Origin of the sequence: Neolewinella aurantiaca (assembly GCF_008014675.1) — a bacterium.
Classification (GTDB): Bacteria; Bacteroidota; Bacteroidia; order Chitinophagales; family Saprospiraceae; genus Neolewinella; species Neolewinella aurantiaca.
The window spans coordinates 1-57,671 of the sequence record NZ_VOXD01000034.1 but is presented as its reverse complement, the minus strand read 5'-3'; the positions used below and the strand labels follow the sequence as shown (position 1 = coordinate 57,671).

Below are 57,671 nucleotides of genomic sequence, written 5' to 3'. Positions count from 1 at the left end.
AAATAACGATCGTTGCCTGCCTGCCGGTCGTGTCCTGTCATTCCGGGAAACGGATCTGCTTAAAGTCTGTCCCGGAAGTAGTTGTAAGTCGCTTCCTGGCTGCGCACTTTTTTACGTCCTTTGGTGTAGTACGAATTACTCTGCTGATCAGATAACAGCCGCGCCTTGGTATTGTCCGCTAGCTGGATTTCCATGAAATGGATAATTTCCGCCTTCAGGTCCTCATCGTAGACGGGGAACGTGGTTTCTATCCGATGGTGAAGATTTCGGGTCATAAAGTCTGCAGAACTGAGGTATAGCTTTTCTTCGCCGGCGTGGTGAAAGTGGAATACCCGTGCGTGTTCAAGATAGCGATCCACGATGCTGATGCCGTGGATGTTTTCGCTAACTCCCTCCCGGCCCGGAACGAGGCAGCAAATTCCGCGAATGATCAGGTTGATCTTTACGCCTGCCTGCGAAGCTTTATACAGTAGTTCTATCATCTCCGGGTCCTGAAGACTGTTCATCTTCAGGGTCATCGATGCCTTCCGACCAGCCTTTGCCTCCTCAATTTCTTTCTCGATCAGACTTTCCAATCCGTCCAGGAGGTTGAATTGACCAACCATCAGGTGTTCAAAATCACGCCCGGGGTGCTCTACGTGTTCGAGGAATTTGAATACGCGGGCAACCTCTGCGGTTAGTCTTTCGTCGGCGGTGAACAGCCCGAAATCTGAGTAGATTTTAGCGGTGTCCTCGTGGAAGTTTCCGGTTGCCATATAGTTGTACAACTTGGGCTCTCCATCTTCCAACCTGCGGACGGTTGCAAGTTTACTGTGCACCTTCACTCCGGGAAAACTGTAGTTGACGTGAACGCCGGCTTTTTCCAGCCTTTCACCCCACTTGAGGTTGGCCTCTTCGTCGAAGCGTGCCTTCACCTCGATGAATACATGAACTTTCTTACCCGCCTTGACGGCCGCCATGAGGGCTTTCATTATACGACTCTTACGGGCAACCCGGTACTGAACGATCTTGATGTGGGTCACCTGAGGATCTTCGGCTGCTATTTCAAAGAAACGGACGACAGATTCGTAACTCTGGTAAGGAACGTGCAGCAGATGGTCGCGCTCCCGGATAGCAGCCCAGAAATCTTCTGCTTCTTCTAGTGGTTTGTACGGTAGCGGTGGTTGGGGCGGATTCTTGAGGTGATTCATCCCAAAATCAGGAAAGCCGAAAAACTCAGAGTTGTTGTGGTAACGACCTTCGGCAAGTATATCCAGGCTTTCCAGCTCAAAGGTATCTTTGAGGTAATCCAGCAGGTCTTTCGACATCGTTCTGTCGTAAACGAAACGACTGGCTGGGCCAACGTGCCGCCGCTGAAGACTGGTCTTGATCTTGTCCAGCAAATCTCCACTAAATTCGTCATCGATGTAGAGCTCTGCGTCACGCGTGAGCTTTACCGAATACGTATCCTCGATCTCATACCCCGGGAACATCCACGAAATCGAATGCCGAACGATGTCGTCCAGCATGATCACGTTATGGTTCAGGTCCGTCTTGGGTAACTCAATGAATCGGGGCAGATGATCGCTGGGTATCTTCACTACCGCATAGGCCGTCTTCCGGCTTTCCTTTTCCTTCATCAGGATAGTAAGGTAGAGCTGTGCATTGTTCAGGAAGGGACGAACCATGTCCTTCACGAGTAGCACCGGCTGCACGAAGGGCAGCATCTTATCGTGGAAATAATTCTCAACCCACTCTTTCTCTACGGTGGAGAGGTCCAGTCGTCGCTTAAGGACTATGCCGTGCCGGGTTAATTCCGGCGTTATTTTCTTCTCGAAAATACGACTGAACTCTTCCTGCTGCCGGTTTACGATTCGTTGAATAGAGCGGACCGTTTGCTTGGGAGTAATGTCGAGTTCCTTCTTGGTTTTCTTACCGACCCGCAACAGATTGCGGTGGTTTGCCATCCGGACCCGAAAGAACTCATCAAGGTTAGAGCTGTAAATCGCAAGAAACTTGATTCGCTCGAAGAGCGGCAACGATGGATCGTTTGCCTCCTGAAGAACCCGGTGATTAAATGATAGCCAGCTTATGTCGCGAAGGATAACCGGATTCTGCATAGTGATGTAACGAAGTAATGGTGAAATATCTGCCCTTCGGGCAGGCAATGAAAGACTGTTGAGAGCAGGGGAATCACCCACCGCAGGTTATACCGGAACCGAATCACTTCGTTTCCGGTATAGCCGCCGTAAGGTAAAAACAGAAACTGGTCTGACCTAAAAATTACGCGTCGGAAGGCTCCGTGGCGAGCCGGCTGATAGCCACAACTACTTCGGCTGCTTTTTCCATCTCTTCCAGGCTGGCCCATTCGTATTTCGAATGAAAAGAATGCTCCCCCGCAAAAATGTTGGGACACGGTAGCCCCATGAAACTCAACCGGGAACCGTCCGTGCCTCCCCGGATGCTGTCTGGCTTGGGTTCGATGCCGCAGGCTTTGATTGCTCTTGTGGCCAGGTCCATGACCTCCGGATGATCGTCAAGGACTTCTTTCATGTTCCGGTACTGCTCGGTAATGGTAAGTTCGATCTTACTGTTGGGATAGTCGGGGGCGACGCTGGCAATGATGTTGCGCAGCACTTCAGCCTGTTCTTCGAGTTTCGAAGTCTCGAAGTCCCGGAGGATGAAATCAATTCGGGCAGCTTCGGCCTTCGCGTCCATCTCCACTGGGTGGAGAAAGCCTTCTTTACCCTCGGTGGTTTCGGGTGTGAGACTTGTTCGGGGCAGTGCAGCAACTATGTCTGCAGCGATTTTTATGCCGTTTTCCATATGGCCTTTGGCCATTCCGGGATGGGCGCTGACTCCGGTAATATCTATCCGGGCAGCATCCGCACTGAAGGTCTCATCCTGCAAACTGCCAAATTCTTCACCGTCGATGGTGTACCCGAAATCGGCTCCCAGTTTCTCCATATCTACCGCATTTACTCCACGTCCTATTTCCTCGTCGGGGGTAAAGAGGATACGGAGTTTACCGTGCGGGATGGAAGGATCGTTCACCAGCGTTTCAACTGCGGTCATGATCGCCGCAACGCCTGATTTATTGTCGGCTCCCAAAAGCGTAGTACCCGATGCTGTAATTATGGTGTGCCCGATGCAGGATTCTAATCCACGATGCTCTTTCATCCTTATTATAATCTTCTCGTCGTCGGGCAGAATCAGGTCCTGTCCCTGGTAGTTTTCGTGGACCAACGGCTTAACCCCGGTTCCACTTGCGTCAGGACTGGTGTCCATATGGCTGCAAAAACAAATTGTAGGTACGGTTTCGTGGCCCGGCGTAGCGGGCAGCGTAGCGTACACATAGCCGTGCTCATCGAGTTCAGCGTCCTCCAATCCCATTTCCCTCAGTTCCTGAGCAAGCACCCGTCCGAGGTCTTTTTGTTTCATCGTGCTGGGCTGAGTCGGAGAGTGTGGATCTGATTCGGTATCGATCTGTACGTAGCGTAAAAAACGCGTTAGCAGGCTGTTCATCTTTACGGAAGTTTTGTTCCGCCAAAGATACTACGGCAGCAGAGCTATTCAACTCATCCCCGTAATATGTGGGCGCGGTCGCAGGTGCAATGAAAAGGTTGGAAAAAGCAGGGGAGCGGAGCGCTATTCTTCTTCGAGGCCAGGCATATCCATCAGGTAGAAAAGGTTGCCTCCGAAATTAGGCGCCTCTCCGGCTTCAATAGATTTTTTCCAGCGCGGTATATGCATCAGCCGGAGCGGCAACACCCAAAAACTTTTACAGAGGTCCAGGAACTTCAATACCGTTTCTTTTTCGCCAAGTTCGAGCATTCTTTTACCCAGACTGAGGTTCGGGCCAAAACTCTTCAGCACCGGAGAACTCGGTGCTTTTCCCGATTTAAGCAACTCCAGTCTTGCAGTCTCGATGTCTCCCGCATCAAGGGCCAGGTGGCCGCGGTAGGTATGGTCCATGTATACGGCGTCGCCGTATTGTTCAGGATGCGTGACTATGGTAAAGTCTAACCATTCGTTGAGCCGTTGGCGCAATTCGTCGTGGTCGCCGTTGCGGTAGGCATCCGCACAGGCTTTTGCTATCCTTACGTAGAATTCTTGTTCCTCCATAAGCGGTGTAGGCGGATGATAAATGCTTCGTTAAACTAAAGATACAGCACGGAATACTATTTAGAGCAGGCTTTAGTTCAGTCAGGCCGTGAATTTCGGGACTTCAACCTCAATCTGCCCGTAAGCACGTATCCTGGTCATGCCTTACGGAGCGACCGTGTTTTTTCTTTCGGAAGCAGCCCTTGTGCGTTATCAGCATTGTGGTACTCACTTGTTGCCGAAACCAAGCCGGGAAGCCGCAAACCCTTCCTAACTTGCGCACTACAATCAATACAATGGCTCAGGAAATAGAACGTAAGTTCCTTACGGTATCGGAGGAATGGAAGAAAAAAGTTGTTCGTGCAACAACGATGAAGCAAGGCTACCTTAGTTCCGACCCGGCCGGGAACACCGTTCGTGTTCGGATCGCTGGCGAGGCCGCATACCTCACCATCAAGGGCCGGTCGGAAGGATTTACCCGCCCGGAATTTGAGTACAGTATTCCGGTAGAGGATGCCTACGATATGATCGAGCTCTGTAAAAAGCCACTGGTAGAGAAAACGCGTTATCTCGTTTCTGAATTCGGTAAAACCTGGGAGGTCGACGTGTTCGACGGTGCCAACGAAGGACTGGTTGTAGCTGAGATCGAACTGGAGAGCGAAGGGGAAGAGTTTACTCTTCCCGGCTGGGCTGGCAAGGAGGTTTCCAGCGATCCCCGCTATTACAACTCTTCCCTGATCGGTAATCCGTTCTCCCGCTGGAGGTAACCTGGTGGCCCGTCAGGCAGTTGTTGTCGCACCGTCTGCTGCGTAGTCTACTTGACAAGACACTAGCGCTGTCCGGCCAGCCAGCGCTGGTACGCCGCTTTGCCCTTCGAGAAGCCCGCAGCCGTGGCGTAAAAATGATGGGAACCGTCACCTTTCTCTACGTTGAGTACATAGTAGAGGTAATCGGTCTGAGCCGGGTTCAAGGCGGCCTCGAAGGCCGATTTGCTCGCTGAGCTGATTGGCCCCGGAGGTAAACCGTAAATCTTCCGGGTGTTGTAGGGGTGGTCTACCTCAACATCGCTTTTATGGATTATTCCATCCCAGCGGTTCAGCAATTTAGCGATGTAGACATTGGTGGCGTCGATCCCCAGCGGAATTCCCTGCTCCAGCCGATTCTCGATTACCGAAGCGACCAGCGCCCGTTCGGCGTCGATCTTGGATTCGTTCTCGATGAGGCTGGCCATCGTAACGATTTCGAACCTGCTCTTATTGATCTTTCTGGCTTGCTCGTCCCATTCCGGTAGCCAGACGGATTTGAACTGCTTCACCATTTTCTCGATAACCGATTTTGGATGAGCGTCCAGTTCTACCTCGTAGGTGGTAGGGTAAAGAAAACCTTCCAGGTTCTTGGCCTCGGGGGCAAAGTCTGCGATGAGGCTCACATCATTCATCATTGCCAGCACTTCTTCCTCCGTCAGCGGGGGCTCAACGGGGAATTGGGCCTGCAGGCGCTTTGCGATCTCAAAGCGGGTCCATCCCTCGGGGATGGTGAGCGTTTTGGTACGCTTCTTTCCGTCTTTCAGCCTGGCTATTACTTCCAAGGGGCTGATCGGGGAAGCGAAGAGGTAGTCTCCGGCCTGTAGTTTGTTTCCATTGTCGAAGAACCTGAGGTAGAGCTTTGCTGCCAGCGGCGCCTGAATCACATCGTGTTCCTCAAGGATTTGCAGGATCCGGTTAGACCCGACGCCCTGCTCGATGGTGATGTAATCGGTGGAGGTGTGTTCCACCGGAGTACGCATCGCGGCGTAGAGCCAGTAAGCAAAGGCTCCGCAGGCCAGTGCTGTAACGAGGAGCAGGGTGAACAGCCAACGGGTAAACTTCATTTCGGCGCTGTGTTTAGAGGTTGAATAAGTAATGGTAAATCAGGGAGAGATGGTTTCGAAAAGCCGGCATTGCACCTGCGTTCGCGCCCTCAGGTAAAGGTACTGGCAGGAAACAATGGTCTGTAGCGATAGCTGCCAACAACCAGCCAGTTACACCATCCCATTGATTTTGAATTCGAGATCATTGAAGGTGAGTACGTCTCCTACATTTTTACCGTGCAATTGTTTGCCGATCGGGGAGTCGAGCGAGGTGCAGAAAAAAGCCCGGCCTTCGAGCCGTACTTTCCCTAAACCCACCGCCAGAAAATAGTTGCCCCGGTTGGTAGCGACGAGGGTGCCAGCGGCCACCCGTTCCGAGGTGTGAAGCGGATTGATCCGATCGAGCACCTGCCGGACCTTGAGGACTTCTTCGAGCTGGCGGTTCAGTTTGGCTTCTTCCATTTGCATCATCGCACGGCCCGTCTCGAATTTATCGCCGGCGCTGGATTTCGTCTCTCCGTTCCGGGCATCTTCGATCTTCTTGAGGGAGTCGGTAATTCCCGCAATCCGCTGAGCGGTTTGTTCCTGACAGTAAGCCAGCAATTGTTGTTTGAGCTCTTTGGCTTCTTCCATGATTCGCTTTTTCAGGCGGCGAAGGTAAGGCTTCAGGATGTGCTGTCGTGTACAGACGGCCCGGCGACAGGCCTGAGAACGAGCCAGCATCAGATAACGTACCAAATGGCATGCTGTGCACTGCCTGTCCTGATTTTTGTAAAAAAGAGTGCTAATTTCAGATTCAGAGGCAACGCTTTGCTATTTCACTACGTTCCTTGGAGCGAATATTCGCTGAGAATTTGATCTCAGTGGGCTTACATCGTGACCTCAGGTACACACCCCCGTCTGAATCAGACCTTCAAAAAATTAACATGATTGCTATCCAAGCTCCCGTCACCCGTTCCGCCAGTCTAATGCACAGCCTTAGTGAAGAGCTGCGGGTTCCGGGGCACCGTCTTCAGCCCTACCTCCGCCTTCAGGATGATCTTTTTCTGGAACCACTCGATGTGGATCTGCTCATCGCGACTCTGGAAAGTAAGCTGGAATACTACCTCACCGAAGAAGAAGCTTCACAGGTGGAGACCGTAGGCGACCTGCAGACTTTCTTTCTGCGCTAAATCTGTGTTCTCTGAAGGTCAGGATTCTACGTCCTGACCTTCAGGGACAGCCCGCTCCATTTGAAAATCGAACTGAAAGCCGCGGAATTTACTACGTAAATCCAACGTGGAATCAGTCATGCCCTGTATGCTGAAGGTAAGGGGCAGTTTCACCCCTTCCGTTACAATCTCATCTCCTGTTTTCAGGTAGGTACCAGGACTGTCGTTGCCCATAAGGTTGGTCGCCAAGCTGTCGTTGGGCCAAAACTCGAAGTAGAGTCCCTGAACTACTCCGGTTACAATGTTGTTTTTGCGGGCCTCTACCAATTCCCAGCGACCCTGGATGGTCGCTTTTTTAGATACGGCCCCCGATTCGTCTTCGCAGGAGACAAACAATAGAGAAAGAAAGCAAAGAGATAAGAAAATGCGCATGTTCTTGATTTGGCTTTGGGGCTTTAAGATCGTGTCCGAAATCAGCATTTCAGCCTTTCTAAGACCGTGGTAAGTTACAGCCTAACTACTGAAACTTAAATTGAAAGCGAGTAGTCGATCTGTTTATGGAGTTCTTTGAATGATTGGCACTGGGTGCTTATTGTTTTGCGGCAACGATAATTTAGTTGAACGGACCGGCGGGTCATTCTGTCGCCGCTGCTCTCCGCAAACGATCATTGATTGCCCGGCCAAGACCAGCTTCGGGGAGCAACTGTACCGCAACGTATTCATATTTGCGTTCTGCCATGAGACGCAATACGCTGAACAATTGTTGGGCAGCCTGTGCTAAATTTCCTTCGGGGCTTAGGTCAAATACTGCCGGAGACAGTGGTTGGCGGGCACAAAAGGCGGTGGCCGTTCCGCCAAAAGTTATCCAGGCGGAGTTGGCTGGCAATTGCAAATTTTCGTCGAATTCATCGAATAGTTCAATCCGGTTGCCCGGCGAGTAATGACGACTGAGCATCCCCGGGGCTTCGGGCTGGCTGCTGCCATGCGTTCGCACGGTTACGGGATGGCCCAGTAAGGCCTCGATGTCTTCGATGGGGAGCCCGCCTTTGCGGAGCACGGTCGTCTTGCCGCCGGAAAACCCAACAATGGTACTTTCCAACCCTACCCGACACGGACCTCCATCGAGGATAAAGTCTATCTTTTCGCCCAGCTGATCGGCTACGTGCTGAGCCGTAGTAGGGCTTACGAAGCCAAAAGGGTTCGCGCTGGGAGCCGCAACGGGAAAATCCACCAGGTCCAGCACTTTCCTGGCCAGTGGATGATCAGGAACGCGGAGAGCGACCGTATCTAACCCAGCAGAGACCAGATCAGGGATGATTTCCTTTTTGGGAAGTACGAGAGTCAGCGGGCCTGGCCAGAAGGCATCAGCGAGCTTCTGGGCATCTGCGGGGACGTCACGTGCATACCTGAGGATGCGCTCCGGACTGCTTTGATGGATGATCAGGGGGTCGAAAGAAGGGCGGTTCTTTGCGGCGAAGATGCCCGCAACGGCAGTTTCGTTGAGGGCATTTGCCCCCAAACCGTATACCGTTTCGGTGGGGATTGCCACCAGTTTGCCTTCTGAAAGGAAGCCGGCGGCTTCCTGCACATCATTCCCAATAACTGCTTTCATTTCGCTCACGCTGTTTGTTTGCTGGCTTGGTTTCCCTGAGGTAAACCGGCAAAGTTCCAAATCGTTCCGTTGAGCAGTAAGACAAGCCGATCCTGTGTTCTGTCGGAGATCGGCAGCCGGGGCGGATGGTTAAAAGTCTCCGCCATCATCTCCGCCACCACCGTTACGGTTCGCGTTGCGGTTACGCTCCGGAGTAAGTTGCTGCAGACTGTACTGGAAACCGACGTAAACGATACGGCTCTCGCGTTGAAATTCGCTGCTTGTCGTCAGGCTGGCCAGCTCGGTGTCGAAGCGATACTTCCGGGTATTGAAGAGGTCCGTTACCCTAAGGGTGATGGCTCCTTTTTTGTCGAGAATCTCTTTCCGGAAACCGAGATCGAAACTTTGGATGGTCTTAATTTGTCCCTGGGGGCGTACGCCGGGGCTGCGGTAGAAGTAGGTGAACTGCGCCTGGATATCTCCAGGCAGCTGGTAGCCTCCCTGCAGGCGGCCACTGAAAAGGTAGCCGTTGGCGTCGACGGTCTCATCGTCCGCCCGGCCAATAATTTCCGATTTGTATCCGTTGGCGCTGGCGGTGAACTCAAGCTTCTGACCGATGCGCAGGGTGTTGATCACCTCGATGCCGTAGTTGCGACCCTGGTCGAGATTACCACGGGTACTGAGCGTTACGCCTCCCGGTTGGGAGATGCTGATGCGGCTGATGATATCGTTGAGCTGGCGGAAGTAAACCCCGGCGGTAAGGGTGCCTAGACCATGGCGTTGCTGTACGTTGAGCTCGAAACTGTTGATCAGTTCTGGCAACAGAAACGGGTTGCCACTGCGCAGGTTGAAGGGGTCTCCTCTGTCTACAAACGGGTTGAGGGCTCCCGACCGGGCGCGGTTGATTCTGCGACTGTAGCTTGCCTGCAGCGTCGTGTTTTCGTCGAAGGCATAGCCGGCAAAAATACTGGGGTAGATTTTAAAGTAATCGTTTTCGAAGGTCTCGACGTCGGGTTCACGCAGCAGGCTGGTGGTGTATGCCTGTTCTACCCGCAGGCCGGTGCTGAAAGTGATCGCGTCTATCTGGCCGCCAAATGAGGCATAAACGGCGTGAATGTCCTCCTCGTAGGTGAATAGGTTGCTTTGTTCTTCACTTACGATGAACTCATTTCCGTCGAAGGTGGCAAATTCTGAATCGGTGGTGAGTTCCTGCAAGGTAGAGCGCCAGCCAGCGGAAAATTTGAAATCTCCCATTTGCTGTTCGTAATCGAGTTGCCCAACGACCTGTGTACGGTCCTCGAGGGAAGGGCTTTGCTGGAGCAGCGTTTCTAAGAGGTTGCCGTTGCCATCGACGATGGTTTCGTCGTAGTTCTCCTGTTCAAATTCATCATTTTCGGAGTAGCGGACGTTAACGGATAATTTGCGACCTTCCTTTTTGAAGGTTGTGGTATAGTCGGCACTTATCTCGTAATCGGTTTCGTCGGATGGTTCCGTTTCCAGCCTGGTACTCACCCGGTCGAGTTCTCCGGAGCTGTTGAAGAAATTGGTCACCCTGTCGTTGCTGCTTTCGCCGTCCTCAAGTTGGTAATTGCCCTGCAACCCGAGCGTTGCCCGCTTACCGAGGTTGTACTCCGTACCAAGTTTGAAGGTGGTCGATTTGCGGATACGATCGCCATCGAAAGTAAAGCGGCGGCTGAAGGTGCTGTCTTCGATGATGCCACTCTGGTCGCGGAAACCGCGAAAGAAGCGTTCGTCTGACCGGCCACTTACTCCGGCAAAGGTGTTGAATTTTCCCTTTCTCCAGTTCATGTCCAGGCTGCCGTCGAATTTATTACCAGTACCTGCGTTGAGGTTGATCGAGGCATTAAAGCCGTCTTCGCGCTTGTTTTTCAGGACGATGTTGATGAGTCCTGCCGTTCCGTCGGGGTCGTAAGCGGCGCCGGGGTTGGTAATCACTTCGATGCGTTCAATGTTGGTGGAAGAGAGGGACTTGAGGTAAGTTGCAGGGTCGGAACCGACAAGGCCGGAGGGGCGGCCGTTGATGAGAAAGCGCACGTTACCCGAGCCACGTAAGGATACGTTGCCTTCGAGATCGACGCTGATACTGGGTAACTGACGTAGCAGATCTTCCGCAGAACCACCGGCCGCGGCCACTGATTTTTCGACGTTGAAAACTTTGCGGTCAAGCCCCAGCTCCATAACGGCGCGTTGTGCGGTAACGACTACTTCGTCGAGGTCCTGCCCGGCGGTGCCGAGTGAGACGTCTCCGATGGAAAATACGCGTTCAATTTCGCTGATCTCAACTTCCCGGTTCTCGGTATCGTATCCAATGAAGCTCATCTCGACACGGTAATCACCAGGAGCGATATTCTCAAAGAGGAACTTACCGTCTATATCAGTGGTGGTACCCGTAATCATACTATCAGAAACAGTATATATGATCACATTGGCAAAGCCGATGGGCTCTTCGGTTTCTGCATCGATCAGTGTCCCTCCAACTTTACCATTGGTGTCGCTGGATTGATTTTGCTGAGCGTATGCAAAAAGGGGAAATAACAGTAATAGAAGAAAGAGCAGGCGCGGGCGCAGGTGCATTGATGGGTTGAAAAACAAAGTCATTCGGCTGGGGATGTTGAAGCTGGTGATCGGCTTATATAATGATGTGTTATTTGTTCCAATACAACACTTGTCGTAATTGTTCAGGCAGTATCTTCTGTTAACAGCTTATTGTGTTTTTTCTGGATGAGTGGGTAGTGCGGGATCGCGGCTATACGCGAAGGGCTGCGGGTTGACCTGCGGTCTGCTCCTTACCCCTCGTTACGGGAGACGGCCCTCCGGGCCTGGAAGGGGGGAGCCTTAACCATCTTGGCCCCCGCGGCGGCGCATGCAGTGGCACCGGACGGCAGTGTTCGAGGGGCTGCGGATTGACCTGCGGTCTGCTCCTTACCCCTCGTTACGGGAGCCGGCCCTCCGGGCCTGGAAGGGGGAGCGTTAATCATCTCGGCACTTGCGTCGGCTCATGCAGTGGCACCGGACGGCAGTATCCGAGGGGCTGCGGGTTGACCTGCGGTCTGCTCCTTACCCCTCGTTACGGGAGCCGGCCCTCCGGGCCTGGAAGGGGAGCGTTAACCATCTTGGCACCTGCGGCCGCGCATGAATTGGCACCGGACGGCAGTATCCGAGGGGTTGCGGATTGACCTGCGGTCTGCTCCTTACCCCTCGTTACGGGAGCCGGCCCTCCGGGCCTGGAAGGGGAGCGTTAACTATTTTGGCACCTGCGGCGGCGCATGAATTGGCACCGGACGGCAGTGTCCGAGGGGCTGCGGGTTGACCTGCGGTCTGCTCCTTACCCCTCGTTACGGGAGCCGGCCCTCCGGGCCTGGAAGGGGAGCGTTAACCATCTCGGCACCTGCGGCGGCGCATGAATTGGCACCGGACGGCAGTGTCCGAGGGGCTGCGGGTTGACCTGCGGTCTGCTCTTCACCCCTCGTTACGGGAGCCGGCCCTCCGGGCCTGGAAGGGGAAGAGGAAAGAGACTTGTGGTTTGAGCACTATTTTTTACCTTCACCCAATGCGCCTGACATCCACAACATCGCTCTTTTTCTTATTACTGATGGTTGCCTGCCAGAAACCGGACGACAGCCCGGCACCTCCGTATACGATGACCCGTGGACGAATCAGTATTACCGTGGAACCTGCCCTCGGCGGCCGGATCAGCAGTCTGATTTATAACGGTAAGGAAATACTGAAAACAACCCGGGACAATGACAACCTGCAATGGGGCAGCACCGTATGGACCAGCCCGCAATCCGACTGGAACTGGCCGCCTCCGGCGGCCTTTGACTCAGAACCTTACACACTGACGGAACTTAGCGAACACCGCATTATGATGGAGGGGCCGCGTGATTCCACTACCTCGTTGCGGATGCGAAAGAGGATCGTTCTTGGCCCTGATTCCGACATCGGCCTGACCTACTGGGTAACCAACGAAGGAGTGTCCGGGAGGAACGTCGCACTTTGGGAAAACACCCGCTTGCCCTACGAAGGAACCTTCGAATTTGTAGCCGATACCGTCTGGACCCAACGCGACAGCGTTGAGTTCGACTTCCGCGACTCCGTCCGCATCGTCACCCTCGATGAACGCCATACTGCAGAAGGAAAGCTCTTCGCCAATATGCCGACGGGAGAAGCCGTATACCAAAATAATGGCCTGAAACTGACCAAATACACGGTCGTTAAAGATTTGTATCGAACGCCCCCCGGCGAAGCTCCGCTGGAGATTTACCTGGCTCCAGAACACAAGTTCTTTGAATTTGAACTGGTTGGAGATTACCGAAACATCGGACCGGGAGAAAGTAACAATGTGCGCCTGAAGTGGAAGCTGGAAGAATCGGCTTCCGGGGATTAAAACCACTACCTTCGCCACTATGCGCAGTCTAAGTATACTGGTTTTACTCTTTTACCTGCTGCCCCTGATGGGGCAAAATGAACCACTGCGCTCGTTGGCCGTGGAAATATGCACCTGCCTTAACGACGCAAACACCGAACTGACCGAAGAGCTGGGGACCCAGTGCCTGATTGCAGTGGCTGAAGACCACGAAAAGATGCTGCGCCAGGCTTATAACCTGGATGCCCGGAACCCCGAGCACCGTGATGTACTCTCAGATTTTCTCATCGAGCCCCTTCTGGAGGTGTGTCCGCTGTTGCGTACCGTCCGGCCAAAAGACGAACCCCAGGAATACCGCTGGGCCGACAGCCGCAAAGACCGGAATACTGTTGCCCGCTTCCGGTCACCGAAAAACCCGCCGGCGGATACTTTTTTACGCTCCACCACCGAGCCACCTGCAAGGTGGCGGGCGGCAGGAACCCTGAGCACCCAACCCGGAAGCAAAGGCCTGCGCCTGGTTACGGACGAAGGAAAAGAGCTTAACTTTGAACTGCCGGCAGCGGTAGCACGAAAGCGTGATTTCGATCCGGGCCAAAAAATCAGCTTGTCTTACCGACGCGAATGGCGGGTAAATGAAGACCGCGTTGTGCTGGTGGTGCTGACAATTGATTGACCCGGAGGCAAAACCTGGAGAGTAACAAAACAGATCACTGAGAGCCGCTGAGAAAATTCTTTTGAAAAACCTACTTTCAGTAAAAACTGAAAGTTGTTACGGGCGTTGTACCCCTATACTATTACCTACTTAATATGAGCAGTCCTTCCATTTCAACGATTTTGCGCGATACCAAGTTGTCTCCTGGCCTCCGGGTGATTGCCGAAAAGGTCTACGCCGGCGACCGGATCACTCCGGAAGAAGGGCAGTTGCTCTACGACGAAGCGCCACTCGGTTACCTCGGCTCGCTGGCTAACCATATCCGGGAGCGCAAGCACGGCGACAAGACTTACTTCAACCGTAATTTTCACGTAGAGCCTACCAACGTATGCCTGTATACCTGCACTTTTTGTAGTTACAGCCGCCGGATAAAGAAACGGGAAGACGGTTGGGAATATAGCCTCGATGACATCATGGACATCGTGAAAAGTTACGACGACAAACCGGTAACGGAAGTTCACATCGTTGGTGGCGTACTGCCCCAGTACGACGTTCCCTTCTACGCCGAGTTGTTCAGCCGTATCCGGAAGCACCGGCCCGATCTGCACGTAAAGGCCCTCACGCCCGTAGAGTACCACTATATCTTCAAGAAAGCCAAGATCAGCTACGAAGAGGGTATGGCCCGGATGAAAGAAGCCGGACTGCAGTCGATGCCCGGCGGCGGAGCGGAGATTTTCCACCCCGAAATCCGCGATCAGATCGCAGGCGGTAAATGCTCCGGAGAGGAATGGCTGCGCATCCACGAAATCTGGCACGAGCTCGGTATGCGCTCCAACGCGACGATGCTCTACGGCCACATCGAAGAATACCGGCACCGGGTGGATCACCTCGAGAAACTACGCGAGCTACAGGACAAGACCGGAGGCTTCCAGACCTTTATCCCGCTGAAGTTTCGCAATAAAAACAACGAACTGAGCCACCTCGACGAATCGACCGTAGTGGAGGACCTGCGCAACTATGCCATCAGCCGCATCTATCTCGATAATTTCGACCACGTCAAAGCGTACTGGCCGATGATCGGCCGCACGACCGCCCAGCTCTCACTCGCCTTCGGCGTAGACGATATCGACGGAACTATTGACGACACTACGCGCATTTACTCGATGGCGGGCGGAGAACAAAACCCTGCTCTCAGCACCGAGGCGTTGGTGAAGATGATCCGCGCCGTTGGTCGTCATCCCATCGAACGGGGTACGCTCTACGAGGTGATCAAGGACTACAAAGACGTAGAGTTTGCCGACGACAAACAGTACCGCGGGTACACCTCGTTGCCGGTTGTCTAGAAAACTAGGAACTAGGAGCTAGAAACTAATTCCTAGCTCCTAACTCTTGGTTCCTAAAATTAGCAAATGAAAACAGTATATATTCTCCGCCACGGCCAGACCGATTTCAACCTGAAGGGCATCGTTCAGGGCAGCGGTGTCGATTCGAGCCTGAACGATACGGGACGAACCCAGGGCAAGCATTACTACGAGAAGTACCGTGAATTGCCATTCGGGGTCGTTCTGACCAGCGGACTGAAGCGTACCTGGGAGACCGTTGCCGGCTTCATCGACGCGGGCATTCCGTGGGAGCGCCACCTGGAGATCAACGAAATGAGTTGGGGCACTCACGAAGGCAAAAAAGGAACTGAAGCTTCCATTGCCGAGTACCAGAGTATAAAAGATGGCTGGGGCCTCGGCCACATCGACGGTCGGATCGGTGGGGGAGAGAGCGCCCGTGAAATGGGAGTGCGGTTGCAAAAATTCATCGACCACCTGCCGGAGCGCGAAGAAGACCTGATCCTGATCTGCTCGCACGGCCGCGCAATGTGCGGCCTGGTAACCCTGATGATGGGCCGGCCGATAGACCGGATGAACGAACTGACCCACAGCAACACCGGCCTGTGGCGCGCTACCCTGCAGGACGACGGCAACTGGCACTTCGACCTGCAAAACGACCGAACCCATCTGCCAGCAGAACTCAATACCGGAAAATGGTAGCCACTTTCGAAACATTGCGGGACAAGAACCTGAGCGGCAACAACCCCAAACCACGCCACCGCGTGGTGGCCGTTTCATACCTCAACACGAAGCCCTTACTGTACGGTTTGCTTCGCTCGCGAATCCAATCGGAACTGGACATGGACCTCGCCATTCCTTCGGAATGTGCACGTCGTTTGGTGGCGGGAGAGGCCGACATTGCGCTGGTGCCGGTAGCGGTGATTCCCGAACTCCCCGAGGCGCACATCATCAGTGACTACTGCATCGGGGCCGACGGAAAAGTGGCCACGGTGTGTATTTACGGAGATGTACCGATAGAGGAGATGACGAGTATCTACCTCGATCACCACAGCCGTTCCTCGGTGATGCTGACACGGCTTTTGCTGGAGGAGTACTGGAAGCTGGAACCGGAGTTCATCGCAGCCGAAGACGGTTACATCGACCATATTGGCGGAACTACCGGAGGACTTGTAATCGGTGATCGTACCATTGGTCTGGAGAAACGCTTCAAGTACGTTTATGACCTCGGCGAGGTCTGGAAAAAGCACACGGGGCTGCCCTTTGTCTTCGCAGCCTGGGTATCGGTAAAACCGCTCGACCCCGAATTTATTGCTGCTTTCAATAAAGCGCTAAAAGAAGGTATGGAACACTTGCCAGAGTTACAGTTGTTGTTGTCCTCGCCTCATCCCGACTTCAACCTTGTGGAATACTATACGCACCACATCGATTATGACCTGGATGCTCCGAAGCGGAAAGCGTTGGATCGTTTTCTGGCGTACGTAGGCGCAGCCGCCGGGTAAAAAGTTCCTGGAATCCTGTGAAAAGTTATCTTCGCTGCCCGGTACATACAGGGCATCAATGAGGGAAGCCCCCATTTCTGTCATGTTGGCGAAGAACAGGTTGAAAATCGTAGTCAAAAGACCAGCGATTTCACGCTACCTTTTCAAGGATTTCAAACTTAAACACATGCGTACTTTTTCTTTCAATCACATAGCAATCTCTGTGACGGATGTCGACAAGTCAACAGAGTTTTACCAAAGGGTTCTTGAGTTGCCCGAGATCAAGAACACTGCTTCCAACTCAAAAACCCGGTGGCTGTCGTTGGGTGAAGGGAAGCAGCTTCACGTTATTCCCCGCCCGGAATTTAAAGTCCGGGTCAACAAGGCTGTCCATTTTGCATTGTCGACCCCTGACCTGAAATCATTCATAGAGCACCTGAAAGCAATAGACCTGGATTACACCGATTGGCTCGGTACGCCGAATAAAGACTACGTCCGCAGCGATGGAATTCTGCAGGTGTACTTTCAGGACCCCGATGGGTATTGGATCGAAGTGAACGATGATGTTTGAATAAGTGATCGCTGACAATCCGGGGGGCGGGCAAGCAGAAGAAATCGGGTTAGTTATGGTTTAAATCAGGCTTAACTCGCCGATCACCTGGTTGAGGAATGCATTGTAGTTCCTGAGCTCTTCCGGGACATCAGCGTTCTTTTCCATGTCGTGGAAATGGTGGGTAGCCAGCAATTCCAGACCGGCGAAGGCGTTCATTTTGTGGAATCCGAACATAACGCCATCGTCTACGCTCCTTTGATCAAAAAACTCGTTTTCGAGAGTGAAGGCTGTACGCGGGGCATTCCAGCTGGTGGTAAGGATGTATTTTTTGCCGTGCATCAAACCTCCGGTGCCGTAGTTGATCGCGGGGTTGCTGCGGCTTCGTCCGTCACTTGTATAAATGCCATTCTGGTGGCCTGCGGTGAATACAACGTCGATGTAGTTCTTGAAGCCGAAGGGTAGTTGAAACCACCAGATAGGAGTATGGTAGATGATAAGATCTGCCCACTTGAATTTTTCGACTTCTTCTTCCGGGTCATACTCGTCACCAACCTGGGTAGACTTAACCTCGAATCTATCCAGAGATTCGAAATTAGTGATGGTATTCCGGAAAAGTGTTTCGTTGAACTTTCCGCCGGAATGGGCGAAAGGATGGCTTCCGTTGATTACAAAAATCTTCTTCATGCTGGTTGCTATTTTGTTGTTCTGCAAAAGTAGAATCGCACCATGTATTGTAAAAACAATACAAATCATACCTTTGTATTACAATATTTATAGCAATGGTAAATCTGGAATGGTACCGTACGTTCAAGGAAATCTACGAAAGGGGAACCCTGACCAAAGCGTCGGTGGCCTTGTATGCTTCCCAGCCCGGGGTTAGCGTACACCTGAAAGCATTGGAGACTTACGTGGGCAAAACCTTATTCGAACGGACATCAAGAAAGATGGTACCGACGGAGGACGGTAAAGTCTTGTATGAATTCATCGTCGAGGCGATCAACAAACTTGAAGTCGCCGAACAACATTTCAAGAAAACAACCCAGGAGAAAAGTCCCTCAGTTCACATCGGGATGTGCTCTGAAACCTTCCAGCTCATCATTGAGCCGGAAGTACACAAACTGGATTTTGACCTAGTCGCCAGGTTTGGAGCACACCCGGATTTGATCAGCGATCTGGACAACGGGATCCTCGACCTGGTAATCACTCCGGAGCCACAGCGTAAGCAGAAAACGCTGGTTGAATACACTCCATTCTCCAGAGAAAGAATCGTGTTGATCGCCGGGGCAAAGACCGACACAAAAGAAACAGAACGCTGCCTGAAAAACAGCGATTTTAAGGGACTAAAGGAAGAGCTGCTGAAAAACACCTGGTACAGTTCCTCGAATGAGATGGAGCACTTCCGGCGGTTTTGGTTTGAGAATTTCAACGAACGCGCTGCTTTTAAGCCGAATTATATCTTGCCGAGCATCACGTCTATAATCAGATGTCTTAGCCAGGGGAACGGACTGGCGCTGGTACCCGATTTTCTATGCCAGGAGCAGATTGCGGCCAAAGAGATAAAATTAGTCTGGGAGGGTAGAGTCAGTACCGAGAACATCTTGTACTTCGGTTCAAGGACGGACCTGAAGTACAAAAGAGAACTGGCGGTGATTCAGGACATCTTCCGGAGCAAAATGAGAGGGGCAGAAGATTGAGACTAGAGAGGGGGGCCATAGTCGCTCATCCTTTGGCCCGATGGCCCGAATCGAACTTCGTTTTGTGTATGCGTAAGAAGCCTACAATTATCCTGAACGCAGCTGGTTGTCGGGCGGGGAACAGAATTTACCGTCCAATGCACCTGCGGCCGCGCCCGATGAACAGGAGAAACCCGTACATTTCCGGCCTTCAATAACCTGACCTATGCGCTACCTCGTCTTTCTGATTTTATCCTCGATGTTTTTTCCACCTATTGGTCAGGAAACCCGTTGGCAGATCAACGAGTCGGAATCCGGCATCGTTTGGGACGTAGCGAACGATACCCGCCTGCCGCACGGAGACAACATCGAAATGTCGGGCCGGGGCGTTTCTGCCATCATCCACTATGCGGTGGATACGAACCGGATGGTGAAGGTGAAACGTGAGTTGATCTTCCCCCAAATGAGACCCTACATCAAGGATGCCGATCCAGCCTGGTGGGCAACCTACCGGAACTACCTGCGGCAGGATTATGAGGACGAAGAGGTGTTGCCACGGATGTACGTCGGAAGTAAAGAGGTTTCTTTAGGACCGGTGGAGAAGATTGTTATAGACGGTACTCTGAGTATTTTCCATGAACCAGATTCTGACGGTCTTCAGATTAGCCGGACCTATTATCCAGCTCAGAATATGCACGCAGCATTTGAACGAATTGAGTTCTCTAACGTGGGCGAAAAGGTAATACGATTAAAGTTGGATGGTAGGTATCTCGCTGAATCAAGAAGAGGTGAAGAGGGCCGTTGGACAATTAATTCGCAGTATGTCGGAAAAATTGAAAAATCCTTGGTGCCAGGTGAAAGAGATACTGTTTTTTTAGTACAGGAAGTCGTTGACGCTAAGGACCGAACAATATTGATAAATTCTACTGGCGCAAGACTAAGCCATAAGCTTCGAAAACAACAGATTAGCGACCTACAAGAAAACCTGATCCTCGAAACGCCGAACCCCACCTACAACACCATGTTCTCCCTCGCCAAAATCCGGGGAGCGGAGAGCATCTTCGACTCAAAACTTGGTCTGGTGCACAGCCCCGGCGGAGGGCGTTACTACATCGGCTTTTGGGCCAACGACCAAGCGGAGTACATCAATCCCTTCTTTCCCTACCTGGGCTATCAGCTGGGCAACGACGCGGCGCTGAACATGTGGCGGATCTACCGAAAAGCGATCCCCGAAGATGGCTCCAACATCCGTTACTCCTTTGAGATGGAAGGGGATAGCCCCGCCAATCCGCTCGACCGGGGCGATGCAGCGATGATCGCCTACGGCCTGAGTCATTACCTGCTTGCCCTTGGCGACCAAGCCATCGCCGAAGAGCTGTGGCCACTACTCAACTGGTGCCTGGACTACAACCACCGGATGCTAACCGAAGATGGTGTGGTCGCCAGCCAGTCGGACGAAATGGAGGGCCGCATTGAAACGGGAGACGCCAACCTCTCCACCTCCAGCCTGTACTACGGCGCGTTGGAAACGAGCATCAGTCTGGCCAGGGAATTGGGTAAAGACAAAAAGATGATCAAAACCTGGTCGCGCCAGCGGGAGGCGCTCAGCGAAGCCATCGAGAACTTCTTCGGCCGTGAAGTGGAAGGCCTGGAAACCTACCGTTATTACGATGGTCACGAAGCGCTTCGTCACTGGATTGCCCTGCCATTGGTGGTTGGCCTGCGGGGGCGTGAGGAAGGAACGCTCACCGGCTTATTCGATCGCCTTTGGACGGAGAACGGCGTAGCGGTAGAGAAAAATCACCCGAACCCGGCCGTCAGTAAGATCTTCTGGGACCGCGGGACGCTCTACGCCCTGCGCGGCGCTTTCATTGCCGGAGGAGTCCAACGTGCCCACGAGCGGCTCCTGCAGTACAGCCAGGAACGCCTGCTTGGCGAACGGGTTCCCTACGCCGTAGAAGCTTACCCAGAGGGGAATATGGCCCACCTGAGTGCGGAAAGCGGCCTCTACTGCCGGGTATTCACCGAGGGGCTGTTCGGGATTCTCCCAACCGGATTCCGCTCTTTTCGGTTGCAACCCCGGATGCCTGAAGGTTGGGACAAGATGGCGCTGCGCAATATCCACGCCTTAGGGCAGGACGATGGCTTTGATATTGAAGTGAGCAGGAAAGGACAGAACATGACTGTAGTCATAAAAGACAGCAACGGGGAGGTACTCAGTACCGGAGATATGTACACCGACGATACGATGACGGTCCGGTTGCCGGAGTGATTCAGAATGCAGTCGGTAGTGTGCTAGTAGGTAGTGCTGCCGCGCGTTATATAGTTGCCTCGGCCGCCCCGGGTGATCTTTAGCGGCCGCTTTCATCATCTGGCCAAAATTTCACCTTTGATGACCGAGGCAACTATAGGTGCAGTGGAGCTCCACAAAACCTCCCATTGCACCTGTGGCCGCGCCTTGTGAGGACTATCTGATTTATACGGGCGCGGTCGCAGGTGCAGAGAAGGTTGTAAAACAGGGAGTCGATCCGCAAATCATTTCAATCAGAAAACCCGAAAGTCCGTTTGGACTTCCGGGTTTTCTGGTGGAGAGACACAGCTAAAAACGCGTCGCGTTTTAAACGTGAAACTTTAATTGGGTCAGGAGGCTGCTTCCTGCAATTGCTTATGCCTGGACCAGCTCTTTCGCATCACTTAATGGTTCAGGCAAAATGCCGGAGGGCTTAGTTCTTAAGCACAACTTTATCGGCATAAATCTTACCATCAACAATCAGCTCAATACTGTACAAGCCGGTGGGCAGGTTCCGGGTCTGAAGCACTGCGCGGTTTTGGTTGTAGCTCCCTTTGAACACTTGCCTTCCGTTCATATCGATCAAACGGACCAGGTAAGATGAGCCGGTGAAGTTACCGTTTTCAACCACCAATTCGGTACTGGCGGGGTTGGGGAACATGGATATGTTATTGTCCGCAAAGTTATTTGCGGTTCCATCAGTATTGACCGAAAATACCTTTGTATCGAAGATAAGGGTGTCGTTTTGAGAATGGTCTGTCAGCAGGAAACCGATGCGGTAGTTTCCTTCAAAAAGATCATCGTACTCAAGCATCAGGTCATCGTTTCCGTTTTCGATCGTAATGTATGCGTCGTCGTCAATGACGAAAAACTCCTCATCCGTTACTTCGTTGAAACTTTCGTAGGTGAGCTGGACGACATCCCCCGGAACGAGGTTGATCCGCTCCTTACCGGGTACGAGTATGCCATCCTCGTCATATGCCTGGGGGATGATTCCTTCCATCGTTATATTGAAATCTTCATCGTACCGGTAGGAGATCATAATTTCCTGACCGAGACTATCGTCATTGATGTAGTTCAGCAATGCGGGGATTTGTATCTGGGCGAAGTATTCGACGTTACCATCTTCGTCTTCCACTTCGTACTCGTATATATCAGAGATATAAGCAGGGAAGCCGTTTATGCCCAACCACATTCCGTCAAATTCGTAGGCAAATATTTCTTCATCTTCGGCAACGAAGGCGGAAGTATCCGGGAAGGTGCTACCGAGGATAATAAACTCATCGGGCATGCCGGGGAATTCTTCCACCAGTACAACCCTTACCTCTTCGAGGTCATTGGCGTGATTTACACGGATAGCGCTTGTGTTTTCGTTGACACTGCGGCCACTGGTTCCGGATGTACCTCTCCAGAAATTACCGAAGTCGTCATCCAGTTGGCCGGTTGGTGGTGTATTATCTGACCCGACAGCCGTGTAGTAATCCGTGGAGATGTAACTCTCGATCGGGTCAGAAAACTGGAGAGGTGCGTAGGTTTCCCGCATGAAGAAGCCAGTTTCGAAAGTGTCTACCATCTTGTTGTGCGGGATGAACATGGTCATACCGGTGGAGTTTGGTCGGCCGGTGGAGTGACGCTCATAAAGCACTACCTGGTCCAGTTCTGCCAAAACAGCGTTGGCCTCAGCGGCGAGGGAAGGGTCTTTCGCTTTCAGTTTTTTCATGAGGTCGCCAATGTCTACCACGTCTTCTGACTGTAGAGGCTCCGTCAGCGATTGAGCGTATTCCTGAGCGACGCCACGCGCTTTTTGAAGGGACCGGTGTTTTCCTTCTTGTTTTATTTTGGCAAAAAGCAGTTCCAGTTTGTTCCGGAGACCGTCAAGTGCGGTAAGATCTGTTACACTCAGCGTGGTGGTCGGGCCGGAATTTTCAGCTATTCCCTGGGCTATGAACCCGTCTACTACTTCGTAGCCAATGTCAAAGCCATTCCAGTCGAATTCGGTTTGCTGCAGCGCGCGGATGATGGGGGCATAATCCCAACCGTGGCCCGGCTCCGTCTCTTCGGATGCAACGAAAAAATAACCGAAGTCTTTAAGCGGGAGTTGGGCTTCCAGGTTAGCCATGAGGCAAGCATCGAAGCCGATCAACTCAAACATATTCCCGTCTTGAATAAAGTTGGTAGAGCCTATCGCAGTGGCGATCTGTGGAATTGTAAACTGTTCCTTGCTTACATCGTCCCATCCATATCCCCGAATTGACATGCCGTGGTTCCACATGGTCAGGAAATAGTTGGTGGCGGGGTAGTTGGAGACGGACCAGTCGATGAAGGCCGTCAGGTTTTCGGGGCTTGACATCACCTGTTGGTTGGGGGCGACAAATCCAAGTTCTGAGCGAACACCGTCCTTAATCAGGTAGCTCTTTGGTGTTCGCCACCCATCTTTATCGGCGGCACCTGTAAGCACAACGATGTTGACATTACTGGTGTTGGAGATGCTCATCATTTCCGCCATGTCGGTACTGCCGGCGGCAAATCCACTCTCCAGATCGGAACCGACGAGATAGACAATTAATGTCCAGTTTTTGGTGTCCTGCGAGAAGGCGTCCGCAGGGCTTAGCATACCACACAGTAGTAGCACGAGGTAGAAAAAGTGTTTCATGAATCAGAATTTAATGGGGAGTTAATTACCTGCGTTGAGCGATACTGATCTTAAAGCTTGTTCGGGTTTAACACTTCGGCTTGCTTGCGCTAAATTTGATGCTGCACTTCTTCGCTCAAAACTTCCATAGCTATGGCTATGCAAGTTTCTCGCTCATCGTTTTACATCAAATTTGTCAGCAATCAGCCAGAAGGCAAAACCCGAACAAGCTCTCAATTCAGCATTTATGTTGTTGATTGTTCCAGTCAGGTCATCAACGTGCAGGTGTTTGTATGTCAGGTTGCAAAGATGTGCGGACCAGCAGTCAGATGTATATCTACTACGGGGGACAATAAGGGGTACACCAGTAAGATTTGTGTATACAAGGGGTGACAATAAGGGGGACTACTGAGCTGAAGCCGTATAATCACGTAACATTTAGGCTGTTTCAGTTCCCTTTGCTCCTTCCCCAACCGCTTGCTGAGCAAGCGGTGAATGGCGTTAAATCTGCTGGGATGCAAGGGGGGTAAATCTTCTTTACGCAAAATTGTAAAGTCTTAGCGGGGAAACCGTGTCTCCACAAAACCTCCCATTGCACCTGCGGCCGCGCCAAAAAATCACTACGCAGCAGATTTCCTATCTTGCCCGATGAATTAATAACCCAGCCAAATGACCAGACACTACCTATCCTCCATATTCATGCTTTGCCTGCTGTTCAGTACCAACGCCCTTTGTGCCCAGGGGGCCGAGGAAGAGCCCAAGGATACCGTTACCGCAGTTGTGATTGAAGAGGAGCCAGAAAAGAAAAAGAAAAAATCTCCTTTCAAGGAATACGCCGAGGTGATCACCGAAGATGCGGAATCGACGATGGGCCTCTTCAATACCCATCGAGTAGAAGACAAATACTACTTCGAGATTCCTTTCGATAAATTTGGCAAAGACATGTTGCTCGTGAGCCGAATTGCAAAAATTCCCGCAAACCTGGGTGGAGGCTACTTCAATGCAGGTACCAAAACCAACGAACAGTTGGTGCACTGGACGCGAAACCACAACAACATTCACCTGAAGTCTATTTCGTACAATAGCGTTGCGGACGAGGAGTTGCCGATCAATATATCGGTGCAGAACAACAACTACGCACCGCTCATCATGAGTTTCAAGATCGAAGCTTTTAACGAAGACTCTACTGCTGCGGTTATTTCGGTGAACGACCTTTTCCTTACTGACGTTCCCGCTATCAGCGGTCTGTCATCACGCGTGAGAACCTCCTACAAAGTACGAAGCCTCGATAAGAAACGCTCCTTCATCGACCGGATGGCAGCCTACCCCGAAAACGTCGAGGTACGCCACGATATGACCTTCTCTTCCAGTCAGCCACCTTCTAACCGGAAATCAGGAACTATCTCGATGCAGATGGCACAGTCGCTCTACCTCTTGCCGGAAGAACCGATGCAGCCCCGCTTGTTCGACGAAAGGATAGGGTGGTTTACCGTCAGCCAGGTAGACTATGGTTCGGAGGCCCTGAAGGCCGACCGCAAAACATACCTGAGCCGCTGGCGCCTGGAGCCAAAAGATCCCGTTGCGTACGCCAAGGGGAAACTGGTTGAGCCGGTAAAGCCGATTGTTTACTATATCGATCCGGCAACACCGGAGAAATTCGTTCCTTACTTTATTCAGGGTATTCAGGATTGGCAGGTTGCTTTTGAAGCAGCAGGCTTCAAAAATGCCATCATCGCCAAGCGTGCGCCCACCAAGGAGGAAGATCCGGATTGGAGTGCAGAAGATGCCCGTTACTCGACGGTTCGATATGTAGCCAGCGAAACACGCAACGCAATGGGCCCAAGTGTATCCGACCCGCGCTCCGGGGAGATCATCGAGTCAGACATCATCTGGTACCACAATCACCTGCGGAGCTACCGCAACCGTTACCTGCTGGAAACCGGAGCTGCCAACCCCTCGGCCCGCACACTGAACACCTCGCCCGAAGAAATCGGGGAAATGATGCGTATGGTGATTGCGCACGAAATCGGACACGCCCTCGGCCTGCCCCACAACATGAAAGCGAGCTATGCTTACCCGGTAGACTCGCTGCGCTCCGCCACCTTCACCAACAAATGGGGACTGGCTACCACCATCATGGATTACACCCGCTATAACTATGTCGCTCAGCCGGGAGACAAAGGTGTCCGTTGGGTACGGATGCTCGGGCCGTATGATGTCTACGCCATCAACTGGGGCTACCGTGTGATTCCTGAAGCCAATTCAGCTGAAGCCGAACTCCCGACCCTGCGAAAGTGGATCGCCGATAAAAAAGGGGATCCGAAATTCCTCTTCGGTGGACGTAATAGTTACGACCCAAGTTCTCAGACAGAATCTGTGGGCGATGACCCGGTGAAGGCGAGTACTTACGGTCTGATGAACCTGAAACGCGTAGCGCCTAATCTAGCAGAATGGACAGCAACTTCCGGCGAAGGATACGCTGATCTGGAGGAACTATACGGTGAACTGTTAGGAGTGTGGTCACGCTTCTCTGGCCATGTTACCTCTAACGTGGGAGGTGTCTACGAGCATTTGAGAACAACCGACGAAAAAGGCTTTACCTATACTCCGCTCGACCGCGGCGAGCAGGAGGCATCGGTAGCGTTCCTCAACGATCATGTTTTCAGTACTCCCGATTGGCTGCTTCAGGAGAATATCGTCCGCAACATCGGTCCGGACGGTGTGATGCCGCGAATACGAAGCCTTCAGGAGCGACAGCTGAATGGTCTGCTGCGCAGCGACCGCCTCGCCAGACTCGTCGAACAGGAAGCCCTGAACGGCGAAAAAGCCTACCCGCTGACGGATATGCTGGAAGACCTCCGGGAAGGTTTGTGGTCTGAACTCGAAAGCGGAGCTGAAATAGATGGCTTCCGACGCAACTTACAGCGCAGTCACGTCGCTAAGTTGGGGATGCTTCTGAAAGAAGATGCTGAAAAACGGACAGATGTAGGAGCTGCTGCCCGCGCAGAGCTGCGCATGATCGCCGAGGCGGTCAGCGACCCGGCAGGAAAGTATAAAGCGGGCATCATCCGCTACCACCTGCAGGATATTGCAGCTTTGATTGACGAAATGCTTGATAACGATTAAATGAAAAAACGATCCCCGGTTTTCAACTTCCTGGTAATCATCCTGGAGTTGGCGGTACTTGCAGGTTGTGCTTATTTACTCATCCAGAATATTCTCATTTTTAAAACTGAGACTATTACTGAGTCAAATCAGCGGACGCTTGCCCTTTTCTTTGTCCTTTTGGTGGGTATCAACCTGGCAACGAGACTGGTAAAGTGGTGGTACCGCCAACGGGGGTACTCCCGTCGAAGGGGCGTGAAAAACTTCGTTTTCGGAGTAGAAAACATTCGCAAATTATTACTCGTCGCACTGGGGATCTTTACCTTTTTCTCGTTGCTTGGAGTTGAGTTCTCGAGCCTGTTTACCTCCCTGAGTATCGTCGCAGCCGCCATTGCTATCATCTCTAAAGAATTTGTCAACGATCTGATCGTAGGCATGTACTACAGCTTTTCGGACACCTTTGAAGCTGGCGATTACGTCAAATTTCACGGGTATAAGGGTAGGGTGGTAGACATTGGTCTGCTGAAAGTAAAGATCATGAACGACAACGATGATCTCGTAATCCTCCCTAACGGCAAGGTTTACTCCGAGGAAATCATAAATTACACCCGTCGTGACGTACGACTGATGAGTATCGATTTTGAAATGGACATCAAGTTGGTCCGTCAGATCGATGCCCTTGAAAAAGAGCTCATCAATGCCGTTTCGGAATATGCCGAGCACATAGAACCAAGGTCTTATAATCTTAAGATAAGAGAAGTCAAAAAAGACCTGCTTGAACTGAAGTTTCAGTACCGGCTTATTCAGGAAGCCTCGGAAGTACGACAAAAGATCAAACGAAGTACCGTCAGGGCTGTTTTCTCTTATGTTACCACTCACCAGCAGCAGCCGGAAGCTTAGAATATAAGCCCGGCCAGGTTCGAAAATGTAAGTGGCAGGGTGTGCTAATAACCTCGTTATCTTCGTCATTTTGTAACTTTCCTCAATTAAGCCAAACCACGGCCATGCCCAATCCCTACGACGATCTTTTTGACAACCCGCTACCGGATAAGAAGCCGGAATCGTCCGGTGAAACTCCTGCTGATCCGACACCGGAGCCCATGTTCTCTTTCGATGGTGACTTCGATCCGGATGGCCCCGACGCTCTTGATGAGATTTTAGCGCTCAACCTGGATTTCAACAATAGAGCAGAAGAGTTTTCCCGAAACCTGAGTAAGCTTCGGGTCGTGGATCATGAAGTGAAAGGGAAGGTAACCAGGTTGTTTCTCGTGTCTAATGACCCGCACCGGCGCGGCTCACTGGCCGGGGAAAAGCAGTACCACCAGTTGCAAACCGAGAAGTTCTTCGCCATCATAGAGCCAATGCGTGAGCTTGCGGAGCTGCACATGACCATCGTGAAACAATTCAACCGGGACATCGACGAACACTACTTCTCGGTGGAGAAAACCAAAGGCCGGATTGAGTCCGAAAAGACATTGGCGATGGACAACATCAACTTGCAGCGAAAGATCCTGGCGGAGGCAGCCGATGCACTCAAGATTTTGCGGGGTGGTTTGATCGATACCGAACGCAGGCTTAAAGAGTATGTGAACGCGGGCGGGAAGAATAACATTAGCAGTTCCGAATTTGAATTGCTTGTCCGTAAGCGCGAGCAACTTACTACCGGGCTGGACCACCAATTCGACTATCGTATCTTCGATACCAACCTTCTGGACAAAACCGCTTTGTCTCTGGGCATCTACATGAAAGAAACGAGTGCTCAATACCTGGCCAGGCTGGGAAAAGCCTTTCAGTAACGATCAGCGTTAAGGTTGTGCTAAATACGACAGGGTAGCTTTCAAATTTCTCCCGGAACCCTGATCTTAGAGAGCACCTAATTACACCCAGCTGATGAGATTCTTAATTACCCTGTTCCTTTTTTACCTGGCTCTGTCAGGATGTTCCTCACCTTACGTTGTACGAATGGAACCCGACACAGAGGTGTCTGCCCATCGTTATGGAGTAAAGCTTGTTGTCCGTTCTAATGAAGACGCTAAGGTGACGGTGAGCTTTTACGATTCTTCCCCGAAGTACGTCGTGTTCCATCTCGAAGTGGAAAACACCAGTTCTACGGCATTCGACTTCGATCCGGCAAGCTGTTTACTGGCCGGCGACGCCGGCCCCGTTCAGCAAGCCATTGACCCCGAAGTGCAATTGCTGAGTATGGACATCAAATCCGTCAAAAGTACCCGTGCGGCCAAGGGGTTCGCGATAGCAGGGGTTGCTGCCTCAATTGCAGGAGCTGCCTTAGCTGCTAATACCGGTGCTGCCGACAGTTACCTGTATAGCGACCTGGCCATAAACACTACTTCAGACCTCTCCTTTGTGCTCAGGGATGAGGATAATGAAGATCTTGTAGCGAGGGGAGAAGTCGCTCCGCTGGATGGAGAAGAACCTCCGCCTTCCAATCGTTATTTCTGGCTCGATTATGCTTTCCGGATAACAACGATAGATCCCGGGAAAACCGCCTTCGGAAAGGTTGCGTTTCCGCGCAACGATGAAGCTGAATACTTTAACTTCATCGTTACGGTACAGGACGAAGAGTTTAGTTTTCCCTTCAATCAGAAGCGTTTCCGGCCCTGATACTTTGCGCTGCTCAGCATGGAGCAATCAAGGCTGAAAATGGCTACCTTAGCCGTATGACGTACCGATGTGTTTTCCCCGCCTTGCTCCTTGGTCTTTTTGTTTGCACCTGCGCGCCGTCGCCCTCCGAAAACAGAGGTGTTGAGGTCGGAAAACAGGACGTGCCCCCGAATATCCTCTTCATCCTAACCGACGATCAGGGGGTTGGGGATCTCTCCCTGCACGGCAACGACTCTATCCGGACGCCGAATATGGATGCACTGCTGACTTCTGGTGCTCAGTTCAGCCGTTTTTATGTCAGCCCGGTCTGTGCGCCAACGCGCGCCAGTTTCCTGAGCGGCTTGTATTCGCCCCGCACGGGCGCTGTCTTCGTAACCCGTCGGCGCGAAACCATGGACGATGGCATCATGACGATCCCTGAATACCTGAAGCATGCAGGCTACAGAACCGGCCTGTTCGGGAAGTGGCATAATGGAAGCACGAAGCCCTACGACCCCAACGGGCAGGGCTTTGATCAGTTTCTTGGCTTTACCCTCGGTCACTTCAATGATTACTTTAATGGCGAGCTGGAAAACGAAGACAATGAAGTAGTTCCCTTTAATGGAGACCTGACAACAATCCTCACCGATACCGCCGCTCACTTCATGCTGGCAGACCAGGATCAGCCTTTCTTTTGTATGCTTACTTACCAGGCTCCGCATACGCCAGTGCAGGTAGCCGACAAGTACTGGAACCCGGTAAAAAGCCGCGGCCTGACCGACTACAATACTGGTGTCTACGCTATGATCGAATCCGTCGACGACCACATCGGAAAGCTACTCGATCAGCTTGAAGCAGCCGGAAAACTCGACAATACCATCGTAATTTTCAGCACCGACAACGGACCCAACGGTGACCGGTACCGTATGGGACTAAAAGGAACAAAAGGCTCGGTCAACGAAGGCGGGGTACGGGTGCCTTTCGGTATCCGTTTCCCTAACGGCCATCCTGCCAACGGCCGGCAGTTTCACACACCGGCAGCTCATATCGACCTGGTGCCGACCTTACTGGATATTGTCGGTTTACCCCAACCGCCCGGAGGATTAGACGGAAAGAGCCTGATGCCCCTGCTCGAACCTGATTCTTCGCGGGTGTTTGACCAGAATCGCCCGATTTATGCATTCAAGCAGGGCTACGATTTTACCGGCTATCCGGGAAGCGTCAGAAACAGCCACCGCTTGGTGGTGATGAACAGTCCTGATGATTTTGAAGCCTACGAAATTCATAAAGACGAGGGGCAGCGCACCAATATCATGGCGTCTGACGCAGACTTCCTGAAGGGCGTTCAGGGCCACGCCCGGGAGATGGCCGCCGAATACAACCGGTTTGCCGCCACGATCGCCCGGCCGGATTTGATTGCTCCTCCGATCAATCTCGACGCCGCTCAGTTTCGTCCGGTGCACCTACAGGCGCACGAGGGAGAACCACTGGGAGAAACGCACTTTATGGACGAATACGGCTGGTCTAATGATTTCTTCGTGGATTTAGACTGGAACGGCGCTTATTGGCCTGTTGAAATTACCCAAGACCGGACATACCGCGTAACCATTCACTACCACGCCGAAAAAAATATACGGCTCGGTATTCAGATGGACAGCCTGCAGCAAGACCTGAAATTTATAGAATTACCCAAAGCTATCACTCCGCAACTCTCGGTTGCTGACCGGGTAAAACGCAAAGAGGTCTATCCCCGACAGTGGGCAACGGCAATCGTCGAAGATTTTACCGTGCGGGCGGGCGCAAGCGAATTGCACATTTTCGGAGGCTACGATAATGATACCGAAACGGGGCTTTGGATCAAAGAAGTAACGCTACAGTAGTTACGGCTTCAGCCATCAGCTTAAATTAAAAACCCTTCTTTCCGATCGACGGGAAAGAAGGGTTTTCTATGCTGGATGTGCAGCACCTGGCGGTAACAGAGATTACCGCCGTGAGTCATAAGTACCTGCAACCGACTGCTGGATAAACTTACCCCAGGTAAGGTTGCTCTTGCCTGGTTCCTGTGCCTGTGCCCGCTCGATGGCGTACTTGGCGGCGTGCTCGATCACCCAGTTGAAGTTTTCTTCTCCCACACTGAACTTATCGGCATCGGGGGCAGGATTACAGAAGTCGATGGCGTAAGGTATGCCGTCACGAACGGCAAACTCGACCGTGTTGAAGTCGTAGCCCAGCCATTCGTTGATTTTGATGACGTAGTCGTGCATTTGTTGCATCAATTCGTCGGAGACCTCGTGATGGCAGTTGTAGCGGTCCAGGAATTCGTTGCGGGGTTCGTAGTGCATAATCTTCACGTATTTGCGGCCGATGCAGTAGCAGCGGAAGTAGCTTGTGAAGGTGATGTTTTCCTGCAGCATCATGACGAGTTGACCGGTTTCTGCGTGCGCTTTCCAGAGATCCTCAGGGCCGTTGCATTTGTAAACAGATTTCCAGCCGCCACCGTCGTGTGGTTTGGTCCATGCCGGCCAGCCTATGTAATTGAACATGCTTTCCCAGTCCAGCGGATGGGCGAGGTTGGTGAACGATTCGTCCGATGTGTCGTCGGGTTTTTCGAAGCTGGGGAGAAGAACGGTTTTAGGCACCGGAACATCAAGACCTCCCACACTAAGCACGTTGTTGAAGAATTTCTCGTCGGCGCTCCACCAGAAAGGGTTATTGATTACAGCTGTACCGGTAGCGGCGGCGTTCTTCAGCATCGCGCGGTAAAAAGGTACGTCCTGACTGATTCGGTCAATGATAACGGCGTAACCTGGGTTGAGGCCCTGACCGCACTTATCGATCATTACTGGTTCTGCGGTGATACCGTCAACGTTCATGTCGTTGATGCGCTGAATTACCGCAGGAGGGAAGGACCGTTCACGGCCGTATAGGATGCCAATTTTCTTCATGGAGTGTGCTTGGTTTGCAGGTAAAAACCCGGATTAGTCGATTTGTTCGCCTGATGATACGACGCCCGCAGAGTTTGAGCAAATAAAGCCCGTTGTTTCGTGATAAATGGCCCTGAGGGCCATGCGGGGAAATCTTCTCCGGATCCACCAAACAAATGTACCTTTTGCAACCTTACCCCTGAATAAAGCGTTGGTGCCTTTTTCATTGTTCCTGCGTCGGAAAAAAACACCAAACGACTAACGGACTAAATTCTCCTTAATTGCTCACATTTTTCCTGGCCACCCTTGGCTCATTGTTTTCTGTGGTAAACCCACTGGGTGCGGTGCCCATATACCTCACGCTGACCTCCAACAGCAGTAAGAGTCATCGTGAAGTAACGGCTCGTAAAACAGCGATGTGGTTCATGCTCATTCTGGTGGTCTTCTTTTTTGCGGGCACCTATATTCTCAACTTCTTCGGCATCAGCCTCAATGCCCTACGCATTGCGGGTGGCCTCATCATCGTCAACAGCGGTTACGGCCTGCTGAACAGCAAGTTCGAGGAACGACGCATCAGCGAAGGCGTCGAGGTAGAAGCGATGGAGGCGGAAGACGTCAGTTTTACCCCGATGGCAATGCCCATGCTTTCAGGGCCGGGCAGTATTTCTCTCCTGATCAGTTTATTTGCACAACAGAGCGAATGGGTAAGCCGGGGCCTCATCATTGGCGTTATTGCCACAATGGCCCTGCTCATCTGGGTAGTGCTGCACTTCGCTCCGGCGCTGTTCAACCTCCTGGGGCGCGGTGGTTTGGCTGCCCTCAGTCGTATTATGGGCTTCCTGGTAATGGCCATCGGCATCGAGATGCTGATTGCAGGAGTCGTTTCGCTGGTCTCCAGTATGCTCTAAGCAAACCATCTGGCGCGCACGCAGGTGCAATATTTCGTTTAAAGGCCGGCTGTACAGCGGTAGAGGAGTTTCACTCCGACTGAACTTCTGCGAACTGATTACGCGACTGGAGGGGCAGCGTGGGTCGCTTTCAAACTTTCCAGCAGAGGATCCGTCGGAGCTTGCCGCCCCGCCCGATACCAATAACCTTGGTTTGGGTGATTCCGTGCCGACCAAACTCGATCTCAGCAATTTTCAGGTAGCCTTTCTTGGATACCAGGGTCGTAAACCAGTCTACCTGCTCCCCGAAACCGGTCGATTCCTGAATCATTTGCCGGAGGAAAGCAGGCTCTCCGCCTTCGGTCCACAGTTCGTTGGCCTGGCCGCCAAAGTTCAGGGTGGGGGAGGCTGCAGCTTCTACGCCCAGTTTTTTCCATTTCAGCCCGGCCGCTGCGCGGGCCGCTTCTGCGGAATCAAAAAAGGGCGGGTTGCACATCGTGAAGGTGAAGTGCTCTCCCCGCAGAATGACGTTACGGAAGATGGCCCGCCGGTCGGTTTGCTTTCTGACGATGATGCCGTTTTTCAGGCCGGGGTTAAACTGAGCGATGGCTGTGGCGACCTTCAGCGAAGTGGCATCCACGTCGGTTCCTACCATCCGCCAGCCATATTCTTTATGGCCCAGGATGGGATAAATGAGCGATGCGCCCGTTCCGACATCGAGGCCGAAGACCGGTGGTTGTTTACCTTTCTTTGCACCCTGCGTCCGCGCCGTATCGTCTCCCAAAAGATCACCGATGGCATGAATGTAGTCGAGCCTTCCGGGAACACCCGGGCAAAGGTTTCCTTCCGGAATATCCCAGTATTTCAGGCCGTAATCCCTGATCAACAACGCTTTATTGAGCAGGCGAACCGCCTGCGGATGCGTGAAATCGAGGCTGCTTCGACCGTCCGGCGTTGTAATGGAGTAGCTGGCCAAATCGGGTACAATTGCGGCTAATCCGACAAAATCATGGGGTTCTGCGTAGCGGTTTTTGGGATGCATACCACAAAGGTAGGGGTTGCCCTCTCTGTCTGCGGTATTTGGCATCGATTAACAAATACGACATTTGTAGTTTTATGTGAAATACTTACCTTTGTCTTATTGAGCTCAACTAATACTGGCTCTCATACCTTGACTTAAAAAATCTAATGAACATGAAATTTTCATCTCTTTTGGCCTTATTGGCCATCAGCATGACGCTCTTTACCTGCCAGTCGGGTGGTGTAGCTACTTCCGGCACCCTCATCAAAGGCGAGCTGACGAATGCAGCTAACCTCAACGTCTACCTCGATCGTGTTGGCATCAACACCGCGAACGAAGTACTTGCCAACACCCCTGTCGATGGCAACGGTAATTTTGCGTTTGGCTTTGTTGACGGTCTCAAACCGGGGATTTACCAGATCCGTGTTGGAGCACAGAAAGCAGTCATCGCGCTCGATGAAGATGATCACCAGATTGAGATCAAAGGCGACGTTGCTGAGTTCGGAAAATACAACTTCGACATCTCCGGCTCTGAGGATGCAGAGGAGATGGTTGCCGTAATGAAAAACCTCAACCAGGGAACAGTAAAGATTGAAGACATCGAAGAGATCGTTAAGACCGTCGACAATCCTGAAACTGGTGCATTCATTGCCTTTAACACCCTTTCCCGCGCCGGGGCTGCCGGAATGCCGGTTCACGCAGAAGCACTGAAGCGTCTGCCCGCAAGCTCGCCGCTTCAGGCCAACTACGCTTCTTTCGTGCGCGCCATGCAGGGCCAGATCGCTCAGCAGCAGGCCAGCGAAACCATTCGGGTTGGTATGCCGGCTCCGGACATTTCTCTGCCAAGCCCTACTGGTGAAAAATACACCCTCTCTGACCTGAAAGGTCAGGTGGTACTGCTCGATTTCTGGGCAAGCTGGTGCGGACCTTGCCGCCGCGAGAACCCTAACGTAGTGAAGGTGTACGACAAGTACAAGAAAGATGGATTTACCATCTACAGCGTAAGCCTCGACGGGCTCGACTCGCGCCGCACCGCTAACATGACCCCGGAGCAGATTGCTCAAGGTCAGGAGGGACAGAAGAAGCGCTGGACCGATGCTATCGCCAGAGACCAACTTAGCTGGCCTTACCACGTAAGTGAACTTACTAAGTGGGAAAGTACCGCAGGTCGCCTCTACGGTGTGCGTGGTATCCCGAAGACCTTCCTGATTGACCGCGAAGGTAAGATCGCAGCTGTTGGCCTGCGCGGCGCAGCTTCCATAGAGAAAGCTCTTCAGGAAGTGATCTAAATATCCTGCTGAAAAATTTCAGCGAAACTTCCCTGCAGGAAGACTCCCGAATACACCCGGCGGACAGAAAGAGCAATATCGCTCACTCTGTTCACCGGGTGTTTTTTTATTATCAGAAGTCAGTCTCCCGGAGCGGCGATGATGAGTTGCTCACCCGTTGCGCGCATCCCGTGGACCGTAGCGCAGGCATGGACGGGCAGGATGCCGAGCAGGTCGCCCGGAGAGAGTTCCTGCAGTACTTCTGTCGTGAGCTGCAGGGTCCCGTGCTCCTGGCTCAGTTTCAGGACAACGCAGTCAGCAAGAGAAGCACTCCATGAGCCATCCTCTTTCAGTTTTACGACCCTGCCGTGGGTGCCATCCGGAAGTCGGTCTTTACCCAGCTGAACCCACCCGGCATGAACGATTGCCTGATTTTTATGTGGTAAAACCTGCACCACAGGCGCGGCGAGGCATACCGCGATATCGTCCGTAGAGCAGGCGCCAAGCCCGGCTTGTACTAAATCGTAATACACGAAGTTACCGGGTCCAATACTGGTGATATGGTTGAAGCTCTCCTGTGTGCTGCACGCGGGAGTATCGCCAATGGCAAATTCGAACGTTTGTGCCAGTCTGGTCCGCACGGGTCCTGAGGGATGAGTTCCGGCGAGTCGTGAGAGTCCACTTTTCAGGTTTGCAATCTTGCGCATCAGCCCTTCGTGAATCTGGTCGATTTCCTGCTTGTCGCCCGCCTCGTAGGTATGTCCGCTGTGCACATAAAAGCCACGACAGTGGTGATTGCCGGCAGCTTCAATGATTGCAGCAATTAAGTTGAGGTTTTCAATCTTTACGCCCGAGCGGCCGTAGCCGGCGTCGAGCTCGATGAAGTAACCGATCTGCTTAGCAATCTCTTTGCTGAGTTTACCTGCGGTCTCGGGATCAACGAGAAAAACACTCAGGTAAACTTGCTGAGCAAGCTCCCCGATACCGGGGAGTTCGCGCGGGTTCAATGGCATAGCAATAGTGATGTCTTCCCAGCCACACTGCGCAAATTCGCGTGCCATCCGCAGGCTGGTGACCGTAATGGAATTGACCCCAAAGGACCGTACCCATTCGCCCACTTCACCCGATTGATGGGTTTTGAAATGCGGGCGGAGCGTGAGGTTATGACGGAGCGCACGATCGGCCATCCGTTGTACGTTACGGTTTACTTTACTCTGGTCGACGAGAAGAGTGGGAGAGGTTATATTTTCGAGCATGCCGCAAATTATAAAAGCCAGGTTGCAACGGCAACCTGGCTTTTATAATTCAATCCCTCTGGGAAAGGCTACTGCCTGAACGGGTCAGACAGTTTAGGGTCTGTCAGCACAGTATGATCGGTAGCCATGTTGAGGAAAGCGATGAGGGCGTCTTTTTCGTTCTCCGTGAAGTTCATCCGGCGGGGACGGTTGTTCTCCTTCAGGAAAGGGTGGAGATTGATGTGGTCCTGGATACCTTCACTGTAGTGGTCGATGACCTCGCGGAGAGTCTCGAAACGACCATCGTGCATGTACGGCCCGGTAAGGGCTACATTACGGAGGAAAGGAACTTTAAAGACTCCGCTTTCCCGCAAATTCCCGCTTAGTGCTCCAACTCCTTTGTCGGTATAAACCTCGTCGAGACCGTTGCTGGCAACATTAATCCGTGGTTTACCCATTTCGTCGCCGTGGCAAGTGGAACAGTTCTGACGGAAGAGTTGTGCTCCCAGGCGTTCTTCGGGGCTAAAAACTGTACTCGGCCCACCGAAGAGCTCCTGATCCCGCATTTCATCAAAGCGGGTATTCATCGAAACGATAGAGCTCGTGAATTTCTCGAGGGCAAGCGTTATTCGATCCGGTGTAAGGTCTGTTGTACCAAAGGCTTTCATGCTAAGAATCTTGTACATTTCAAGGTTCTTCAACTCACTGGAAAGTTCGTGGAGGTCTTTGCCCATTTCCAGTTCATCCTGGATGGTTGCTTCAGACTGCTCTTTAATAGTATTGGCACGTTCGTCCCAGAAGAACTTCACGTCACCGTCAACGCTGGCGGTTTGTTCGTCGCCCGAGCTTCCGTAGCCGCTGATGACCGGAGCGAAAGTGGGCACAGAGCCCAGCGCAATAGAGTTACGCTTGGTAACCGCACCGTTGATGCCCCTACTGAAGGCTACATCGTCGGAGAAGGCAGCGGCCTGCTTGTGGCACGATTCACAGGTCGTCTCGCCGGTAGCGGAGAGGCGGCTGTCGTGAAAGAGCACACGCCCGAGGAGTGCTTTGCGGGCATCGGAAGAAGTTTGATCTACGGTACTCAGGCCTGAAGTCATCCCTATGTGCAAGGGCACGTTGACCGAAGACATGGTTATTACCCGGTCAATATCCAGGGTCTGGCTCAGCGTGGCGTATTCAGACTCGTTAAACTCAAGAGACTGCGGATTGCTGTAACCATCTACATCGGGAGATACAACTGTAATATTTTCCTCGAGGCAGCTGGTAAGGGAAAGACCAATGCCACCAAGTGTTATCAGAGTAAGGAGCTTATTCATAGCGGAATATTTACGTAAACATACCACTTTGTCATGGAAATGCCATCTTGCCCACAGTTAAGAGATACTTAAAGATGCTGGCTTATCGGTGGATACATTAACTCCGTAAAGAAGAAACCGTCGGGGGGCATTGCCGGAACTCAACTTCAGCGGCAATAACCCGGACAATCTCTTAGAGGGGGATATTTCCGTGTTTCCGCTTTGGCCCTTCCACCACCTTACCTTCGAGTACGGCAAAACCACGGATCAGCTTACGCCGCGTTTCTTTGGGCAAAATGACTTCATCGATGAAGCCGCGTTGCGCGGCCCGGTAGGGGTTGGCAAACTTTTCGGCGTAGTCAGCTTCCTTTTCGGCGAGCTTGGCGGCCGGGTCTTCAGCGGCTTTAATTTCGCGGCGAAAGATGATTTCAGAGGCGCCTTTGGCGCCCATTACGGCAATCTCAGCCGTGGGCCAGGCGAAATTCAGGTCGGCACCGATGTGTTTGGAGTTCATCACATCGTACGCTCCTCCGTATGCTTTGCGCGTAATTACGGTAATCCGTGGCACGGTGGCTTCGCTGAGGGCATAGAGGAGTTTAGCTCCGTTGGTAATGATACCGCTCCATTCCTGGTCCGTCCCGGGCAGGAAGCCGGGAACATCGACGAGCACCAGCAGCGGGACGTTGAAACAGTCGCAGGTACGGGTAAAGCGGGCGGCTTTTTTGCTCGATTCCACGTCGAGCACACCCGCAAGGCTCATTGGTTGGTTGGCCACGATGCCGATGGATTTACCCGCCAGGCGAGCGAAGCCGACAACGATATTATCGGCGTAGTTTTCATGAATTTCGAAGAAGCTCCCCTCGTCGATTATGCCTTCGATAACGTTGCGCATATCGTAGGGCTGGTTGGCCGATTCCGGTACGAGGTTTTCGAGTTGCTCCCTGATTTCAGTGCCGAGGTGGTAAGGGAGGTCGGCTGGCTTTTCCTGGCAATTTTGCGGAAGGTAGCTGAGCAGTGTTTTAAGCTTGTTGAGGCAGTCGACATCATTCGCTGCCGTGAGGTGGGTTACGCCAGACTTGGTGGAGTGGGTGCTCGCGCCGCCTAGTTCTTCGCTGGAGACTTCCTCGTTGGTAACGGTCTTTACTACGTTGGGGCCGGTTACGAACATATAGCTGGTGTTCTCGACCATCACGGTGAAATCGGTCATGGCGGGCGAGTAGACAGCTCCGCCGGCGCAGGGGCCCATAATGGCTGAAAGCTGAGGAATCACGCCCGAGGCCCGGACGTTGCGGTAGAAAATATCGGCGTAGCCGCCCAGCGAGCGGACGCCTTCCTGAATACGGGCGCCGCCGGAATCGTTGAGGCCGAGTAAAGGAGCGCCGGTTTTGACGGCCATATCCATCACTTTACATATTTTTTCGGCGTGGGTTTCGGAAAGTGCTCCTCCGAAGACGGTGAAATCCTGGGCAAAAACGTACACGAGGCGGCCTCCGATGGTACCGTGGCCGGTAACGACACCATCGCCGTAGAAAAGCTGGTCCTGCATGCCGAAGTCATGCGTACGGTGGGTCACTAAAGCGCCGATCTCTTCAAAACTTCCGGGGTCGAGCAGCAGGTGTACCCGCTCGCGGGCGGTAAGCTTACCTTTCTGGTGCTGTTTCTCGATTCTTACCTGGCCACCGCCTAAGTTGGCTTCGGCAATTTTTTGGGCTAAAATTTCTTGTTTCTGCATGTCTGGTTTGGGGCTTAGGGCGGAAGGTACGACATGACTGGGATTTATGACAGTATGAAGGGGCGCTGACGCGGGTGCAGGGTGAGGTAGAGCGCGGTTGGAACCATGGCGGAGCAGAACACCACCCGAGCCTGGGTACCGGTTCTTCAGGGCTCGTCCGCTGCCGTTCAACGTGCGTGGCACCTGCGGCCCCGCCCAAAAACAAACGATGAGAAGCTATCTTTACGGCTTTGCGGCACGTAGGTATTGCATACTTACAGCCGCTTGTGTGTGTATGACAATTTAGAAAAGAGATCATGAAATATTATTACTGGACCGCCCTCCTGATTTTTTGCCTTGGTTGCGAAAAGTCAGTCGAGAGCGACGGCAACGAAGGAGTTGTAGATGTTACAATAGAGCAGCCACCTGAGTGGGCAAAAGAAGTTGTCTGGTACGAAATAGGGGTGGAGCGGTTCCGGAACGGAGACCCCACCAACGACCCCACCGCCGCAGATATAACCGGAGCTTATCCCGGATTTGTACCCGATGGCTGGGCCGTAACTCCCTGGACACAGGACTGGTACCGCCCCGACGATTACTTTGCCAAGGTTGGCGATCAGAAAGATTACTACGGCAATAAGATCGAGAGATTTGCTGATTTCGTACAGATGCGCCGGTACGGCGGAGACCTCCAGGGCGTCCTCGACAAGATGGACTACCTCGATTCACTGGGCGTTACGGCCATCTACTTCCGCCCACTCAACGACGCCCCCTCGCTGCACAAATACGACGCCCGCAACTGGCGGCACATCGATGTGACCTTCGGTCCCGACCCCGCAGGGGACAAGGAGATAATCGCCTCCGAAATACCTGATGACCCCACCACCTGGAAGATGACCGGAGCAGATAAGCTGTTCGTAAAAGTGATCGATGAGTTTCACAAAAGAGGCATCAGGGTAATCCTCGATTACTCCTGGAACCATACCGGTCAGACGTTCTGGGCGTGGCAGGATGTGCTCCAAAAGCAGGAGAAATCAGCTTACAAAGACTGGTACTGGATCGAAGCATTCGATCAGCCAGAAACCCCCGAGAATGAGTTTGAATACCACGGCTGGGCCGGCGTGCCGGACCTGCCCGAAATCAGAGAGACGCAGAAGCAAGACCTGTCTGAAAGCCTGACCTCTTTTGAAGGCAATATCTACGCTGGCGCAGCCAAAGCCCACATCATGAACGTAGCAGCGCGCTGGCTCGATCCCGATGGAGACGGAGACCCCTCTGACGGAGTAGACGGCTACCGGCTTGATGTTGCTGCCGAAACCCCACTTGGTTTCTGGAGAGACTTCAGAACGCACGTGCGGCAAATAAACCCGGATGCTTACCTGTTGGGCGAAATCTGGTGGGAGGAATGGCCGGATAAACTACTGGACCCCGAGCCTTTCCTGCGCGGAGACGTATTTGATGCCGTAATGAATTACCGTTGGTACCGGGCGGTACGTCATTTCTTCAACGAATCACCAGACCAGATCACGGCGGGGGAGTTGGTTGACAGCCTGAACGTTTTCCGGGCCAACCTGAACCCCGGAAACAACTACGCAATGATGAACTACACCGGAGGGTTCGACACACCCCGGATCCTGACTTCGTTGTACAATAAGAACAAATACAAGTATTACTGCAAAGTCCACGATAACCCGGAATACAAAATCAACAAGCCCGACGAAGCTACCCTTCAAACCCTGAAACTACTGCTGACCCAGCAGTACACTTATCCGGGGGCTCCCCACATCTATGCGGGCGATGAGATGGGGATGTGGGGCGCTGACGACCCGTCCTCCCGGAAACCACTGATTTGGAAAGACTTTTCCTTCGAAGACGAAACGGCACATCCTTTAGGAGCAAAACGGCCCACCGATAAGGTCGAGTTTAACGACGAGATTTTCCGCTTTCATCAGCAAATGATTGCCCTCCGTAAAGCCAATCCTGTACTGATACATGGTGACCTCGAGTTTATTGAGGTTGGCGGCGAAGAACAACTCCTGGCTTACCGCCGGTTCGACGAAAACGGGGAGATGATAGTGATTTTTAACCATCTGGACGCTCCGCGGGAGGTGGAACTCCCCCTCAATCAATCTGGTGCCTATATGGATGTACTGGACGGTAAGCCGGTAGAGCGTGGTAGTGACGGCACGCTGGCCGTCGCGGTTGCAGGAAGGAGCTTCCTGCTGTTGAAGGGTTAGGCAAGTTCCCGCATGAAGAAGCTTGTATTGTCTGATTTAACTTCAGATGTCGCCTAAGAACGACCTAATTGGAAAGCCGCGCTGAACACTACATCCTTTAAAGTGTATGTAGAAAGGAATCTAAAAACATACATTATGAGGAATTTTAATTACAGTGTTCTGGCGGCACTATTCATGGCAATAATCTTCAGCGCCTGCGGCGCTCCGGCTCCCGAAACAGCGGAAGAGAAGGTTGAAGTAACGGCTTCAACGGAAGGCATGCCCGCAGACTTCGTTGCTACCCTTGATGCCCACGGCGGCCTGGACAGCTGGAAGGAGTTTCGTCAACTCAGCTACAACATGCCCAAAGGCGAAGACAACGAGTTTCAACTCATCGACCTGTATGACCGCCGGGAGTACATCAAGCAGCCGGCTGCGCCGGGCGAGGATCCGATCGAAATGGGTTTCGACGGCGAAAACGTTTGGGTAACCGCCGATACTACCTACAAAGGGAATCCCGCGTTTTACAAAAACCTGCGTTTTTACTTCTACGCAATGCCTTGGGTACTCGCTGATCCTGGTATCATCTACTCAGAAGCAGAGCCGCTTGTTTTTGACGGTGTTACCTATCCTGGCATCATGATCTCTTACGACAATGGTGTTGGCTATAGCCCGAAGGACAACTACCGCCTGCACTACGATCCTGAAACGAAGAAGATGCGCTGGCTTGCTTACACCGTAACGGGTAACTCCGGTAAAACGAGTGATACCTTTAAATGGCTTGAGTACCCAACCTGGAGCGATTTCGGAGGAGTAGAACTCGCAGATAGCATGGTGTCTTACACGACTGAAAACAACCTGCCCGTGACTTCACGGGGCCCGCGTTATTTTAATGACGTAAAACTCTCTAAAGAAGCTGCTCCCGACAGTCGCTTCGCCCGCCCTGAGGGCGCGCGGATCGTCGAGTAGCACTGTGCCTGCAACGAAACAGAAGCCCCGTTGCACCAAAAGTGGTGCAACGGGGCTTCTACTTTTCAGGCAATACCGTTGACCTGATATTTCCTACATGTTTTTCTGGTACTCATCCAGTAATTTTCTTTCTTTAGAAGTCAGGCTTTTAACCCCTCCCTCCCGTATCTTATCCAACAGCTCATCGAGGCTGGGCTTTTCCTTCTTGGTGAATTTGTAGGTTTTCAGGTTGTGTACTTCCTCGCCCCAGTAGTTCTCGACGTAGAGTACGGCGGGGTTCTTGATGACGATGTACATAAATACGGAGCAGGGAATGATAATCAGAAGTACCATCCACCAGTTGTCGATGGCTAGTTGGGGCTTGAGGGCACACGCCATGATGGTACCGACAATCGCTCCGCCCAGGTGCGCATCGTGCCCAATGTTGTCCGCCTGGGCTTTGACGCCAAAGATGGAGACCAGAATAAAGACAATTCCGATGACCCAGGCAGGAATCCCGTAGGGGATGAAGAAGAACTCAAGATCGGCGTTTGGCATCATGACGATGGATGCCATCACTACGCCACTTACGGCCCCGGAGGCTCCCAGCGCTTTATAGTCGCCGTGGTTGCGGTGGAAGTAGAGCGCCAGCAGGCTGCCTCCCAGAAGAGAAGCAAAGTAAATCAGGGTGAAATTCACCAGTCCGAAAGCAAGCTCCAACCAGTAGCTGAAACTGAATAAAGTGACCATATTAAAGCCGAAGTGCCACCAACCACTGTGCAGGAAGCCGGAAGTAATCAGCCGTTGCCATTCTTTGCGGATCAGAATGCCGTCGGTCCAGAAAATATACTCTTCTTTGAAGGCACGGTCCTTCTCGCCTTGGTAGGTGGCCAGAAAGGTGACCGCAATGATCAGGGTTGCAATGATACTTTGAGACATAGGTGTTGGGTTTTCAGGTGTAAGATCACAAAGGCAAATATTTAAAACAACTTAATTCATATATTTTGTATGTTTGTTGTGGTTAGTAGGCTGTCAAGCTATTAGTTCTGGGTTAAGACCTGATTAATTCACTTGGTAAAGTTGGCTTGCTGACCGCTGGTTTCAATCTACTCTTAATCAATACACTCTCATGAAATACTTTACCCGCCTGCAGTCCCAGGTTATATTCCTGTTATTCTTCTTCGCTTATTTACCGTCACTACAGGCACAGTTGTGTTGCTGCGCGGGGGAAACCGTCCCCGATACCTTTGGCGATTGCAATGCTACCTGTTCATTCGATTATATGACAGGAGATTTTGCTGACGGAGCATGTTCCCTCCCCGTAGGGCTAACCAAATTTGTTGGCACGGCTAATAAATCGAGTCACGTCCTCCTGAACTGGCAAACAGCTAACGAATCAAACAACCTTGGTTTTGAGGTGGAGCGCGCCGACGTAGACCTGGAATGGAGAACGATAGACTTCGTTGAAGGTGCCGGCACCCGTAGTGTGGCAACAGATTACAGCTTCGTGGATCGTACCCCGTTTATTGGGAATAACTACTACCGCCTCAAACAAGTGGATTTCGATGGAACTGCTACGTATTCCGAAGTGATTACGGTCAATTCCGAAGAAACTCAGAACGGCATCGCGACCGTATTCCCTACCGTCGCGCGCGAACAACTTTACATCCGTTATGATTCAGAGCTGGCCTCTTCAGCTTACGCGGCCATTTACGATGTAAACGGTTACCTGATAACCGAACTTGAGGTAGCTACGTCCGTAGTCGATATCAGCGGGCTCAAGCCTGGTCATTACGTTGTTGTTTTCAATTACGAAGGCCAGACCTTTACCGAGCGTTTTCTGCGCAGTAAGTAATCGGTATTTAATTGGAGTTTTTCCGTACAGATGCTCAGGCTGGTTTAAATACCAGCCTGAGCATCTGTACGTCCGTATGAAAAGCTTCGGTCGGGCCATAAGCAGTAGGCGCAAGGGTAGGGAAGACCTACTCTGAATTTTTGTCCTTTGTGTCGTTTGCCGTCGAAAGCTCCGATGGGTCCGAACAGTAGTTTGCGGCGATGGGTTTTAGGAGTCCTTATCTATCACCAACCGTAAATTACTTATCATGTCTTTAACACAAGAGCTCCTCGCCGCCAACCAGACCAATCGTGCCAATATCCCCGGCGAAACCCTCGCAAAAATGGATGCCGCAACGCAAGCCCTCCTTGATGACCACATCGAGGACCGTGCCCCAAAAGCAGGGGATACGCTGCCAGGCTTTAATCTTCCCGGCGTAGACGGCAGCAAAGTCTCTCTGACAGATGCTTTGAACGGCAAGCCTTTCGGAGTTGTCACCTTTTACCGTGGTGGCTGGTGCCCGTACTGCAACATTCAGCTAGCCCACTTGCAGAACCGCCTGCCCGAGATCGAAGCCCTGAACGCAGAGCTGATTGCCATCACGCCGGAAACCCCGGACAATAGCCTGAACACGAAAGAAAAGCATGATCTTTCGTTTGCTGTCCTGAGCGACATCGATAACAGCTACGCCCGGGAACTGGGAATGGTATTCGCACTTCCGGATTCCATTCGTGAGATCTACGGTCAGTTTGGCCTCGACGTTGCTAAGTTCAATGGCAACGACGACTGGGAATTGCCACTGCCTGCAACCTTCGTGATCAAAGCAGACGGAGAAATCCTCCACGCTTTCACGCCGGCCGACTACACCAAGCGATTAGATCCTGACGTAATTCTGGAAGTGCTCCGTAAGCAGCAGGTTGCCGCCTAACCTCCCAGCATACACAGTTTTATACCGAACACCCCGGCTCATAGTCAATGAGTCGGGGTGTTCTGTTCAGGTAACCACGGGAAAGACTAAGGCAGCATAATCCTGAGGATTGCTGCGGCCGCCTTGGCAATGACAGTACCGGGGCCAAAGATTGCCGCCACGCCGTGATCGTACAAAAACTGGTAGTCTTGCTCGGGGATTACACCGCCGGTAACGACCATGATGTCCTCTGCGCCTTCCGCTTTAAGGGCTGCAATGGCCTGAGGCACGAGCGTTTTGTGTCCGGCGGCGAGAGAGGAGATTCCGAGGATGTGTACATCGTTCTCGACCGCGGAGCGGGCGGCTTCTTCCGGTGTTTGGAAGAGGGGACCTACGTCTACGTCGAAGCCTATGTCAGCAAAACTGGAAGCGATGACCTTCGCTCCGCGGTCGTGACCGTCCTGGCCGAGTTTAGCGACCATGATGCGGGGCTGACGGCCGTAAACTTCGGCAAATTTGCGGGTGAGTTCCCGTGCGGTATGAAAGTCGTCGTTTTGCTTCATTTCGTTGGCGTAAGCACCTGATATGATGCGGTTGGTGGCGCGGTAACGCCCGAAGGAGGATTCAAGCGCGTCGGAGATTTCGCCCAGTGTGGCGCGCACGCGGGCTGCAAAGACCGCTTTTTGGAGAAGGTTACCTTCGCCGGAGGATGCGCACTGCCTCAAAGCGTCTAGTGCACCTGCGACCTCGCCCTCATCTCTCTCGCTTTTTACTTTTTTCAACTTCGCAATCTGTGCTTCACGGACTGCTTTATTATCTACTTCAAGAACATCGATTTGCTCTTCTTCGTCGAGGTTGGGGAAGAGGTTAACGCCGATTATCTTGTCTGTGCCTCCGTCGATACGGGCCTGTTTGCGGGCCGCGGCCTCCTCGATGCGGAGCTTCGGGACACCCTTTTCAATAGCTTTGGCCATACCGCCGAGGTCTTCGACTTCCTTCATCAGCTCCCGCGCCCGATCGGCGAGATCCGCCGTAAGCTTTTCTACGTAGTAGCTGCCGCCCCAGGGGTCGACAACGTTCGTGATGCCGGTTTCCTGCTGGAGATACTTCTGGGTGTCACGGGCAATTTTCGCGGAGAAATCTGTAGGCAGCGCGATAGCTTCGTCGAGCGAGTTGGTGTGAAGACTCTGGGTACCCCCAAAAGCCGCAGCCATTGCCTCAATGGTTGTGCGGGCGATGTTGTTGAAAGGGTCCTGAGCCGTAAGGCTCCAGCCGGAGGTCTGGCAGTGCGTACGCAGCGCCATCGACTTGGGGTTTTGCGGGTCGAATTCCTTCACGAGCTCCGCCCATAAGAGCCGGCCGGCCCGCAGTTTGGCAATCTCCATGAAGTAGTTCATCCCGATGCCCCAGAAGAAGCTCAGGCGGGGCGCAAAATCATCGATCTTCAGCCCGGCAGCCATTCCGGTGCGGATGTATTCCAGCCCGTCGGCAAGGGTGTACGCCAGCTCGATGTCAGCGGAAGCTCCGGCTTCGTGCATGTGGTAGCCGCTGATGCTGATGCTGTTGAACTTGGGCATATGCTCGGCGGTGTAAGCAAAAATGTCGCCCACAATCCGCATCGACTCCGCCGGAGGGTAGATGTAAGTATTCCGAACCATGAACTCCTTCAGAATGTCGTTCTGGATCGTTCCTGAGAGCAGCTTTTGCTCAACGCCCTGCTCTTCGGCCGCAACGATGAAGAACGCCATGATGGGCAGCACGGCACCGTTCATGGTCATGGACACCGACATCTTATCGAGTGGAATCTGATCGAAGAGCACCTTCATATCTTCAACCGTGTCGATCGCAACGCCCGCCATACCTACGTCACCGGTTACCCGCGGGTGGTCGGAGTCGTAGCCCCGGTGGGTGGCCAGGTCAAAGGCGACGGAGAGGCCTTTCTGTCCCTGCGCCAGATTTCTGCGGTAAAAGGCGTTCGATTCCTCGGCTGTACTGAACCCTGCGTACTGCCGGATCGTCCACGGGCGGACGGCGTACATGCTCGAGTAAGGCCCGCGCAGGTAGGGGGGAAGACCGGCAACGTACCCGAGATGGGACAGCCCCTCCAGATCTTCGGGAGTGTAGACTTTTTTTACGGGAATTCCCTCAGGAGTCTGATGAGGCTCGTGCGATTTACTGCCATTGGCAGAAATCCGTCGGAAGGGGATCTTGGTGAAGTCTGTTGGTTCCATGCTTTTTCGGTAGGGGCGGCTTGTGCCGCTGGCTTGTTCAATTAATGCTCCGGCTTCCGCCGGGCCTGCTTATTCGGGGACAGTCAATTGCGATAGAACTTCCTCGAATACCAATGCGCCCGCCAGGGCTCCAATTTTCTGTTCTTCTTCGCGCTCTGCGAGGATGGCCTCGGGGGAGTAGTGCTTTTTCACGAAATTGGTGTCGAAATCGCCACAAACGAAGGCTTCGTGACCGACCACAAAGCGACCGAAAGGAAGCGTCGTCTCAATTCCTCTGATGTGGTAATTGTCGATCGCTTCGCGCATTTTAGCTAAAGCCTCTTCGCGGGATGATCCGAACGTGATGAGTTTGGCGATCATCGGGTCGTAATAAATCGGCACTTCCATTCCTTCTTCGAAGCCATCGTCGACACGGATACCGTAACCGGAGGGTGGGCGGTAGACATCGAGGGTTCCGATGCTGGGCAGGAAATTGTTCATCGGGTCTTCGGCGTAGACGCGCAGTTCGATGGCGTGGCCACGTATTTTGAGATCTTTTTGCTCAAAGTCCAGCTTCTCTCCGCGTGCGATCAGGATTTGCTGCTCTACCAGATCCACGCCGGTAATGAGTTCGGTGACCGGATGCTCTACCTGAAGGCGGGTATTCATTTCCAGGAAGTAGAAATTACCCTCACCGTCGAGCAGGAACTCTACAGTTCCTGCGCCCAGATAATCACAGGCTTTAGCACACTTAACGGCAGCTTCGCCCATACGATCACGCAGGCTTTTGGGGCCATTGGGCTTGAGGGAAAACGGGCGATTTTCTTCTTCTTCCGCTTCTTTTTCTGGCGCGGCCGCAGGTTCAGAGCAAGTTTTAATGTCATCGGACAGGGGCACAGACGGCGCCTCTTCGACGACCTTCTGGTGTCTCCGCTGAACGGAACATTCACGTTCGAAGAGGTGAACCACGTTGCCGTGGCTATCGGCCAATACCTGTATCTCAATGTGGCGGGGAGAAGTGACGTACTTCTCGATGAAGACCGACCCGTCGCCAAAGGCGGAGGTTGCCTCAGAGATGGCCCGCTCCATCTGTTCCTGGAGTTCCTCGCGGTTTTCGACGACGCGCATGCCCTTACCGCCGCCTCCGGCGGCGGCTTTGATGAGGATGGGGTAGCCGACTTCGTCCCCAATCTTCTTTGCCAGTTCCACGTCGGTGATTGCTTCTTCGATACCGGGAACCATGGGGATGTCATAGTCCGCAACGGCTTCTTTGGCAGCTAGTTTGTTGCCCATTACTTCGATAGCGTGGGGCTTTGGGCCTACGAAAATGATATCTGCGGCTTCTACCTTACGGGCGAATTCGGCGTTCTCACTCAGGAAACCGTAGCCGGGATGGATGGCGTCGGCGCCGGTCTGCTTTGCCGCAGCGATGACTTTGTCCATCACCAGGTAAGACTGGTTGGAAGGGGCGGGGCCCAGGAGCACTGCTTCGTCTGCAAAGCGGACGTGGGGCGCGTTACGGTCTGCTTCGGAGTAGATAGCGACGGTGGCGATGCCCATGCGCTTGGCGGTCCGCATTACGCGAAGGGCGATTTCTCCCCGGTTGGCAATTAGTAATTTTTTCATTTGGTTCGATATTGTTCTTCAGCATTTACGCTGAAAAGGCGAGTTGGAATTTCGCCCATATTTTCCGGGCGAGGTGATCGGTCAGGGATTCAATATAATAGCTGCCGGTAGCGGGATCGGCAACCCGGGTGAGGTGCGATTCTTCAGTAAGGAGATGATGAACATTGCGGGCTATTCTGCGCTCAAAAGCAGTGTCCCCTTTGCCGTCACTCGGTTTTATCATCAGAATGTCCGCACCGCCGTTTATTGCGGCCATCGCTTGGGCTGTTGTGCGAATTTTAGCGGTATTCGGGTCTTTTTCGTCGCCCTCGACAACAACTCCCGTTCTGAACCCCGTAATTTCCGAACTGTGTTCCATAATGAGGCTGGCACAAAGCCGCGTTGCCCGGAAGAACGCAATATTCGTAAGGTATTCAGTCCCGGGAGACAACCAAAGTGTGGATTCGCCCCGAGAGCCGGAGAAGTTGTATAGTTCCTGAGCAATGGTATCTATGCCTGAAATGACAATTGAAGTGGGGTGGTTATGCCAAACTACCTCAACGATATCGGTCAGTATACCAGCGTATAGCTTTTCCTGATACCCCTCTTTGCCCGTGGTGTATAGCGGATCGTACAAATAAAGGTAATCAGCTCCGCCGTTCAAGGCTTCCAAGGCAAGTTTGTTGGCAGAAACGGCGTCTTGTACTTCGATGAAGACCCCGAGCCGACAACCGGAGGTTGTTCTGACGGGGCGGGGCAGGGTAGCGAGGTCATCCCGGTGATGCACCGGCGAAAACGTCTCTCCACTCACCTCAAAATCGAGGCTGTCCAAAGATTTGCCCTTCAGGTCTTTTTCGACCTTAGCGAGCCACTCCGCCTTGGATACTTCTGGAAAATTTGTTTGCATGATTTGCGCACTTTTGGCCGGTCGACGCAGCCTCAGGCAGCGAACAGTTGGAGTGCCCTCCGGGCGCGAACATTAGTAAGCTCACGCTCGTAGAGCCCGTTAGACCGCCCGCAGCCTGAGGCTGCGTTGGCCGGTTTATTCGATTTCGATGAGGAGTTGTTTCTTCTCTACGGCCTGGCCTTTCTCAACGGAGATGGTTTTCACTTCGCCGTCACCTTCGGCCTTGAGGACGTTTTCCATTTTCATCGCTTCGAGAATGAGCAGGGGAGTGCCTTCGGTGATCTGATCACCGGGTTTGACCATTACGTCAAGCACCAGACCGGGCATCGGAGCGATAATATTTTTAGACTTTGTGGTGGCGACAGCAGCGAAGCCGAGTTCTTTCACCAGCTGATCGGTTTCGTCGGCAATTTTCATGCTCTGCTGACGGCCGTTGACGGTCAGGGTGACCATTTTGGAAGCCATGTTGAGGGCGAGAACTTCGATGTGGTAAGATTTACCATCGCGGATCAGATGGTATTTCCCCGGGGCAGGGGAGAGAACATCCAGGTTTGCTAGGTCATCGGCCTTTACCGGATATTCCTGGCCGTTTATGGTTACTTGGTATTTGGGCATAATCTTTATTCGATGGCTTGTGGTGGTGGCCGGGCTTCTGGTTAGCGGCAAGGTAATGATCACAGCGGAAAGGTTCGGTGTTTTACCTTGCTCTTTTGAGCTCCGCCCTGCATCCTGCGGCCGCGCCCTTCGGAATTTCCGGTTTTTTTGCGGAAACAAAAGACTACGAGACTACCAAACTACTTTCCTATATTGCCGGCCATGAGCAGACTAACCTTAAACGATTTTAAAGTAAAAACCTCACTGCCCGTGCAGTGGGGCGACATGGATGCAGCCAACCACGTAAACAACAGCGTATATATGCGGTGGGTGGAGTCGGCCCGCCTTGCTTACTTCACTGAAATGGGCATGGATACTTCCTTCAGCGGGCAAGATGCCGGGCCGATTCTTGCCTGGCAGGATTGCAAATATATTCTTCCCGTTACGTACCCCGACACCGTAACGATCGGCATCCGCACGCTGCAGGTAGAGCCGGACCGGTTCCGGATGGAGTGCGGAATTTTTTCCGAAAAACACGATCGTCTGGTTGCGATCGCCAAGCAGGTTATTGTGCCGTACGATTTCAGGCAACTCCACAAAATCCCCATGCCGGAGGCATGGTTGTTGGGCATCGACCGGATTGAGGAAGGATAGCATTCTATAGTTGCCTCGGTCAATTTGGGCGCAGACGCAGGTGCACAGCAGGGTAGAGGAGCCGTATTTTTTACGGGCCTTATTCTCTTTGTTTCTGAACTTCACCACGCATACCGCGTCGCTTACCTACCTGCCAGACGCGTTTTGAAACCAACTGTTAGTTCTCCGAAGGTACAAGCAACCAGATCAGACTCAGACAGGAAGGTTACCCCGGTAAAAGGAATTGCTTAACTTAACATAACATAAATTATGGGCTTTCAGGTCACGCCCTGAAATGACTCTACACTGTTGTTGCAACAAACTGACAAACAATGATGTATAAAATTTCAACAAGAACAACTAAGCACAGTGTACCGCAAAAACTCCACATTCTCGCACAGCTGGCCGAAGGTCTGCTGACGGACGCTCAGGCCATTGATAAATACCAACTTAGCCCTAAATTGCTCAGGCAATGGCGCAAGTGGCGTCACCTGCATGTTCTTGAAAGATATAATCCTTTGCACAGCTAACCGAAGACTCAAAATGAGAAATCGGCTTCCTTCGCACCCAAAATTTGAAAAAGGGGGAAAATCACATTTTGCCCCTACCCTACAAACCAACCGGGCAAATTTTTTTGCAAAACTCTACTTAACATAATAGTTGCATTTAACGAAGTTTTCGTTGTTACTCCTGGTATCTCAACAGCCGAAGCGCATTAAGAACAACAACAATAGTGGAGCCTTCGTGGCCGATTACGGCAGGCCCGATGGCAACCGCTCCCATAATTGTGAGGGGAACTAAAATTGCCACCATGCCGAGGCTGATGACCAGATTCTGCTTGATGATCTGCCGGGCCTTACGGCTAAGGCCGATAGCAAAGGGCAAGTTGTCGAGTTTGTCGGCCATGAGGGCAATATCAGCGGTCTCCAGCGCCACATCAGAACCTGCTGTACCCATTGCTATGCCTACTGTGCTTCGGGCCATTGCCGGTGCATCATTTACACCGTCTCCGATCATTGCTACAATCCCCTCTTCCATCCTTAAGCGTTCGATTGCAGCGACTTTTTCTTCTGGCAACAGGCTTCCGAAGGCTTCGGTGATTCCTACATTTTTTGCGATTGCGTTGGCTACCTGTTCGTTGTCACCCGTAAGCATCACCATTCGCTTTATTCCCATCTTGCCGAGTTTACTCAGGGTGGCGGCAGCCTCGGCCCGGGCAACGTCCATGACAGCAATCAGGCCCAGATAAGATGTACCGCGGTGAACGATCATTGCGGTTTCTCCATTTGCCTCCAGTTCGTTCATGGTTCTCTCCATCTCTGCCGGAATTTCGTTGCCGGTTATTTCCTGCATCAGTCTCCGGTTACCGATGTGCACTTTTTCACCCTTCCAGACCGCGCTTACACCACGAGCGGTGAGTGCTGTGATTTTGGTCGCAGGTTCAATAGTGGTATTACCGATCTCCTGCTTCGCTCCCTTTACGATAGCAGCAGCAAGCGGGTGATCGCTGAGGTCTTCAACGGCAATCGCAACACTGAGCAAGTCTGTTCTGTCGGCACTTCCGAATGGGATCATATGGGTAAGGGTTGGCTGGCCTTCGGTAATGGTTCCGGTTTTATCGAAAGCGAGGGCAGAAACTTTACCGAGGTCCTCCAACGGCCTGCCTCCCTTTATGAGCACTCCTTGCCTTGCCGCACGTGCAATACCCGCAAGAACTGCACTGGGCGTGGAGATGGCCAGTGCGCACGGAGATGCGGCAATCAGAACGGACATAGCGCGGTAAAAGCTCTGCTGGAATGTCTCGTCAATAACCAGGAATGCTCCCAGCAGAGCTGTGACTACGACCAGGACCCCCGGTACGTAGTAGCGCTCAAAATTATCGGCCAGGTGCTGCGTCGGAGATTTCTGGGTCTCCGCCTCTTGCACAAGCGTGATGAGTCTGGCCAGCGTGGTGTCTTCTGCTTTACGCATCACCATTACTTCGAGCACCCCATTTCCGTTTATCGTGCCCGCAAAGACCCGGTGCTGTGGTGCTATTTTATTGATGTCCTTCTGAGACTCCCAAGTGCTAAGAGCATATTTGTCTACAGGAACGCTCTCTCCGGTAATCGGAGCCTGATTCACAGCAGAATTTCCGCCCGCCACCACCCCGTCCGCGGTAATTTTAGAATTCGGTTTGATCACAACAATATCACCCGTTTCTAATTGATCGACATTGACTTCTGTAATTTTGCCCGCCCGTTTAACCAGCGTCAGGGTTGGTGCGAGGTCCGAGAGCGCTGCGATCGACCTCCTTGCTCTTTTCATCGCGTAGTGTTCAAGCGCATGCCCTAAACTGAAAAGAAACAGCAGGAGTGCTCCTTCTCCCCATTTTCCCAGGGCTGCAGCTCCTACTGCGGCGAAAAGCATCAGGAAGTCAATTTCGAATCTTCCCTGAAGCAGGTCACGGCCTGCTGTAATGAAGGTGAAGAAACCACCAAAGAATGCTCCTGCGATGAACAAGATCAAGGGGATGGCCTCTCTGACGTCGATCAGATAAGTGAAAATTATGCCGGCACCCCAGAAACAGCCACTGATCGCGGCGAAGTACAGTTCGGTTTTCTCTCCGAAAAACTGCAACGACCGGGGAATACTATCTTGTTCCTGAGCATTCTGTGGATCCTTCGGCTGATTGATTTCTTTAAGTCCTGCCGTTTTAGCCGCTTTCAGGATTGATGCCTGATCCGTTTGCTCAGGATCCCAACTCAGCCGAACGGTACCTGAAGAAGCTACGTCGACTGCCACAACACCGTTAATCTTGCGGAGTTTTCTCCTGACCCTCCGGATTGTCCGTGGCTGTCCTCCACTTTTTGATTGCAGGTATAATTGTTCCATCGCTTCATTCCTTTTAGTAAAAGTACCGCTGTCCTCCCCTACCCGGCAACGACAGAATCATTGATAGATATGATCTTCATCATTACATCAGCTATAGGCAAGGACTAGTTTTAGCATAACAAAACCACTACTGTTATGTACAAAATAATCGTCCCGATAGACTTTTCAGTTACGTCCGCTGATGCCCTGCGTTTTGGTTGTCAAATAGCCGATTCTACCGGATATGACCTGGAAGCAGTTCACATCTACGATGGCTACGATGGTGATCAGGACTTTGTAGTTGTCAAAGGAAGTGCCAGGGTTCGCGCCAGGGTCAAAGACATGCTGGAACAGTTCGTACTCAATCATGCGGATCCCGTAACGTTTACGGGAACGAGAGACGGAAATGGCAATGTCCCTCTAATCAAGACCAGGGAAATAATTGGTAGTGCCATCAATGAACTTGTGAAGCAAAGCCGCCGCGAAGACGTGGCCCTTATCGTGATGGGCGGCGTAGGAACCGGTTTGTCGAGCAGGGTTAGTCCTGTATTCGGCAGTGTAGCGAGAGCAGTAGCCATGCGGGCCGACTGCCCGGTTCTGCTGATTCCTAAGATTGCTGGTGTCCCTGCCATTAAAAGTGCCGCAATTGCGTTCGATGAACCTGATGCACTGATTCAGTTGAGCGCTAAGACCGGATTTTTACGTAAAGCGCTCTCTCTGGAAATGAGTTTCGCTCACGTAATGTATCCGGAGTCTTTGGTTGAAGAAACAATTGAAAACAACCTGATGCAGTCTATATTGACTAAGGCTTTCCCTGACTACGACGTCGACTTCAAATTTCTTCCCCAGGGTGACATCACCAACGTCCTGCTGGATTATACTTTGGAGAAAGAGATCGATTTGCTGATCCTTGGGCGGCACTCCCGTAATTTTCTGATGCGGTTACTGCTGAAATCCGAGATTTCCGGTCTGCTGGACGTCAGCTGCGCCCCGGTCCTGGTAATCCCTCTGGATGAGAGCAGCAATCAACTCCGTAAAGAGACTTCTCCTCCTCTGTAATACAGATTCGCGTAGCGTTTATCCCTTCAATTTTCCTCCAGAAACGGTTGCTGATACCTGCGCGCTCCGGTGGCTTTATAAATTGCATTGGCCACCGCTCCGAACACCGGAGGGAACGGTGGTTCTCCCAGTCCTGTAGGAGCGACTTCTCTCGGCACAAAATGAACGTCTATTTTCTTCGGGGCTTCACTCATCCGGATCATCCGGTAGGCATCAAAATTGGTCTTGTCCGGTTTTCCGTCGGTAAAGGTCATCTTTCCGAAAAAAGCATTACCGATGCCAACCAGTTGAAGCTCGTCGCGTAGCACCCAGAGTAAGGGAGTATCGGGTTCTGCGTCGACACTTCGCTTCTTGCCGTTTATCGCCAAATCAATAGTAGCCATACAGAGTTCAACTTGTGTCAAGTTGTCGAAAACCAACGGAGGAACCAAATCAGGTTGAGGTTTACACTATCTGCCGGATCTCTATTGCTCGATTTTGTGCGTGTCGCGTACGTTGCTGAACGTAAAAGCCAGCATCTTCCAGTCTCTCCCTTTGCGTTGGTACACCTCGGTAACGGTAAACTCGTTGGAAACGGTGCTCCCTCGTACAAATGCCTCGAGAGTGATACGGTTCCAGAGTACGGCGGTGTTGCCGGATACTTCTACGGCCACGTCGTGTACTTCGGCATTTTTGTACCAGATACTTCCGGTTTTGATGATCTCCAGTTCCCTGTCTTTGTTCCAGCTTCCACTCATGTGTACGAACTTGGCTGAATCGTCAAAAAGCTCAGCGAGCTTGTCTACCTGTTTGTCAGCCATCCATTGCCATTTATCGGCGGAGAGCTGTCGGATTTGCTTTTCGGTTTGAGCAATTTTTTCGGGGCTCTGTTCTCCACTACTTACACTGGTGGGAGTCTGGCAGGCAGCAGCGCTGATGAAAATCATCAGGAAACAGGAATTGATGAAAATACGAGATAACATAATAATCGATTTTGCAGTATTTATTTTGGTAGGGTTCAGCCGACTTTCCGATAATCTCCCGGAGTCATTCCTACTACCTTTTTAAACAGTCGGGTAAAGTGTTGGGGGTATTTGAACCCCAGGCCGTAGGCGACTTCAGAGATGCTTTTCTCCGGATCGTGTAACCTTTCCTTCGCGATGCGGATCAACTTTTGCTGGAGATGTTCCTGAGCTAATATCCCCGTTTCCTTTTTGATCAGGTCTCCGAAATAATTTGGAGAAAGATGAAGACGCTCCGCAAAGTACGCGACGGACGCTAAACCTTCAGCCTCCGCCTGGCCTGAGCGGAAGTATTCACTGAGAAGGGCCTCGAATTTGGTCAGCACTCCCCTATTGGCGTTCGCCCTCGTAATAAATTGCCGGTCATAAAAGCGTGTGCAATAGTTCAGAAACAACTGCAAATGGCTGACGAGTAGCCTTCTCGTATGCTTATCGACGGCCTGTTCCAGCTCCCGGTTGATTTTAGATAAGCTGTCTTCAATAAAGCCGCGTTCGCGTTCCGAGAGGTGAAGCGCTTCGTTGGCCTCGTAGCTGAAAAAAGAATAGTCATCCATCTTTCCGGCCAGATCGGTTCCGATGAGGAAGTCCGGGTGAAACGCCAGTGCCTTACCGATGGGCTGATATATCTCTTTACCCGCCTCCCCGATCACTTGACCGGGAGCAAGGAAGACTAATGTTCCTTCGTCGTAATCGTAGCTATTGCACCCATAGCGCAAGTTGCCACACTTGATCTCTTTAAGGAATACGAGGTAAAAATTGAACTGCATCCGCTGAAGTTTACGCGGCGCTGCCAGCGAAAGATCAACCAGGGCTATTTGCGGGTGAAGCAGACCCTGGTTGTTGAAGTCGCAATACTGCTTGATGGATTCGAAATGAGTGATCTTGGGCATGGTGTAAAAGTCGCTACTAATCGGTGATTCCCACTTACCTGAATTACTGGGCATCTAACCTAAATTACAGGAAGATAGCCGATCAGCACCACTTCTGCAGCAGACCACTGATGCAAGTGTGTATCACGAGATGCACGGATCCCCCTCTCCCCCGGCCCCCAGGGCTAACGCATACTATCTAGAAAAACTTTATCACGGGCCTTATCGGACCACATCGCTCGCATTCGTTTATGCTTAACACCAGCTTTACTGGGTCCATCAGCGTGTAAATTGATACTCATT

Annotated in this window: 47 protein-coding genes and 1 pseudogene; 24 read left to right on the top strand and 24 right to left on the bottom strand. The window is 52.3% G+C overall.

Annotated features, from left to right (window positions below; translation table 11 throughout):
* Nucleotides 1-59 precede the first annotated feature (59 nt).
* The 3 genes from ppk1 to FUA23_RS18235 all read right to left on the bottom strand — a co-directional run bounded on the left by ppk1 (nt 60) and on the right by FUA23_RS18235 (nt 4,104).
* Nucleotides 60-2,099: a polyphosphate kinase 1 gene (ppk1, locus tag FUA23_RS18245; RefSeq protein ID WP_147932205.1), complete on the bottom strand. Its 2,040-nt coding sequence runs from the start codon at nt 2,097-2,099 to the stop codon at nt 60-62.
* Nucleotides 2,100-2,262: 163 nt separating this feature from the next.
* The gene (pepT, locus tag FUA23_RS18240) at nt 2,263-3,504 is read right to left on the bottom strand and encodes a peptidase T (RefSeq protein ID WP_147932204.1); all 1,242 of its coding nucleotides are present in this window, start codon (nt 3,502-3,504) and stop codon (nt 2,263-2,265) included.
* 123 nt (nt 3,505-3,627) lie between these two features.
* A complete protein-coding gene (locus FUA23_RS18235) occupies nt 3,628-4,104 on the bottom strand; it encodes a hypothetical protein (RefSeq protein ID WP_147932203.1) in 477 nt (158 codons plus the stop codon).
* Between the two features lie 254 nt (nt 4,105-4,358).
* On the opposite strand from FUA23_RS18235, the gene FUA23_RS18230 reads away from it, so the two are divergent.
* Complete coding sequence (locus FUA23_RS18230) at nt 4,359-4,850, top strand: CYTH domain-containing protein (RefSeq protein WP_246144346.1); 492 nt, start codon at nt 4,359-4,361, stop codon at nt 4,848-4,850.
* A 62-nt stretch (nt 4,851-4,912) separates the two neighbouring features.
* Here the strand turns inward: FUA23_RS18230 and mltG are convergent, their stop codons facing one another.
* Entirely contained in the window at nt 4,913-5,953 is a 1,041-nt protein-coding gene (gene mltG / locus FUA23_RS18225; protein ID WP_147932202.1) for an endolytic transglycosylase MltG, read from the bottom strand.
* 150 nt (nt 5,954-6,103) lie between these two features.
* Nucleotides 6,104-6,655, bottom strand: a complete 552-nt coding sequence (locus FUA23_RS18220; protein WP_147932201.1) for a 3-oxoacyl-ACP synthase — start codon at nt 6,653-6,655, stop codon at nt 6,104-6,106.
* Nucleotides 6,656-6,858: 203 nt separating this feature from the next.
* On the opposite strand from FUA23_RS18220, the gene FUA23_RS18215 reads away from it, so the two are divergent.
* The gene (locus tag FUA23_RS18215; protein ID WP_147932200.1) at nt 6,859-7,104 is read left to right on the top strand and encodes an acyl carrier protein; all 246 of its coding nucleotides are present in this window, start codon (nt 6,859-6,861) and stop codon (nt 7,102-7,104) included.
* An 18-nt stretch (nt 7,105-7,122) separates the two neighbouring features.
* Here the strand turns inward: FUA23_RS18215 and FUA23_RS18210 are convergent, their stop codons facing one another.
* The 3 genes from FUA23_RS18210 to FUA23_RS18200 form a co-directional block, all read right to left on the bottom strand.
* A complete protein-coding gene (locus FUA23_RS18210) occupies nt 7,123-7,515 on the bottom strand; it encodes a hypothetical protein (RefSeq protein ID WP_147932199.1) in 393 nt (130 codons plus the stop codon).
* Between the two features lie 202 nt (nt 7,516-7,717).
* A complete protein-coding gene (locus FUA23_RS18205) occupies nt 7,718-8,695 on the bottom strand; it encodes an L-threonylcarbamoyladenylate synthase (RefSeq protein WP_147932198.1) in 978 nt (325 codons plus the stop codon).
* A 129-nt stretch (nt 8,696-8,824) separates the two neighbouring features.
* Nucleotides 8,825-11,293: a TonB-dependent receptor domain-containing protein gene (locus FUA23_RS18200; RefSeq protein WP_147932197.1), complete on the bottom strand. Its 2,469-nt coding sequence runs from the start codon at nt 11,291-11,293 to the stop codon at nt 8,825-8,827.
* 952 nt (nt 11,294-12,245) lie between these two features.
* Between FUA23_RS18200 and FUA23_RS18195 the strand changes: the two genes are divergently transcribed.
* The 6 genes from FUA23_RS18195 (at nt 12,246) to FUA23_RS18170 (ending at nt 17,105) form a co-directional block, all read left to right on the top strand.
* Nucleotides 12,246-13,082 carry a hypothetical protein gene (locus FUA23_RS18195; protein ID WP_147932196.1) on the top strand — a complete coding sequence of 279 codons (837 nt, stop codon included), beginning with the start codon at nt 12,246-12,248 and terminating at the stop codon, nt 13,080-13,082.
* Between the two features lie 19 nt (nt 13,083-13,101).
* Nucleotides 13,102-13,734, top strand: a complete 633-nt coding sequence (locus tag FUA23_RS18190; RefSeq protein WP_147932195.1) for a hypothetical protein — start codon at nt 13,102-13,104, stop codon at nt 13,732-13,734.
* 134 nt (nt 13,735-13,868) lie between these two features.
* On the top strand, nt 13,869-15,056 hold the full coding sequence (mqnE, locus tag FUA23_RS18185) for an aminofutalosine synthase MqnE (RefSeq protein WP_147932194.1): 1,188 nt from the start codon (nt 13,869-13,871) through the stop codon (nt 15,054-15,056).
* A 66-nt stretch (nt 15,057-15,122) separates the two neighbouring features.
* Nucleotides 15,123-15,755, top strand: coding sequence for a histidine phosphatase family protein (locus FUA23_RS18180; RefSeq protein WP_147932193.1), 633 nt, complete (start codon nt 15,123-15,125; stop codon nt 15,753-15,755).
* Entirely contained in the window at nt 15,749-16,555 is an 807-nt protein-coding gene (locus FUA23_RS18175; RefSeq protein ID WP_147932192.1) for a menaquinone biosynthetic enzyme MqnA/MqnD family protein, read from the top strand. The genes FUA23_RS18180 and FUA23_RS18175 overlap by 7 nt, the downstream gene beginning before the upstream one ends.
* Nucleotides 16,556-16,721: 166 nt before the next feature.
* Nucleotides 16,722-17,105, top strand: a complete 384-nt coding sequence (locus tag FUA23_RS18170) for a VOC family protein (protein WP_147932191.1) — start codon at nt 16,722-16,724, stop codon at nt 17,103-17,105.
* Nucleotides 17,106-17,165: 60 nt separating this feature from the next.
* On the opposite strand, the gene FUA23_RS18165 is transcribed toward FUA23_RS18170, so the two are convergent.
* Nucleotides 17,166-17,771 (bottom strand): NAD(P)H-dependent oxidoreductase, encoded by a 606-nt coding sequence (locus FUA23_RS18165; RefSeq protein WP_147932190.1) that lies wholly within the window; start codon nt 17,769-17,771, stop codon nt 17,166-17,168.
* A 95-nt stretch (nt 17,772-17,866) separates the two neighbouring features.
* Here FUA23_RS18165 and FUA23_RS18160 point away from each other — a divergent pair, with 95 nt between their 5' ends.
* Together FUA23_RS18160 and FUA23_RS18155 are read left to right on the top strand one after the other, a co-directional pair.
* Nucleotides 17,867-18,781 (top strand): LysR family transcriptional regulator, encoded by a 915-nt coding sequence (locus FUA23_RS18160; RefSeq protein ID WP_147932189.1) that lies wholly within the window; start codon nt 17,867-17,869, stop codon nt 18,779-18,781.
* Nucleotides 18,782-18,986: 205 nt separating this feature from the next.
* Entirely contained in the window at nt 18,987-21,032 is a 2,046-nt protein-coding gene (locus tag FUA23_RS18155; RefSeq protein ID WP_147932188.1) for a six-hairpin glycosidase-like protein, read from the top strand.
* A gap of 451 nt (nt 21,033-21,483) precedes the next feature.
* Here the strand turns inward: FUA23_RS18155 and FUA23_RS18150 are convergent, their stop codons facing one another.
* Entirely contained in the window at nt 21,484-23,703 is a 2,220-nt protein-coding gene (locus FUA23_RS18150) for a clostripain-related cysteine peptidase (protein WP_147932187.1), read from the bottom strand.
* 648 nt (nt 23,704-24,351) lie between these two features.
* On the opposite strand from FUA23_RS18150, the gene FUA23_RS18145 reads away from it, so the two are divergent.
* The 5 genes from FUA23_RS18145 to FUA23_RS18125 all read left to right on the top strand — a co-directional run bounded on the left by FUA23_RS18145 (nt 24,352) and on the right by FUA23_RS18125 (nt 31,268).
* Complete coding sequence (locus FUA23_RS18145; RefSeq protein WP_147932186.1) at nt 24,352-26,808, top strand: zinc-dependent metalloprotease; 2,457 nt, start codon at nt 24,352-24,354, stop codon at nt 26,806-26,808.
* Nucleotides 26,809-27,687 (top strand): mechanosensitive ion channel family protein, encoded by an 879-nt coding sequence (locus FUA23_RS18140; protein WP_147932185.1) that lies wholly within the window; start codon nt 26,809-26,811, stop codon nt 27,685-27,687.
* Between the two features lie 104 nt (nt 27,688-27,791).
* A complete protein-coding gene (locus FUA23_RS18135; RefSeq protein ID WP_147932184.1) occupies nt 27,792-28,583 on the top strand; it encodes a hypothetical protein in 792 nt (263 codons plus the stop codon).
* A 94-nt stretch (nt 28,584-28,677) separates the two neighbouring features.
* Entirely contained in the window at nt 28,678-29,409 is a 732-nt protein-coding gene (locus FUA23_RS18130) for a hypothetical protein (protein ID WP_147932183.1), read from the top strand.
* Between the two features lie 56 nt (nt 29,410-29,465).
* Nucleotides 29,466-31,268 carry a sulfatase-like hydrolase/transferase gene (locus FUA23_RS18125; protein ID WP_147932182.1) on the top strand — a complete coding sequence of 601 codons (1,803 nt, stop codon included), beginning with the start codon at nt 29,466-29,468 and terminating at the stop codon, nt 31,266-31,268.
* A gap of 102 nt (nt 31,269-31,370) precedes the next feature.
* Here the strand turns inward: FUA23_RS18125 and FUA23_RS18120 are convergent, their stop codons facing one another.
* Nucleotides 31,371-32,333 carry an ATP-grasp domain-containing protein gene (locus FUA23_RS18120; protein WP_147932181.1) on the bottom strand — a complete coding sequence of 321 codons (963 nt, stop codon included), beginning with the start codon at nt 32,331-32,333 and terminating at the stop codon, nt 31,371-31,373.
* Between the two features lie 260 nt (nt 32,334-32,593).
* Between FUA23_RS18120 and FUA23_RS18115 the strand changes: the two genes are divergently transcribed.
* Nucleotides 32,594-33,220, top strand: a complete 627-nt coding sequence (locus FUA23_RS18115) for a MarC family protein (protein ID WP_147932180.1) — start codon at nt 32,594-32,596, stop codon at nt 33,218-33,220.
* Nucleotides 33,221-33,350: 130 nt separating this feature from the next.
* Here FUA23_RS18115 and rlmF read toward each other — a convergent pair whose 3' ends face one another.
* Nucleotides 33,351-34,241 carry a 23S rRNA (adenine(1618)-N(6))-methyltransferase RlmF gene (gene rlmF / locus FUA23_RS18110; RefSeq protein ID WP_187271122.1) on the bottom strand — a complete coding sequence of 297 codons (891 nt, stop codon included), beginning with the start codon at nt 34,239-34,241 and terminating at the stop codon, nt 33,351-33,353.
* A gap of 152 nt (nt 34,242-34,393) precedes the next feature.
* On the opposite strand from rlmF, the gene FUA23_RS18105 reads away from it, so the two are divergent.
* Complete coding sequence (locus FUA23_RS18105; protein WP_187271121.1) at nt 34,394-35,509, top strand: TlpA family protein disulfide reductase; 1,116 nt, start codon at nt 34,394-34,396, stop codon at nt 35,507-35,509.
* Between the two features lie 119 nt (nt 35,510-35,628).
* On the opposite strand, the gene FUA23_RS18100 is transcribed toward FUA23_RS18105, so the two are convergent.
* The 3 genes from FUA23_RS18100 to FUA23_RS18090 form a co-directional block, all read right to left on the bottom strand.
* On the bottom strand, nt 35,629-36,744 hold the full coding sequence (locus FUA23_RS18100; RefSeq protein ID WP_147932177.1) for an alanine racemase: 1,116 nt from the start codon (nt 36,742-36,744) through the stop codon (nt 35,629-35,631).
* A gap of 68 nt (nt 36,745-36,812) precedes the next feature.
* Nucleotides 36,813-38,042, bottom strand: coding sequence for a cytochrome-c peroxidase (locus tag FUA23_RS18095; protein WP_147932176.1), 1,230 nt, complete (start codon nt 38,040-38,042; stop codon nt 36,813-36,815).
* Nucleotides 38,043-38,214: 172 nt separating this feature from the next.
* The gene (locus FUA23_RS18090; protein WP_147932175.1) at nt 38,215-39,753 is read right to left on the bottom strand and encodes an acyl-CoA carboxylase subunit beta; all 1,539 of its coding nucleotides are present in this window, start codon (nt 39,751-39,753) and stop codon (nt 38,215-38,217) included.
* A 296-nt stretch (nt 39,754-40,049) separates the two neighbouring features.
* Between FUA23_RS18090 and FUA23_RS18085 the strand changes: the two genes are divergently transcribed.
* Nucleotides 40,050-41,969: an alpha-amylase family glycosyl hydrolase gene (locus FUA23_RS18085; RefSeq protein WP_147932174.1), complete on the top strand. Its 1,920-nt coding sequence runs from the start codon at nt 40,050-40,052 to the stop codon at nt 41,967-41,969.
* A 135-nt stretch (nt 41,970-42,104) separates the two neighbouring features.
* The gene (locus tag FUA23_RS18080) at nt 42,105-42,917 is read left to right on the top strand and encodes a DUF6503 family protein (RefSeq protein ID WP_147932173.1); all 813 of its coding nucleotides are present in this window, start codon (nt 42,105-42,107) and stop codon (nt 42,915-42,917) included.
* 93 nt (nt 42,918-43,010) lie between these two features.
* On the opposite strand, the gene FUA23_RS18075 is transcribed toward FUA23_RS18080, so the two are convergent.
* Nucleotides 43,011-43,835, bottom strand: coding sequence for a rhomboid family intramembrane serine protease (locus FUA23_RS18075; RefSeq protein WP_147932172.1), 825 nt, complete (start codon nt 43,833-43,835; stop codon nt 43,011-43,013).
* A gap of 190 nt (nt 43,836-44,025) precedes the next feature.
* On the opposite strand from FUA23_RS18075, the gene FUA23_RS18070 reads away from it, so the two are divergent.
* Together FUA23_RS18070 and FUA23_RS18065 are read left to right on the top strand one after the other, a co-directional pair.
* On the top strand, nt 44,026-44,751 hold the full coding sequence (locus tag FUA23_RS18070; protein WP_147932171.1) for a T9SS type A sorting domain-containing protein: 726 nt from the start codon (nt 44,026-44,028) through the stop codon (nt 44,749-44,751).
* Between the two features lie 247 nt (nt 44,752-44,998).
* Nucleotides 44,999-45,658, top strand: coding sequence for a peroxiredoxin-like family protein (locus FUA23_RS18065; RefSeq protein ID WP_147932170.1), 660 nt, complete (start codon nt 44,999-45,001; stop codon nt 45,656-45,658).
* Between the two features lie 86 nt (nt 45,659-45,744).
* Here the strand turns inward: FUA23_RS18065 and scpA are convergent, their stop codons facing one another.
* The 4 genes from scpA to FUA23_RS18045 all read right to left on the bottom strand — a co-directional run bounded on the left by scpA (nt 45,745) and on the right by FUA23_RS18045 (nt 50,974).
* Complete coding sequence (gene scpA / locus FUA23_RS18060) at nt 45,745-47,868, bottom strand: methylmalonyl-CoA mutase (RefSeq protein WP_147932169.1); 2,124 nt, start codon at nt 47,866-47,868, stop codon at nt 45,745-45,747.
* 69 nt (nt 47,869-47,937) lie between these two features.
* On the bottom strand, nt 47,938-49,473 hold the full coding sequence (locus FUA23_RS18055) for an acetyl-CoA carboxylase biotin carboxylase subunit (protein ID WP_147932168.1): 1,536 nt from the start codon (nt 49,471-49,473) through the stop codon (nt 47,938-47,940).
* Nucleotides 49,474-49,498: 25 nt separating this feature from the next.
* Nucleotides 49,499-50,359 carry a methylmalonyl-CoA mutase family protein gene (locus FUA23_RS18050; protein WP_147932167.1) on the bottom strand — a complete coding sequence of 287 codons (861 nt, stop codon included), beginning with the start codon at nt 50,357-50,359 and terminating at the stop codon, nt 49,499-49,501.
* A 135-nt stretch (nt 50,360-50,494) separates the two neighbouring features.
* A complete protein-coding gene (locus tag FUA23_RS18045) occupies nt 50,495-50,974 on the bottom strand; it encodes a biotin/lipoyl-containing protein (protein WP_147932166.1) in 480 nt (159 codons plus the stop codon).
* A 201-nt stretch (nt 50,975-51,175) separates the two neighbouring features.
* Between FUA23_RS18045 and FUA23_RS18040 the strand changes: the two genes are divergently transcribed.
* Nucleotides 51,176-51,607 (top strand): acyl-CoA thioesterase, encoded by a 432-nt coding sequence (locus FUA23_RS18040; protein ID WP_147932165.1) that lies wholly within the window; start codon nt 51,176-51,178, stop codon nt 51,605-51,607.
* Between the two features lie 311 nt (nt 51,608-51,918).
* On the top strand, nt 51,919-52,116 hold the full coding sequence (locus FUA23_RS18035; RefSeq protein WP_147932164.1) for a hypothetical protein: 198 nt from the start codon (nt 51,919-51,921) through the stop codon (nt 52,114-52,116).
* A gap of 154 nt (nt 52,117-52,270) precedes the next feature.
* On the opposite strand, the gene FUA23_RS18030 is transcribed toward FUA23_RS18035, so the two are convergent.
* Nucleotides 52,271-54,460, bottom strand: coding sequence for a heavy metal translocating P-type ATPase (locus FUA23_RS18030; RefSeq protein ID WP_147932163.1), 2,190 nt, complete (start codon nt 54,458-54,460; stop codon nt 52,271-52,273).
* A gap of 135 nt (nt 54,461-54,595) precedes the next feature.
* Between FUA23_RS18030 and FUA23_RS18025 the strand changes: the two genes are divergently transcribed.
* Nucleotides 54,596-55,498 carry a universal stress protein gene (locus tag FUA23_RS18025; RefSeq protein WP_147932162.1) on the top strand — a complete coding sequence of 301 codons (903 nt, stop codon included), beginning with the start codon at nt 54,596-54,598 and terminating at the stop codon, nt 55,496-55,498.
* 26 nt (nt 55,499-55,524) lie between these two features.
* Here the strand turns inward: FUA23_RS18025 and FUA23_RS18020 are convergent.
* From FUA23_RS18020 to FUA23_RS18010, 3 genes and pseudogenes are all read right to left on the bottom strand, one after another.
* A pseudogene (locus FUA23_RS18020) lies at nt 55,525-55,779 on the bottom strand (xanthine dehydrogenase family protein molybdopterin-binding subunit); the annotation flags it as partial.
* Nucleotides 55,780-55,962: 183 nt separating this feature from the next.
* Entirely contained in the window at nt 55,963-56,460 is a 498-nt protein-coding gene (locus FUA23_RS18015; RefSeq protein WP_147932161.1) for a nuclear transport factor 2 family protein, read from the bottom strand.
* Between the two features lie 35 nt (nt 56,461-56,495).
* Nucleotides 56,496-57,389, bottom strand: coding sequence for a helix-turn-helix domain-containing protein (locus FUA23_RS18010; protein ID WP_147932212.1), 894 nt, complete (start codon nt 57,387-57,389; stop codon nt 56,496-56,498).
* Nucleotides 57,390-57,671 lie beyond the last annotated feature (282 nt).

Excerpts from the sequence above, each read along its gene's own strand:
- ppk1 (WP_147932205.1), bottom strand. The coding sequence starts at position 2,099 with ATGCAGAATCCGGTTATCCTTCGCGACATAAGCTGGCTATCATTTAAT.
- pepT (WP_147932204.1), bottom strand. The coding sequence starts at position 3,504 with ATGAACAGCCTGCTAACGCGTTTTTTACGCTACGTACAGATCGATACC.
- FUA23_RS18235 (WP_147932203.1), bottom strand. The coding sequence starts at position 4,104 with ATGGAGGAACAAGAATTCTACGTAAGGATAGCAAAAGCCTGTGCGGAT.
- mltG (WP_147932202.1), bottom strand. The coding sequence starts at position 5,953 with ATGAAGTTTACCCGTTGGCTGTTCACCCTGCTCCTCGTTACAGCACTG.
- FUA23_RS18220 (WP_147932201.1), bottom strand. The coding sequence starts at position 6,655 with ATGCTGGCTCGTTCTCAGGCCTGTCGCCGGGCCGTCTGTACACGACAG.
- FUA23_RS18215 (WP_147932200.1), top strand. The coding sequence starts at position 6,859 with ATGATTGCTATCCAAGCTCCCGTCACCCGTTCCGCCAGTCTAATGCAC.
- FUA23_RS18210 (WP_147932199.1), bottom strand. The coding sequence starts at position 7,515 with ATGCGCATTTTCTTATCTCTTTGCTTTCTTTCTCTATTGTTTGTCTCC.
- FUA23_RS18205 (WP_147932198.1), bottom strand. The coding sequence starts at position 8,695 with ATGAAAGCAGTTATTGGGAATGATGTGCAGGAAGCCGCCGGCTTCCTT.
- FUA23_RS18200 (WP_147932197.1), bottom strand. The coding sequence starts at position 11,293 with ATGACTTTGTTTTTCAACCCATCAATGCACCTGCGCCCGCGCCTGCTC.
- FUA23_RS18195 (WP_147932196.1), top strand. The coding sequence starts at position 12,246 with ATGCGCCTGACATCCACAACATCGCTCTTTTTCTTATTACTGATGGTT.
- FUA23_RS18190 (WP_147932195.1), top strand. The coding sequence starts at position 13,102 with ATGCGCAGTCTAAGTATACTGGTTTTACTCTTTTACCTGCTGCCCCTG.
- mqnE (WP_147932194.1), top strand. The coding sequence starts at position 13,869 with ATGAGCAGTCCTTCCATTTCAACGATTTTGCGCGATACCAAGTTGTCT.
- FUA23_RS18180 (WP_147932193.1), top strand. The coding sequence starts at position 15,123 with ATGAAAACAGTATATATTCTCCGCCACGGCCAGACCGATTTCAACCTG.
- FUA23_RS18175 (WP_147932192.1), top strand. The coding sequence starts at position 15,749 with ATGGTAGCCACTTTCGAAACATTGCGGGACAAGAACCTGAGCGGCAAC.
- FUA23_RS18170 (WP_147932191.1), top strand. The coding sequence starts at position 16,722 with ATGCGTACTTTTTCTTTCAATCACATAGCAATCTCTGTGACGGATGTC.
- FUA23_RS18165 (WP_147932190.1), bottom strand. The coding sequence starts at position 17,771 with ATGAAGAAGATTTTTGTAATCAACGGAAGCCATCCTTTCGCCCATTCC.
- FUA23_RS18160 (WP_147932189.1), top strand. The coding sequence starts at position 17,867 with ATGGTAAATCTGGAATGGTACCGTACGTTCAAGGAAATCTACGAAAGG.
- FUA23_RS18155 (WP_147932188.1), top strand. The coding sequence starts at position 18,987 with ATGCGCTACCTCGTCTTTCTGATTTTATCCTCGATGTTTTTTCCACCT.
- FUA23_RS18150 (WP_147932187.1), bottom strand. The coding sequence starts at position 23,703 with ATGAAACACTTTTTCTACCTCGTGCTACTACTGTGTGGTATGCTAAGC.
- FUA23_RS18145 (WP_147932186.1), top strand. The coding sequence starts at position 24,352 with ATGACCAGACACTACCTATCCTCCATATTCATGCTTTGCCTGCTGTTC.
- FUA23_RS18140 (WP_147932185.1), top strand. The coding sequence starts at position 26,809 with ATGAAAAAACGATCCCCGGTTTTCAACTTCCTGGTAATCATCCTGGAG.
- FUA23_RS18135 (WP_147932184.1), top strand. The coding sequence starts at position 27,792 with ATGCCCAATCCCTACGACGATCTTTTTGACAACCCGCTACCGGATAAG.
- FUA23_RS18130 (WP_147932183.1), top strand. The coding sequence starts at position 28,678 with ATGAGATTCTTAATTACCCTGTTCCTTTTTTACCTGGCTCTGTCAGGA.
- FUA23_RS18125 (WP_147932182.1), top strand. The coding sequence starts at position 29,466 with ATGACGTACCGATGTGTTTTCCCCGCCTTGCTCCTTGGTCTTTTTGTT.
- FUA23_RS18120 (WP_147932181.1), bottom strand. The coding sequence starts at position 32,333 with ATGAAGAAAATTGGCATCCTATACGGCCGTGAACGGTCCTTCCCTCCT.
- rlmF (WP_187271122.1), bottom strand. The coding sequence starts at position 34,241 with ATGCATCCCAAAAACCGCTACGCAGAACCCCATGATTTTGTCGGATTA.
- FUA23_RS18105 (WP_187271121.1), top strand. The coding sequence starts at position 34,394 with ATGAAATTTTCATCTCTTTTGGCCTTATTGGCCATCAGCATGACGCTC.
- FUA23_RS18100 (WP_147932177.1), bottom strand. The coding sequence starts at position 36,744 with ATGCTCGAAAATATAACCTCTCCCACTCTTCTCGTCGACCAGAGTAAA.
- FUA23_RS18095 (WP_147932176.1), bottom strand. The coding sequence starts at position 38,042 with ATGAATAAGCTCCTTACTCTGATAACACTTGGTGGCATTGGTCTTTCC.
- FUA23_RS18090 (WP_147932175.1), bottom strand. The coding sequence starts at position 39,753 with ATGCAGAAACAAGAAATTTTAGCCCAAAAAATTGCCGAAGCCAACTTA.
- FUA23_RS18085 (WP_147932174.1), top strand. The coding sequence starts at position 40,050 with ATGAAATATTATTACTGGACCGCCCTCCTGATTTTTTGCCTTGGTTGC.
- FUA23_RS18080 (WP_147932173.1), top strand. The coding sequence starts at position 42,105 with ATGAGGAATTTTAATTACAGTGTTCTGGCGGCACTATTCATGGCAATA.
- FUA23_RS18075 (WP_147932172.1), bottom strand. The coding sequence starts at position 43,835 with ATGTCTCAAAGTATCATTGCAACCCTGATCATTGCGGTCACCTTTCTG.
- FUA23_RS18070 (WP_147932171.1), top strand. The coding sequence starts at position 44,026 with ATGAAATACTTTACCCGCCTGCAGTCCCAGGTTATATTCCTGTTATTC.
- FUA23_RS18065 (WP_147932170.1), top strand. The coding sequence starts at position 44,999 with ATGTCTTTAACACAAGAGCTCCTCGCCGCCAACCAGACCAATCGTGCC.
- scpA (WP_147932169.1), bottom strand. The coding sequence starts at position 47,868 with ATGGAACCAACAGACTTCACCAAGATCCCCTTCCGACGGATTTCTGCC.
- FUA23_RS18055 (WP_147932168.1), bottom strand. The coding sequence starts at position 49,473 with ATGAAAAAATTACTAATTGCCAACCGGGGAGAAATCGCCCTTCGCGTA.
- FUA23_RS18050 (WP_147932167.1), bottom strand. The coding sequence starts at position 50,359 with ATGCAAACAAATTTTCCAGAAGTATCCAAGGCGGAGTGGCTCGCTAAG.
- FUA23_RS18045 (WP_147932166.1), bottom strand. The coding sequence starts at position 50,974 with ATGCCCAAATACCAAGTAACCATAAACGGCCAGGAATATCCGGTAAAG.
- FUA23_RS18040 (WP_147932165.1), top strand. The coding sequence starts at position 51,176 with ATGAGCAGACTAACCTTAAACGATTTTAAAGTAAAAACCTCACTGCCC.
- FUA23_RS18035 (WP_147932164.1), top strand. The coding sequence starts at position 51,919 with ATGATGTATAAAATTTCAACAAGAACAACTAAGCACAGTGTACCGCAA.
- FUA23_RS18030 (WP_147932163.1), bottom strand. The coding sequence starts at position 54,460 with ATGGAACAATTATACCTGCAATCAAAAAGTGGAGGACAGCCACGGACA.
- FUA23_RS18025 (WP_147932162.1), top strand. The coding sequence starts at position 54,596 with ATGTACAAAATAATCGTCCCGATAGACTTTTCAGTTACGTCCGCTGAT.
- FUA23_RS18015 (WP_147932161.1), bottom strand. The coding sequence starts at position 56,460 with ATGTTATCTCGTATTTTCATCAATTCCTGTTTCCTGATGATTTTCATC.
- FUA23_RS18010 (WP_147932212.1), bottom strand. The coding sequence starts at position 57,389 with ATGCCCAAGATCACTCATTTCGAATCCATCAAGCAGTATTGCGACTTC.